General features: G+C 64.1%; 58 protein-coding genes, 1 tRNA gene and 1 pseudogene (1 of these 60 cut by a window edge). 24 read left to right on the top strand and 36 right to left on the bottom strand.

Annotated features, from left to right (window positions below):
• Positions 1-150: 150 nt before the first annotated feature.
• The 9 genes from M1R55_RS01325 to M1R55_RS01285 form a co-directional block, all read right to left on the bottom strand.
• A complete protein-coding gene (locus M1R55_RS01325; protein ID WP_249392963.1) occupies positions 151-912 on the bottom strand; it encodes an ABC transporter ATP-binding protein in 762 nt (253 codons plus the stop codon).
• Entirely contained in the window at positions 909-1742 is an 834-nt protein-coding gene (locus M1R55_RS01320; RefSeq protein ID WP_249392962.1) for an ABC transporter permease, read from the bottom strand. Before M1R55_RS01320 ends, M1R55_RS01325 begins: the two co-directional genes overlap by 4 nt.
• 1 nt (position 1743) lies before the next feature.
• The gene (locus tag M1R55_RS01315; RefSeq protein ID WP_249392961.1) at positions 1744-2727 is read right to left on the bottom strand and encodes an ABC transporter substrate-binding protein; all 984 of its coding nucleotides are present in this window, start codon (positions 2725-2727) and stop codon (positions 1744-1746) included.
• 123 nt (positions 2728-2850) lie between these two features.
• The gene (gene sat / locus M1R55_RS01310) at positions 2851-4026 is read right to left on the bottom strand and encodes a sulfate adenylyltransferase (protein ID WP_249392960.1); all 1176 of its coding nucleotides are present in this window, start codon (positions 4024-4026) and stop codon (positions 2851-2853) included.
• Positions 4027-4163: 137 nt separating this feature from the next.
• Complete coding sequence (locus M1R55_RS01305; RefSeq protein ID WP_249392959.1) at positions 4164-4874, bottom strand: phosphoadenylyl-sulfate reductase; 711 nt, start codon at positions 4872-4874, stop codon at positions 4164-4166.
• Positions 4871-5440 (bottom strand): adenylyl-sulfate kinase, encoded by a 570-nt coding sequence (gene cysC / locus M1R55_RS01300; RefSeq protein WP_249392958.1) that lies wholly within the window; start codon positions 5438-5440, stop codon positions 4871-4873. The genes M1R55_RS01305 and cysC overlap by 4 nt, the downstream gene beginning before the upstream one ends.
• Complete coding sequence (locus M1R55_RS01295; protein WP_249392957.1) at positions 5437-7029, bottom strand: nitrite/sulfite reductase; 1593 nt, start codon at positions 7027-7029, stop codon at positions 5437-5439. The genes cysC and M1R55_RS01295 overlap by 4 nt, the downstream gene beginning before the upstream one ends.
• 37 nt (positions 7030-7066) lie before the next feature.
• A complete protein-coding gene (locus tag M1R55_RS01290; protein WP_249392956.1) occupies positions 7067-7552 on the bottom strand; it encodes a DUF4395 domain-containing protein in 486 nt (161 codons plus the stop codon).
• 205 nt (positions 7553-7757) lie between these two features.
• Complete coding sequence (locus tag M1R55_RS01285) at positions 7758-8285, bottom strand: RrF2 family transcriptional regulator (RefSeq protein ID WP_249392955.1); 528 nt, start codon at positions 8283-8285, stop codon at positions 7758-7760.
• Positions 8286-8359: 74 nt separating this feature from the next.
• Here M1R55_RS01285 and pyrF point away from each other — a divergent pair, with 74 nt between their 5' ends.
• On the top strand, positions 8360-9214 hold the full coding sequence (pyrF, locus tag M1R55_RS01280) for an orotidine-5'-phosphate decarboxylase (protein ID WP_249392954.1): 855 nt from the start codon (positions 8360-8362) through the stop codon (positions 9212-9214).
• A gap of 11 nt (positions 9215-9225) precedes the next feature.
• Here the strand turns inward: pyrF and M1R55_RS01275 are convergent, their stop codons facing one another.
• The 5 genes from M1R55_RS01275 to M1R55_RS01255 form a co-directional block, all read right to left on the bottom strand.
• Entirely contained in the window at positions 9226-10452 is a 1227-nt protein-coding gene (locus M1R55_RS01275) for a cysteine desulfurase-like protein (RefSeq protein WP_249392953.1), read from the bottom strand.
• 357 nt (positions 10453-10809) lie between these two features.
• Positions 10810-12027 carry a benzoate/H(+) symporter BenE family transporter gene (locus M1R55_RS01270; RefSeq protein WP_249392952.1) on the bottom strand — a complete coding sequence of 406 codons (1218 nt, stop codon included), beginning with the start codon at positions 12025-12027 and terminating at the stop codon, positions 10810-10812.
• Positions 12024-12842 carry a PhzF family phenazine biosynthesis protein gene (locus M1R55_RS01265; protein ID WP_249392951.1) on the bottom strand — a complete coding sequence of 273 codons (819 nt, stop codon included), beginning with the start codon at positions 12840-12842 and terminating at the stop codon, positions 12024-12026. The genes M1R55_RS01270 and M1R55_RS01265 overlap by 4 nt, the downstream gene beginning before the upstream one ends.
• A gap of 131 nt (positions 12843-12973) precedes the next feature.
• Complete coding sequence (gene lysS, locus M1R55_RS01260; protein WP_249392950.1) at positions 12974-14167, bottom strand: homocitrate synthase; 1194 nt, start codon at positions 14165-14167, stop codon at positions 12974-12976.
• 95 nt (positions 14168-14262) lie between these two features.
• Positions 14263-15408, bottom strand: coding sequence for a GTP pyrophosphokinase family protein (locus M1R55_RS01255; RefSeq protein WP_249392949.1), 1146 nt, complete (start codon positions 15406-15408; stop codon positions 14263-14265).
• 123 nt (positions 15409-15531) lie between these two features.
• On the opposite strand from M1R55_RS01255, the gene M1R55_RS01250 reads away from it, so the two are divergent.
• From M1R55_RS01250 to M1R55_RS01225, 6 genes are all read left to right on the top strand, one after another.
• Positions 15532-17529 carry an N-acetylmuramoyl-L-alanine amidase gene (locus tag M1R55_RS01250; RefSeq protein ID WP_249392948.1) on the top strand — a complete coding sequence of 666 codons (1998 nt, stop codon included), beginning with the start codon at positions 15532-15534 and terminating at the stop codon, positions 17527-17529.
• Between the two features lie 245 nt (positions 17530-17774).
• The gene (locus M1R55_RS01245) at positions 17775-18362 is read left to right on the top strand and encodes a hypothetical protein (RefSeq protein WP_249392947.1); all 588 of its coding nucleotides are present in this window, start codon (positions 17775-17777) and stop codon (positions 18360-18362) included.
• Positions 18359-18988 carry a hypothetical protein gene (locus M1R55_RS01240; RefSeq protein ID WP_249392946.1) on the top strand — a complete coding sequence of 210 codons (630 nt, stop codon included), beginning with the start codon at positions 18359-18361 and terminating at the stop codon, positions 18986-18988. The genes M1R55_RS01245 and M1R55_RS01240 overlap by 4 nt, the downstream gene beginning before the upstream one ends.
• A 1-nt stretch (position 18989) precedes the next feature.
• Complete coding sequence (locus M1R55_RS01235) at positions 18990-19631, top strand: hypothetical protein (protein ID WP_249392945.1); 642 nt, start codon at positions 18990-18992, stop codon at positions 19629-19631.
• Entirely contained in the window at positions 19616-20005 is a 390-nt protein-coding gene (locus M1R55_RS01230; protein WP_249392944.1) for a hypothetical protein, read from the top strand. Before M1R55_RS01235 ends, M1R55_RS01230 begins: the two co-directional genes overlap by 16 nt.
• Before the next feature lie 43 nt (positions 20006-20048).
• Positions 20049-21881 carry an arginine--tRNA ligase gene (locus M1R55_RS01225; RefSeq protein WP_249392943.1) on the top strand — a complete coding sequence of 611 codons (1833 nt, stop codon included), beginning with the start codon at positions 20049-20051 and terminating at the stop codon, positions 21879-21881.
• 203 nt (positions 21882-22084) lie between these two features.
• Here the strand turns inward: M1R55_RS01225 and M1R55_RS01220 are convergent, their stop codons facing one another.
• From M1R55_RS01220 to M1R55_RS01210, 3 genes are all read right to left on the bottom strand, one after another.
• Positions 22085-22984 (bottom strand): alpha/beta hydrolase, encoded by a 900-nt coding sequence (locus M1R55_RS01220; RefSeq protein ID WP_249392942.1) that lies wholly within the window; start codon positions 22982-22984, stop codon positions 22085-22087.
• A 66-nt stretch (positions 22985-23050) separates the two neighbouring features.
• Positions 23051-24157 carry an acyltransferase gene (locus M1R55_RS01215; protein WP_249392941.1) on the bottom strand — a complete coding sequence of 369 codons (1107 nt, stop codon included), beginning with the start codon at positions 24155-24157 and terminating at the stop codon, positions 23051-23053.
• A gap of 97 nt (positions 24158-24254) precedes the next feature.
• Positions 24255-25379, bottom strand: coding sequence for a prephenate dehydrogenase (locus tag M1R55_RS01210; RefSeq protein ID WP_249392940.1), 1125 nt, complete (start codon positions 25377-25379; stop codon positions 24255-24257).
• 477 nt (positions 25380-25856) lie between these two features.
• Between M1R55_RS01210 and M1R55_RS01205 the strand changes: the two genes are divergently transcribed.
• From M1R55_RS01205 to msrA, 3 genes are all read left to right on the top strand, one after another.
• Positions 25857-26621 carry a TSUP family transporter gene (locus M1R55_RS01205; RefSeq protein WP_249392939.1) on the top strand — a complete coding sequence of 255 codons (765 nt, stop codon included), beginning with the start codon at positions 25857-25859 and terminating at the stop codon, positions 26619-26621.
• Positions 26622-26740: 119 nt separating this feature from the next.
• The gene (locus M1R55_RS01200; protein WP_249392938.1) at positions 26741-26926 is read left to right on the top strand and encodes a hypothetical protein; all 186 of its coding nucleotides are present in this window, start codon (positions 26741-26743) and stop codon (positions 26924-26926) included.
• Between the two features lie 73 nt (positions 26927-26999).
• A complete protein-coding gene (gene msrA, locus M1R55_RS01195; RefSeq protein ID WP_249392937.1) occupies positions 27000-27569 on the top strand; it encodes a peptide-methionine (S)-S-oxide reductase MsrA in 570 nt (189 codons plus the stop codon).
• A gap of 57 nt (positions 27570-27626) precedes the next feature.
• Here msrA and M1R55_RS01190 read toward each other — a convergent pair whose 3' ends face one another.
• Positions 27627-28298, bottom strand: a complete 672-nt coding sequence (locus M1R55_RS01190) for an MOSC domain-containing protein (protein WP_249392936.1) — start codon at positions 28296-28298, stop codon at positions 27627-27629.
• Between the two features lie 113 nt (positions 28299-28411).
• Between M1R55_RS01190 and M1R55_RS01185 the strand changes: the two genes are divergently transcribed.
• Entirely contained in the window at positions 28412-28870 is a 459-nt protein-coding gene (locus M1R55_RS01185) for a hypothetical protein (RefSeq protein WP_249392935.1), read from the top strand.
• Positions 28867-29220, top strand: a complete 354-nt coding sequence (locus M1R55_RS01180) for an RNHCP domain-containing protein (protein WP_249392934.1) — start codon at positions 28867-28869, stop codon at positions 29218-29220. The genes M1R55_RS01185 and M1R55_RS01180 overlap by 4 nt, the downstream gene beginning before the upstream one ends.
• A 109-nt stretch (positions 29221-29329) precedes the next feature.
• On the opposite strand, the gene M1R55_RS01175 is transcribed toward M1R55_RS01180, so the two are convergent.
• Positions 29330-30112, bottom strand: a complete 783-nt coding sequence (locus tag M1R55_RS01175) for an ABC transporter substrate-binding protein (protein WP_249392933.1) — start codon at positions 30110-30112, stop codon at positions 29330-29332.
• A gap of 347 nt (positions 30113-30459) precedes the next feature.
• On the opposite strand from M1R55_RS01175, the gene M1R55_RS01170 reads away from it, so the two are divergent.
• From M1R55_RS01170 to M1R55_RS01135, 8 genes are all read left to right on the top strand, one after another.
• Complete coding sequence (locus tag M1R55_RS01170; protein ID WP_249392932.1) at positions 30460-30633, top strand: hypothetical protein; 174 nt, start codon at positions 30460-30462, stop codon at positions 30631-30633.
• Positions 30633-31595 carry an MBL fold metallo-hydrolase gene (locus tag M1R55_RS01165; protein WP_249392931.1) on the top strand — a complete coding sequence of 321 codons (963 nt, stop codon included), beginning with the start codon at positions 30633-30635 and terminating at the stop codon, positions 31593-31595. Before M1R55_RS01170 ends, M1R55_RS01165 begins: the two co-directional genes overlap by 1 nt.
• Complete coding sequence (purD, locus tag M1R55_RS01160) at positions 31595-32884, top strand: phosphoribosylamine--glycine ligase (RefSeq protein WP_249392930.1); 1290 nt, start codon at positions 31595-31597, stop codon at positions 32882-32884. The genes M1R55_RS01165 and purD overlap by 1 nt, the downstream gene beginning before the upstream one ends.
• 69 nt (positions 32885-32953) lie before the next feature.
• Positions 32954-33036: transfer RNA gene (locus M1R55_RS01155), tRNA-Leu, on the top strand.
• A 125-nt stretch (positions 33037-33161) separates the two neighbouring features.
• Positions 33162-34067, top strand: a complete 906-nt coding sequence (locus tag M1R55_RS01150) for a tyrosine-type recombinase/integrase (protein WP_249392929.1) — start codon at positions 33162-33164, stop codon at positions 34065-34067.
• A 43-nt stretch (positions 34068-34110) separates the two neighbouring features.
• Complete coding sequence (locus M1R55_RS01145; RefSeq protein WP_249392928.1) at positions 34111-34956, top strand: PQQ-like beta-propeller repeat protein; 846 nt, start codon at positions 34111-34113, stop codon at positions 34954-34956.
• A gap of 230 nt (positions 34957-35186) precedes the next feature.
• Positions 35187-35555 carry a hypothetical protein gene (locus tag M1R55_RS01140; RefSeq protein WP_249392927.1) on the top strand — a complete coding sequence of 123 codons (369 nt, stop codon included), beginning with the start codon at positions 35187-35189 and terminating at the stop codon, positions 35553-35555.
• A gap of 268 nt (positions 35556-35823) precedes the next feature.
• Entirely contained in the window at positions 35824-37155 is a 1332-nt protein-coding gene (locus M1R55_RS01135) for an erythromycin esterase family protein (protein ID WP_249392926.1), read from the top strand.
• 113 nt (positions 37156-37268) lie between these two features.
• Here M1R55_RS01135 and M1R55_RS01130 read toward each other — a convergent pair whose 3' ends face one another.
• From M1R55_RS01130 to M1R55_RS01110, 5 genes and pseudogenes are all read right to left on the bottom strand, one after another.
• Complete coding sequence (locus M1R55_RS01130; protein ID WP_249392925.1) at positions 37269-37787, bottom strand: hypothetical protein; 519 nt, start codon at positions 37785-37787, stop codon at positions 37269-37271.
• 40 nt (positions 37788-37827) lie between these two features.
• A pseudogene (locus M1R55_RS01125) lies at positions 37828-38505 on the bottom strand (DUF4272 domain-containing protein).
• 157 nt (positions 38506-38662) lie between these two features.
• Positions 38663-39157 (bottom strand): hypothetical protein, encoded by a 495-nt coding sequence (locus M1R55_RS01120; protein ID WP_249392924.1) that lies wholly within the window; start codon positions 39155-39157, stop codon positions 38663-38665.
• The gene (locus tag M1R55_RS01115) at positions 39154-40041 is read right to left on the bottom strand and encodes a radical SAM protein (RefSeq protein ID WP_249392923.1); all 888 of its coding nucleotides are present in this window, start codon (positions 40039-40041) and stop codon (positions 39154-39156) included. Before M1R55_RS01115 ends, M1R55_RS01120 begins: the two co-directional genes overlap by 4 nt.
• Positions 40041-40649: a hypothetical protein gene (locus M1R55_RS01110; RefSeq protein ID WP_249392922.1), complete on the bottom strand. Its 609-nt coding sequence runs from the start codon at positions 40647-40649 to the stop codon at positions 40041-40043. The genes M1R55_RS01115 and M1R55_RS01110 overlap by 1 nt, the downstream gene beginning before the upstream one ends.
• 65 nt (positions 40650-40714) lie before the next feature.
• Between M1R55_RS01110 and M1R55_RS01105 the strand changes: the two genes are divergently transcribed.
• Together M1R55_RS01105 and M1R55_RS01100 are read left to right on the top strand one after the other, a co-directional pair.
• On the top strand, positions 40715-41068 hold the full coding sequence (locus M1R55_RS01105) for a DUF705 domain-containing protein (protein WP_249392921.1): 354 nt from the start codon (positions 40715-40717) through the stop codon (positions 41066-41068).
• A complete protein-coding gene (locus M1R55_RS01100; protein ID WP_249392920.1) occupies positions 41065-41736 on the top strand; it encodes a hypothetical protein in 672 nt (223 codons plus the stop codon). The genes M1R55_RS01105 and M1R55_RS01100 overlap by 4 nt, the downstream gene beginning before the upstream one ends.
• Positions 41737-41897: 161 nt before the next feature.
• On the opposite strand, the gene M1R55_RS01095 is transcribed toward M1R55_RS01100, so the two are convergent.
• A complete protein-coding gene (locus M1R55_RS01095) occupies positions 41898-42404 on the bottom strand; it encodes an SMI1/KNR4 family protein (protein ID WP_249392919.1) in 507 nt (168 codons plus the stop codon).
• A gap of 159 nt (positions 42405-42563) precedes the next feature.
• On the opposite strand from M1R55_RS01095, the gene M1R55_RS01090 reads away from it, so the two are divergent.
• Positions 42564-43058, top strand: a complete 495-nt coding sequence (locus M1R55_RS01090) for a hypothetical protein (RefSeq protein ID WP_249392918.1) — start codon at positions 42564-42566, stop codon at positions 43056-43058.
• A gap of 75 nt (positions 43059-43133) precedes the next feature.
• Here the strand turns inward: M1R55_RS01090 and M1R55_RS01085 are convergent, their stop codons facing one another.
• Positions 43134-43634, bottom strand: coding sequence for a hypothetical protein (locus tag M1R55_RS01085; RefSeq protein ID WP_249392917.1), 501 nt, complete (start codon positions 43632-43634; stop codon positions 43134-43136).
• A 261-nt stretch (positions 43635-43895) separates the two neighbouring features.
• On the opposite strand from M1R55_RS01085, the gene M1R55_RS01080 reads away from it, so the two are divergent.
• Positions 43896-44738, top strand: a complete 843-nt coding sequence (locus tag M1R55_RS01080) for a hypothetical protein (RefSeq protein ID WP_249392916.1) — start codon at positions 43896-43898, stop codon at positions 44736-44738.
• Positions 44739-45117: 379 nt separating this feature from the next.
• Here M1R55_RS01080 and M1R55_RS01075 read toward each other — a convergent pair whose 3' ends face one another.
• From M1R55_RS01075 to M1R55_RS01030, 10 genes are all read right to left on the bottom strand, one after another.
• The gene (locus M1R55_RS01075; RefSeq protein ID WP_249392915.1) at positions 45118-45921 is read right to left on the bottom strand and encodes a hypothetical protein; all 804 of its coding nucleotides are present in this window, start codon (positions 45919-45921) and stop codon (positions 45118-45120) included.
• A gap of 621 nt (positions 45922-46542) precedes the next feature.
• Positions 46543-47415, bottom strand: a complete 873-nt coding sequence (locus M1R55_RS01070; protein WP_249392914.1) for a hypothetical protein — start codon at positions 47413-47415, stop codon at positions 46543-46545.
• Positions 47416-47509: 94 nt separating this feature from the next.
• Positions 47510-48061 carry a hypothetical protein gene (locus M1R55_RS01065; protein WP_249392913.1) on the bottom strand — a complete coding sequence of 184 codons (552 nt, stop codon included), beginning with the start codon at positions 48059-48061 and terminating at the stop codon, positions 47510-47512.
• Entirely contained in the window at positions 48058-48453 is a 396-nt protein-coding gene (locus M1R55_RS01060; protein WP_249392912.1) for an Imm10 family immunity protein, read from the bottom strand. Before M1R55_RS01060 ends, M1R55_RS01065 begins: the two co-directional genes overlap by 4 nt.
• Positions 48454-49009: 556 nt before the next feature.
• Entirely contained in the window at positions 49010-49612 is a 603-nt protein-coding gene (locus M1R55_RS01055) for a hypothetical protein (protein ID WP_249392911.1), read from the bottom strand.
• 62 nt (positions 49613-49674) lie between these two features.
• Complete coding sequence (locus M1R55_RS01050) at positions 49675-50193, bottom strand: hypothetical protein (RefSeq protein WP_249392910.1); 519 nt, start codon at positions 50191-50193, stop codon at positions 49675-49677.
• A gap of 48 nt (positions 50194-50241) precedes the next feature.
• Entirely contained in the window at positions 50242-50634 is a 393-nt protein-coding gene (locus tag M1R55_RS01045; RefSeq protein ID WP_249392909.1) for a hypothetical protein, read from the bottom strand.
• Positions 50635-50952: 318 nt separating this feature from the next.
• Complete coding sequence (locus M1R55_RS01040) at positions 50953-53079, bottom strand: hypothetical protein (RefSeq protein WP_249392908.1); 2127 nt, start codon at positions 53077-53079, stop codon at positions 50953-50955.
• A 184-nt stretch (positions 53080-53263) separates the two neighbouring features.
• Positions 53264-54490 carry a hypothetical protein gene (locus M1R55_RS01035; protein WP_249392907.1) on the bottom strand — a complete coding sequence of 409 codons (1227 nt, stop codon included), beginning with the start codon at positions 54488-54490 and terminating at the stop codon, positions 53264-53266.
• Between the two features lie 706 nt (positions 54491-55196).
• Positions 55197-55227: the 3' end of a hypothetical protein gene (locus M1R55_RS01030; RefSeq protein WP_249392906.1), read on the bottom strand. Its footprint extends 1469 nt past the window's final position; 31 of the gene's 1500 nt are visible here — the last part of the coding sequence; the start codon falls outside the window, past its right edge; its stop codon occupies positions 55197-55199.

Genomic DNA, 55227 nt, shown 5'->3' with positions numbered 1-55227 from the left:
CGACCTGTTTTAAGTTCGTATTGGCTCACTACGACACGCTTTCTAGACCATTTTTAAGGACATAAAAACACAGCAACATACTTTCAGACCAATGAATGCAACAGGCGGCCCGTCGCAAGGCCGCCTGTTTCTACACTTGTTTGCTCTTCTCTACACTTCCAACGTTTCCCGCAACTGCTTCACGCTTACGTCTTTGGCGCGGGCGTCCAGGGCCACTGCGCCGTCTTTGAGGGCCACCACGCGCTGACCCAGATGCAGGGCCTCATCAAGTTGGTGCGTTACGAAGACCACCGTAATTTTTTGTTGCCACCAGATGCCCAGCAGTTCATCGGCCAACGAGGTGCGGGTCTGGATGTCGAGGGCGCTGAAGGGTTCATCAAGGAGCAGCAGCCCCGGCTGAGTCGCCAGGGCGCGGGCAAGGCTGACCCGTTGGCGTTGGCCGCCCGACAGTTCATGCACGCGGCGGTCTCCGTACCCGGTCAGGCCCACTTGCCGCAGGGCGTCGGCAATCCGGATATCTCGCTCTGGCCGGGGCAAGCGCTGACTTTCCAGGCCAAAAGCCACATTGCCCGCCACTGTACGCCACGGGAAGAGGGCCGCTTCCTGCTGCACCAGAGTCAGGCGGGGATGCGGCCCCAAAACGGGTGTGTCGGCCAGCAGAATCTGGCCTTCTTGCGGCCTCAGAAATCCGGCTAGCAAGGACAGGAGTGTGCTTTTGCCGCTGCCACTCGGCCCCACCACGCACAGGAATTCTCCGGCATCTACCTTCAAATTCAGCGGCCCGACGCCTGCTTTGGCCCCAGCATTGCGCCCGGAATAGCGGTAGCTCACCCCTTCCAGGGTCAGGCTGGCCCCGCGTCCATTCGCGGTTCGGGCGGTAGGTTGGGCCGGAGTTTCCATCGTGGCTGTCATGATTGCACCTCCAGGCCGTAATCGCGGCGTACCCGGCCCTCTATGGCCCTTAACACGGTATCGAACAGGCCGCCAATGATGCCGATAATGATGATGGTGCCCAACACCAGGCCTACATTGGCGGTATTACGGCCCACTTCCAGTTGCTCGCCCAGGCTGGCGACGCCTGCAATCAATAGCTCTCCGCCGACCAGCGCCCGCCAGGAAAAACTCCAGGCAGTGCGCAGTCCGGTCAGGATATTGGGCACCGACGCAGGCAGCAGCACGCGCAGGGTCAGGCCCAGCCCGCGTGCGCCGAGGGTGCGGCCTGCCACGCGCAGGGCGGGCGGCACGTTCAGGATGGCCCCCGATACCGCCAGTGCCACCGGAATAAAGCCTTCCAGAATGACCACGAACAGCACGGCGCGTTCATTCAGGCCCAAAAACAGGATGGCAAAGGGCACGAAGGCGATGCTGGGCACGCTCTGAATGCCCGTGAGGTAGGCACCCAGAGTGGCCCGCAGCGGCAACCAAGCGCCCATCAGCAGGCCCACGACGCCGCCCAGCACGACGGCGATGGCGTATCCGGTCAGTACCCGGCGCAGGCTGCCACCAATGGCGCTCAGCAGTTTGCCGTCCTGCGGGCCAGTGCCGAACAGGCCATATTCGATTTCCTTCCAGACTGCGCCGGGGCTGGGAAAGACGTAGGGCGGATACAACTTCAGCACATCGGTGACCAGCCACCAGATACCGAGAATCAGGGCCAGCCCGATGATCTGCCAACTGATGACCCGCCAGCGGGAAGGCTGACCCGACGAGGCACGCGGTAGTTCTGCGGGGCGCGTCGTCATCTTATTTCTTCAGGAACTGCGAGAGGTCGGGCGCGGTGCGGGCGTATCCGGCTTCCACGTTCAGCGCCGAATACTCTTTCAGTGCTTCCAGATCAAGAGCCGTCGTAAAGCGTGTCCGGGCAAAGGCACGCTGCATCACGCGGGGATCGACCTTGGCTCCGGTCAGCTTGAACAGTTGAGCGTTCACCGCTGCCTGTGCCGCCGCCGGGCTTTTGGTCAGGAAGGCTACCGCCTCGGTGTGCGCTTTCAGGAAAGCTGCCACGAGTTGCGGGTTGGCCTGTGCAAACTTGGTGTTCACGATCACGACGGTCGTGGGGTAGTTGCCGCCTCGCCACACCGTTTTCTCGTTGCCGATGATGCGGTGGCCCTGTGCCTCTAGAACTGCGCCCCAGGGCTCCGGCACCAGCGTGGCGTCCACCCGTTTGGCGGCAAAAGCAGCGACAATATCGGCAGGCGCAATCGGTGTAATCAGCACCGTGCCGCCGTCCGTCTTCGATTTCAGTGCGTTCTCATTCAGGATGTGGCGCAGGCTGATGTCCTGCGTATTGCCCAAACTAGGTACGGCGACATTCTTGCCGCCCAGATCTTTGTAGCTCTTGATTGTGCTGTCTTTGCGGGCCACCAGCACTGCGCCTGCCTCGCTTGCTCCGGCAATAAACTGCACGGGCATACCGCGCCCGGCGGCGTTGATGGCGGGGCCGGGGCCGATGTAGGCAATGTCGATTTGCCCTGCCGCGAACGCTTCAGTCAGTGTGGTGCCCGACACGAATTCTTTGGCGTCCAACTTGGCGGCCCCGAACGCCTTCTGAAAGGTGCCGCGCTGTAAACCCACCAGTGCGGGCGCGTGCGTCAGGTTTGGAAAAAAGCCGAGGCGAACGCTGGTTGCGGCCTGCGCTTGGGCGTCTGGGGACAGGACAGCGGCCAGCAGCAACGGCGCTGCCAGCGTCAAAAAACTTCGTTTTGTAAGCGTCAGATCTAAGGTCATAGGAATTCCTCCTAGAGTGGCTGAGGGCAGTGAACACGCTGGGCGCTTGAGGCACAAGCGAAAAAGACCGGGAGCGCCTTCACAGGTTGTTCACGGCCTCTTTCGCCTCTGGGTTCAATGTGTTTAAGGCTGAATGCTGTAGGCCGCCCGCAGCACTTCGGCCACTTCGGGGCGGGTAAATTCGGCGGGCAAATGCTCTCCGGCCCGCAGTTTTTCGCGGACTTTGGTGCCGCTGAGACTCAGGTGGTGGCTACTGTCGTGGGGGCAGGTGCGCGGGCTGACCAGTTGGCCGCAGGTCTGGCAATAAAACGTGTGCTCGAATTTTAAAATCTGAATGCCGAGTTCCTGCGCTGTGTAAGTCCCGAAAATCTCCTGCGCGTCGTAGGTGCCGTAATAGCTGCCCACACCTGCATGGTCGCGCCCCACGATAAAATGCGTGACGCCGTAATTGCGCCGCGACAGGGCGTGCAAGATGGCTTCGCGTGGCCCGGCGTAACGCATGGCCGCCGGGTACACGCTGAGCAACGTGCGGGCCTGCGGGTAATAGCGATCAAGCAGCACTTCATAGGCCTCTACGCGGGTGTGGGCGGGCACGTCGTCGCCTTTGGTGGTGCCCACCAGTGGGTGCAGCAACAGGCCGTCCACCAGTTCCAGCGCCACTTTTTGCAGGTATTCGTGCGCCCGGTGAATCGGGTTGCGGGTCTGGAAGGCCACGCTGGAGCGCCAGCCACGGGCCTCGATCACCTCGCGGACTTCGGCGGGCGTGCGGTGGTGGCGAGCAAATGCGCCGCGTGGCACTTCAAACAGGGCCACTGGGCCGCTGAGGTTCACATCGCCCTGTGCCAACAGTGCCGCCACACCGGGATGCGCCGGGTCTTCGGTACGGTACACCTCGCGGGATTCCAGCCCCTTGTGCGCGTCAAACTGCTCCTGCACGTCTATCCAGCCCACCGGCTCGCCACTGCGGGTCAGCACCACGCGGCCCCGGTATGCGCCCGCCTCTTCCCGGCGCACAGGCAGCGTAATCGGAACGCTCCACGGCGTGCCATCGGCCAACCGCAGGTGATGAATGATGCTGAGGTAATCGGCCTCATTCACGAATCCAGTCAGTGGGGAATAGGCTCCCGTCGCCAGCATCTCCAGGTCGGCGTAAGCGCGGTCATCCAGTTCCAGTTGGGGAAGGCCGAACAGTTCCGCAGCGTCAAAGTCGTGTCCAGCGCGGCGAATTCGGTTGACCAGAGTCCCGCCCAGGGGTGCGGGCAGCGTGGCGGTGGGATCGGTGGGGAGCAGGATGGTCATGGGGGATACCTCGGGGCTGGAGCCGTAAAGAAGGGTCAGAGTAAAAAAATTGAAGGTGGATAAAACAGGTCAACTATTGAAGGATTAAAAAAGTCCTGAACATCGCGTGATCGTTATGCCAGCGCAGAAATGAATCTTCACAGCTTGCCTTCACCGGCCCACAGGCCACATTCGGTCTTGCCTTTTCCGGCCCAGCGTCCGGCGCGGGCGTCCTCGCCAGGCTTCACGGCGCGGGTGCAGGGCCAGCAGCCCACACTCAGGAATCCATCGGCATACAGCGGATTCACGGGCAGGGCGTGGGCGGCGGCGTAGTCTTCCAATTGCTCCCGTGTCCAGTAGGCCAGCGGGTTGATCTTGCGGCGTGCACCTTCCTCTACAAAGGGAATATCGGCGCGGGTGCTGGCCTGATCGCGGCTGCGGGCATTCAGCAGGGCCGAGGGCGCACGCTGGCGCAAATATGCCTGCAAGGGGGCCACCTTGCGTACCGCGCAGCACGCATCCGGGTCGGCGGCGTACAGCGTGGGATCGGTCTGGCCGTCTTCGGGCGTGGCCCCCGCATTCAGCGTCACAAAAGTCATCTGAGGGTAGCGGGCCGCCAGATTGTCCCGCGTGCTCAGTGTTTCGGGGAAGTGGTAGCCGGTATCCACAAACACGACTTCGCCCGTGTAGCCCGCCCGCGCCGCCAGATCCAGCAGCACCACACCGTTCAGATTGAAGGCACTGGGCATCATCAGATCAGGATGGGTCTGGAGCGCCCAGCAAATCACGTCCAATGGGTCGGTCTGGGCATCAAAGGCAGGGGAGAAGACGGCGGTGTTCTGTGTGGGCCGTTCTTCCAGCGCCGTCATGCGGAAACGGCTTCCTGTGGATCAGGTTGGCGCAGATGAGGTTGGCTCAGTCCAGCCAGAGGCCGCAGCAGGTTCAGGCATTCCTCCACGCTCAGGCGGTCTGTTCGGAGGTGCAGATCAGGTGCAGTCGGCGCTTCGTAGGGATCAGAAACGCCCGTAAAGTGCGCGATTTCTCCGGCGATGGCTTTCAGATATAGACCCTTCACATCGCGTTCGGTCACGGTTTCCAGCGGCGCGTCCACAAAGATTTCGCTGGCGTTGGGCAGGGCGGCCAGCACCTCGCGCCGGGTATCCGCGTAGGGAGAAATGGCGCTGACCAGCACCGTCACGCCGTGCCCTGCCAGTAGGCCCGCTACGAACGCGATCCGGCGCACGTTGGTATCGCGGTCAGCCTTGGAGAAGCCGAGGCCTTTGCTGAGGTTCTCGCGCACGGCGTCACCGTCCAGCAGTTCGGTCTTCACGCCCGCTGCCAGCAGTTCGGCGTGCAGTGCAGAGGCTAGCGTGCTTTTGCCCGCGCCCGACAGCCCAGTAAACCACAGCACCCGGCCTTCGGCGGCCTGACTCACGCGAGAACCGCCTCGGCCACAGGCGCGTCAATCAGTACCGTATCGGGCAAGAAGTGGCCTTGGCCCACGCGGTCTGCGTACTCCACAAAGCTCTCTCCCGCGCCTTTATTGGCCTTAAAGTCGCTGAGTACCTTGTCGGTGTATTCAGTCAGGCGCGTAGCGGGCACGATGCCTTTCAGTTTGGCTCCCAGACGCTCGGCCTGCCCGATGCTGCCGGCCAGATGCACGTTGTAAACCTCTTCGGCCACGTCCTCGCCGCTCTCGTCCTTGCGAATGCGCTGCGCTCCCATGAAGCCCAGATCGGCCACCTGATAGCGCGTGCAGGCGTTGGAGCAGCCCGTCAGGTTGATCACGAAGGGCACGTCCAGATCGGCGTGTTTGGGCTCCAGCTCATCGATCATGCCCGCCACCCGCGCTTTGGTTTCGGTCAGCGCGAGGCGGCAAAACTGGGTGCCGGTGCAGGCAATGGTGGTGCCGCGCAGGGTGGCTTTGGGGGCCAGTTCCAGCAGGGCCAACTCGGCCACCAGCGCGTCCACATCTTCCGTCTGCACATGCGGAATCATCATGTTCTGAAAGGCCGTGGTTCGCAGCACGCCCTTGCCGTAGCGTTCCGACAGGTCAGCCAGAGCGCGGGCTTTGACGGGATTGATGCGGCCCACAGTGGTCGACAGAACCACGTAATTCAGGCCGTCACGCTGCGGGTTGACACCCAGCACATCGCTGCCGCCGAAGCGGGCCACAGGTGCGGCGGGGCCGTCTGGGAGCTTGTAGCCGAGGTATTCCGTTTCCACAATTTCACGGAACTTGTCGGGGCCGAGGTCTTTGATCAGGTACTTCAGGCGGCTCTTTTTGCGGTTCTGGCGGTACCCATGGTCGCGGTAGGCTCCCGTGATAGCACGGCCCACTTCGATGACCTGATCAGGCCGGATAAATACGCCGAGGCGCTTGGCAAGGTGCGCCACTGCACCGAGACCGCCGCCCACCCACACGTCAAATCCCACCTCGCCGTTGACTTCATGGGCCAGGAATCCGATGTCGTTGATGTGATGAATGCCTTCCAGTTCGGGCGTAGCCGTAATGCTGATCTTGAACTTGCGGGGCAGGTCTTCAAATTCTTTGTTGCCGCTCAGGCTGCCTTCCATCGCGGCAGCCAGCGGGCGAACGTCGATGCGCTCGCGGGCGTCCAGTCCGGCTAAGGGCGAGGCGATCACGGCCCGCACGGTGTCGCCGCAGGCTCCGCGCGTGTGCAGACCCACTGTTTCCAGTCGGTTCAGAATGTCGGGAATGTCCTGGATTCGCAGCCAGTGAAACTGGAAGGCCTGACGGTCGGTCACGTCCAGCAGCCCGCGCCCGTAGTCCTCGGCAATGCCCGCCACCACGCGCAGGGTCGCCGCGCTCAGCTCGGCAGTGGGCACCTTCACGCGCATCATCAGAAAGCCGTCTTCCTGCGGGCGCTGAGGATAGACCCCGGCCCACTTCAACAGGTCGATCTTCTCTGGGTCGATCTGGCCCGCCGCCGCGTACTGCGGAATCAGGTCAAAGATTTCAAAGGGGGGCAGTTCTTTTTTCAGGGTTTCGATGTCAGACATGGCAAGTTCCTTTGGGGGCAGTTTTAGACGGCTAGATTCAGCGGCTCAGGACGGCGTAGCGCAGGCGGCGGTATTGGAAGTACATCAGGCAGCCCACACAGATTTTTTGCGACAAATTCAGTGCAGCGAGGGCGATCACCATCAGGCCCAGTACGGTGCCCGGCACGGTCAGGCCCAGCAGTCCACTCAGCCCGGCGGCCAGCAAAAATACGCCGCCCACGCCCTGTGCAAAGTGATGGGCGCGGGGGTCTTCGTCCACCACATCCGGCTTCAGGCCCAGCGCTGACCCCAACATTCGGTAGGCGGCCCGCAGCGGCGAGAGGTCGGGGCGCATCGCACCCAGCAACATGGCCGCGCCCAGCGCCAGCAGCAGCATAAAGCCCAGGCCAGAAAACGCGCCCAGCACGAGGCCCAGTAGCGTCACGCCCACCACAGTCCACTGGTTGAACCGCAGCGTCGAAAGGTCGGTGCGGGCGGCCACCTTTGGGGCAGGAGAGCTTGGGGAAGAAGGCAAAACCGTCATGCCCATAGCATAGAGTATTAGATGACAAGAATGATCAACTTGTCTGCTTTTTGCTTGGGGGCAGTGGGGGTGGTCTGAGGGTTAGGGGTCGAAGGGTTTAAGAAGAGCAGGAACGAAAGTCTATTGAGAACCTCTGACACGTCCGTAACACCTTTGACATCTCACAAGATTTAGAACACCGCACCCTTAAACCCACATGCCCCGCTCAGGCGTTCGGCTTCAGCAGGTGGCCGAGGCAGTGGCCGTAGCTCACGCCCTGCCGTGCATCTACCACCAGATCTTGCACGCTGAACTCTTGCAGCACGGCCAGCATGGCGTCACGCATACGGGTATAGATGGTGTTGCGGGCGTGGCACCGCTCCTGCTCCACGCATTCCTCGTGCCAGTTCAGGCTGATACAGCTCAGCGGGGCCACCGGACCGTCTATGGCCCGCACCACTTCGCACAGAGAAATAAGCTGAGGCTTGCGGGCCAGCGCGTAACCGCCGCCGATGCCTTTTTTACTTTTGACCACGCCCTTGGCGGTCAGCGCGGCCAGAATTCGTACCAGATACGGGCGGTGAATCCCGGTGGCCTCGCTGATCTCGTCGCTGGAAATCCAGCGTGAAGGCTGGCCAACCGTTTGGCCTGTGGGCTGGCCCGGTTGGGGCGCGGCGCCCACAGGCGCTCCGTGTTGAAGTCCCAAATAGCCCAGCGCCTGAAAAGCGTAAACGTCGGTGGCCGAAAGCCGCATAGCCGCCAGTGTAGCGCGGCCATCCACCGCTCAAGCTTTTGCCGCCTCCAACTGCCGTGTTAGCCTGCTTCCCAATGCCCCAGACCGCGCTTCCTGCTCCGATGCTGCCTTCCTTTGCCGCTGCCGTCACCGAGCGCACGCTGACCCACCAGACGCGGCTGTGTGTCGGCCTCGACCCCCGCGCCGACGCTTACCGGGACACGGCGCATCTGCGGCTGCACACGCTGGATGTGATGGAGGCCACCGCCCCGTTTGCCGCCTGCGTGAAGCCCCAGCTGGCCTTCTTCGAGGCACTAGGCCTGCCCGGTTTTACCCTGCTGGAAGAAGTGTGTGCGCTGGCCCGCACGCTGGGATTGCCCGTGATTCTGGACGGCAAACGCGGCGACATCGGCAGCACCGCCGAGGCCTACGCCCGTGCGTGGCTGGGCGGCCCCCACGCCGGAGACGCCCTGACCGTGAACGCGTTTCTGGGCTTTGCCACCCTGACCCCGTTTGTAGAGGCGGCGCAGGCCAACGGCGGCGGCATTTTTGTGCTCGTCAAGACCAGCAACCCCGACCAGGCCGACGTGCAGGGCAGCGGCGTCAGTGAGCGGGTGGCCGTAGAGGTGGCCCGCCTGAACACTGAAGAAGTGGGAGCCGAGGCCGAAGCGGGAACATATGCCAGCGTCGGCGCGGTGGTCGGGGCCACCCACGCCCGCGACCTTGCCACCTTCCGCGCCCTGATGCCGCACGCCCTGCTCCTGCTGCCCGGACTGGGTGCACAGGGAGCCGCCGCCGCCGACCTCGCGCCCGCCTTTCATGCGGGGGGAACGGGCGCACTCGCCAGCGCCAGCCGGGGTGTGCAGTACGCGGCTGGGCTGGATGTGGCGGCGAGTGTGGCGGCGGCCAAACGGTTTAGAGATGAACTGAACGCGGCAGTGGAACTCTAGCGCCACCTTCTCTAGCGCAACCCAGCCAGCAGCCGTTCCACATCCTCCTCAGTCGTGTAATGGGCAATGCTGGCCCGCACCACGCCCTCCGGATACACGCCCAAATCCTGCAAGGGCTGCACGGCGTAAAAGTGACCCGCGCCCACATCTACGCCGCGTGCACTGAGGGCTTCGGCAGTCTGAGCAGGCGTTTGGCCCGCCACGCGGAAGGCCACCGTTCCGACCCGGTTCTCCATGTTTTGTGGGCCGTACACTGTAACGCCGGGGGTGTGAAGCAACCCTTCCAGTAGCCGCGTCAGCACAGGCCGCTCCAACTCGCCAATGCGGTGTGAGGCGGCCAGCAATGCAGCGCGGGTCAGCTGCTGATTCTCAACGTTCTGGCCCCCGCCCAATTCGCGCAGATAATCCAGTGTGCCCAGCCAGCCCGCCAGCAGCTCGAAGGGTGGCGTGCCGTATTCCAGGCCGGTAATATCGCCGTCTGGCACAAAGCTGAGCTTGGGCCACGGCAACTGCCCGCGCAGTTCTGGCCGAATCCAGAGTGCCCCCAAATGCGGCCCCCAGACCTTGTAGGGGCTAAACGAGATGAAATCTGCGCCCCAGGTCTGCACATCGGGGAAGGCGTGTGGGGCAGCGTGAACGGCGTCTACCACCGTCCAGGCACCAGCTTCGCGGGCCAAAGCTGAGACTTCGGGAATGTTCACGGTCACGCCCAGCACGTTGCTGGCAGCGGTCACGGCCACGAGGCGGGTACGGGGCGTCAGCAGGGCGCGGAGGTCATCGAGATGCAGTTGCATGGTGGGTTGGCGGGCGTGCCATACATGCACCGTGACGCCTACGCGTTCCAGTTCGCGCCACGGGCTGGCGTTGGCCTCATGCTCCAGCCCACTCAGAATCACCTCGTCGCCCGGCCCCCATAGCCGTGCAAACGCCGCCGCCAAGCGGAAATTCAGGGCGGTAGAACTTGGCCCCAGCGCCACGTCGTGTGCTTCAGCATTTAAAAAGAGGGCTGTGGCCGCCCGCGCCCGCGTTTTCAGGTCGAGGACAGCCTGTCCCGGCGCGTGACTGGGCATGGCGTTGGTGGCCCCAAACTGCGTCAGGTGCGCCGTTATCGCCTCTATACTGCGCCGGGGAAGCAGGCCGCCCGCCGCGTTGTCGAGGTAGGCTCGCCCGTGCAGCAGCGGCGGAAATTGGTTGCGGAGGGCGTGCAGCGCAAACGGCAGGGTATCCGGGGAAGGCATGGGGAGAGGATACGGCGTTGTGGAGGGGGAAGGGCAACCCTTGTCGCTCAGTCATAGAAACTGAAAATTAGTTCCGAACAGGTGGAGAGTTTGTCGCTGGGTGGCCCCCTCACCCCTTGCTCTGCAAGGCCCTCTCCCACAAGGGCGAGGGGAAAAGCTACATGTACCTCTATAGGAGGCGTTCTTATACGGAATTAAAAGAGTCCCGAGTGTGTGTTGTTACTCTTTCCACCTGTGGGACTCGCCGAGCTGCAGAGCAGAGAGGGGGGCTGTAAGACAACGGGATGGGAGGGGGCCACCCAGTAACCATTCCCGCCCCAACATCTCAGACCCTAGACGCTTAGACCTCCCCCAACCTCAACTGACTTTTTCCCGCCGCCCCCCCAGCCACAGCACCGCGCCCCCTACCAACAGGCCCCACACCGGACTGCCCACGCCCCACACGGTTACGCCGCTGGCCGTAATCGCCAGGGTCAGAAACGCGGCTTCCCGCTCCTGCCCTGCGCCCAGTGCGGCCACCAGACTGCTGAGCGCGGTTCCCACCAACGCCAGCCCTGCCAGCGCCGACACCACCGCCACCGGAATAGCCGCCACCGCGCCCACCAGCCAGCCCGCGAACACGCCCAGCAGCAGATAAAAGAATGCCGCGCTGATGCTGGCAGGCCAGCGCCGCGCCGGGTCGGGGTGGGCTTCTTCTCCGGCAGAAATGGCGGCGGTGATGGCGGCCAGATTGGTGGAGTGCCCGCCAAACGGAGCCGCCAGCAGGCTGCCAATCCCCGACGCTGTAATCAGAGGACTGACCGGAACCCGCCCGAAGCCGCAGGCCCGCAACACCGCCAGCCCCGGCAACTGCTGAGAAGCGAGAGTGAGAATGGTCATGGGCAGCGCCAAACTCAGTGCGGCCCGGACGCTAAACGCCGGAGTCGTCCAGACCAGCGTGCCAAAAATAGAGGCCCCAGCCGGGTTCAGTTCGCCCACCATGCCCGCTGCCACCGACAATCCTGCGCCTACCACCAGCGCCGCCGGAACCGCCCAACGCGCAAAGTAAATCCGGCCCAGCACGAACACGGCCAGCATGCCGCCCACTGGCAGGGGCGCAAGCGGCAAGGCCCGGAATGCACCCAGCACGAAGGGCAGCAGCACGCCCGCCAACAGTGCGTTTGCCAGAGCAGGCGGCAGCCGCGACGTGACCCGCTCGAACGCGCCCGTTACGCCCAGCACCAACATCACGGCGGCGCTCAGCACATATGCGCCCAGCACTTCGGGATAAGTGAGGCTGCTGCTGGCCGCAACGGAGGCCACCAGCGCCAGCCCCGGCGTACTCCACGCCATGCTGATGGGGGCCCGCGTGTGCCATGTCAGCGCCGCGCCCGAAATGCTGATGGCAAGGTAGCAGGCCAAAACCCAACTGGCCGTCTGGCTGGCCGTCAGCCCAAAGTCCCGCGCCGCGCCCACCAGCAGGCCGATGCTGCTGGCGGCTCCCACCAACACCACCACAAACCCTGCGATGCCTGCGCCCGCCGACCAGTCGCGCCGAAAGCTGTTGAGGGTGGCGGGCCGTGTGAGCCTGGTCAAGCGGAAGCCAGTTCGGTCAATTCTGCTTTGCCACCCACCCAGACGCCGCCTGCGCCCGCCCCAGTGGGCACGAACTGAGCCGTGAGGCGGGCAAATTGCCCCGGTTGCCGCTGCGCCCCACGAATGGTTTCCGCCCCTGCGGGCACTTGCCCCCGCGCCGCCAGCACTCCGGTCAGGCAGGCGAACATATTGGAACTCGCGGCGTCCTCGCTAAAGCCTTTCAGCGGCCCAAACGCCCGGAAACTCACGTCTTCACGGCCTTCGGCGGCCAGCGTGTAAAGAATCAGTCCGGTGGTATCGGTGGCCCTGTTCAGGTCTGAAATGGCAGCGTTGTCGGGAGTAAAGGCGTCCAACGTTGCCAGATCCGGCACCTGCACGACCAGATTGGCGCGGCCCGCTGAGGCTGTCCAGGCCGTACCCGAAAGGCCAATGGGGGAGAGGTCGGCCTCCAGTTGTGCCGCCGTCACGTCGCCCTGAAGCAGCAGCCATTCGCCGCCGCAGAGTTGCGCCCCCACGCTCTTGCCGCCCATCTGCACTTCGGTCACATCGGCAATCTGGCCCGCCGAGAACAGGTGCGCCAACGCTGCTACCGCTGCCGAATCGCTCTCACCTTTTTCGCGGGTGGGGGTAAAAATGCGGAGGCTCACACCCGAAAAATCTGCTGCCTCGATGAAGGCGCTGAGTGGCGCATCAGCCTGACCAGCGAGGGTTTGAAGGTCGCCCTGAGCATGAGTAAACACAGCCACCGTTTTTCCGACAGGCAGGAAGACGCGGTAGGAATGGGCGGTTCTGGAATTGGGATCGTCGGCGCTCACGGGTTAAAGGGTAGCGTGCGGCGGGCCGGGGACAGCAGCCACCTTCTAGCCGACAGCGATGGTCGCCTAGCCTAACTTCCGTCGAATGGCTCAATTCGGCTGACGATTCCGGGCGAACTCCCCAACTCAACCTACGCGCTCACCCATTCCCGCAACACCTGTTCCAAGTGCGCGTCATCCAACTCATTATGTTCGGCCAACGCCTTGATGTGGTCGGTCACGCGGCGCAGGGCGTCCTCGCCGTAGTGCAGGCCCAGTTCGCGGGCGCGGTGGCCGATGGCGTGCTTGCCCGTGACCTTACTCGCGGCCTGAATGCGGCGGCCAACGCCGAACACCCCCGGCGGAATCGCCTCGTATGCGCCGGGATTCAGGTAGATGGCCTTCAGGTGCATTCCGGCCTTGTGGTTGTAGGCAAATTCTCCGGTCAGGTAGTTGTTCCACGGAATCGGCAGATCCACCATGCGGGCAATCATGCGGTCAAGTTCGGGCAAGAGTTCCAGATTGTATTTTTCGGTGAGGCCCTGCGGATCGAAGGTGAACATTCGGGCTAAAAAGCCCCCCAGCGGCGTAATGCCGTTGCGTTCTCCTATGCCCAAAATCGTCGTGTCGATATGCGTCGCGCCTGCTTCTACCGCTTCATAGGCGTTGCTGATCGCGCAGCCCGTGTCGTTGTGGCCGTGAAACTCGATGCCGCAGCCCTCGTGAATGACCTTGCGAACCTCGCGCACCAGCGTATACACCTGCCGGGGCGTGGCAACACCGACCGTATCGGCTAAGCCCACTCTGTGCACGCCCAGCTTGGACACGGCTGCATACACCGCCATCAAATCGGCCTCCTCGCTGCGGAAGGTGTCCTCGGCACTGAAGCGGATTTGCAGGTCTGGGCGGTTGGTTTTAATCCATCCGATCACTTCCTGCGCCGCCTCGATAATCTGGCCGATGTTCTTGCCGTGACTGAATTCACGCAGGAAACTGCTGGTGCCGAACAGGAGATCCAGGCCGTCTACGCCCGTGTCTACCGCCCGCTGCACGTCGTCCATATGGCAGCGCACATGGGTCAGAATTTTGGCGTTCAGTCCCAATTCGGTCAGCTTGCGAATGTCGGCCTGCGTCTGCTTGCTCACCATCGGCGTGGTCACTTCTATGAATTCCACCCCGAAGGCGTCCAGAGCGCGGGCGATCTCTATCTTGTCGTCGGTTTTAAAGTTGCCCCGTGCAAATTGCTCGCCTTCCCGCAGGGTGGAATCGATGATGGCCCACGAATGCGCGGGAATCAGCGGCGTGTATGGGGCGTCGGCGTCGGGAGAAAGAATGTCATTGGTCATGGGTATCTCTGGGCTGGATTCTGACCGCCAGGTTAATGAATGTCAAGTTTATTGAGCACATTGCTTTCAATCGAAAGGTATGCGGGCCTGCTCTATTACCGAATCTCGGTGACCTGCGTCCGTTCCGCTGCCGTCAGTCCGGTCACTTCCTGATACACCTCGCGCACCGCACGCACCATCTCGGATTCGTTGCCCGCGCCGCTCAGGTCAAGCAGCGTCACCACTTCGCTGGGTTCCAGGCTGGCGTTGCTGCACGCCCGCAGCAGCGCGTAATGCACCACGCTGGTGCCGGGGCGAGCGCCGCCCGCCGGAGTCCAGGCCTGCCGCAGCCGGGGCATCAGCGCCGCCGCAAAGCGTCTGATGTCGCCCTCGTTGCGCTTCAGTTCCTTGTGCAGCAGGCCCACCGAGCGCACCCCGACGTAATGCAGCAGGCTCGCCAAGCGCTGCGGGCGTTCGGGGTCAGACCAATGAGACAGCAGGCGCACGCCTAATTCCTTAGCCACCGCCGTATCCAGATCCCGCACGGGTGGCAGGGTCAGCAGGTGGGTCATGCTCTGGGCATCAATAAACACGTCGTCTGGGGCGGCGGCCACCCGTTCGGGCAAAGTGGCGGCGTAGTCGCGGGTCATGCGGTGCAGGGCCATGAATTCTTCGTCGGCCATCTCCAGCAGGCCCGCCAGTCGGTAAAAGCGTCGGCGCACCTCACGTGGCACAGCCTCGCGGTTCTTGTAGCCCAGGTCGTGCTCTATTTCGGCCCAAGCGTGCTGCAAAATAGACCTGATCTGCACCTCGAATCTGGCCCCGCCTAAGCGTCCACCCAGCCGCCCGCTTACGTCCAGTCCGTCCCCCTGCAACCCGCCTTCCGGCACGCGCACCACGTAATGCACGCCCATATAGCCAAATCTGTCGGGGTCATGCATCTTCGATTTGTCTATCGAGTGGTTCCAGTCCACCTCATGATGCTTTTCGATCAGGCGCGACACCACGCCCACATCCGACTCGAAATAGGTGATGACGCGCACGGCCACGAGGTCGGTCACGTCGTCCAGCGAGTCGTAACGGCCCGCCTTGCGCCGCAACTTGTCCTCCAAACTGCCCGCCCGCTTAACCCGCCCAGTGATGTGGTGGATGTTCAGGCCCGCCGCCGTCAGCAGGCGCGTGGTGTGGGCCACCGCCGCGTCCCTGAGTGCCTCATAGTCCGGCAATGCCTCCCGGTAAGCCCGCAGCAGATCGTCATTCATGAGTAGGCTCATGATAGGGCGGCCCAGAGAAAGAAGAAAAAGATTTGTAAAGTTTTCTACATCCTTCGGTTGTTCTTTCTAGCGCACATCCGGCCCATTCCCCGCCGTGCTAAACCCTGCCCTATGCCGTTGCTGTCCCGTTTCGCTCTGCTCGCCGCCCTGCTTGCCGTTCCGCTCGCCTCTTCTGCCCGCGCCGCACCAGACGTGTTCGTGGCCTATCCGCCCGAAGGTCACCGCGTGGCGTTTGACCATGTGATTTTGGAAGGCAGCGTAGCGCCGGGAGCCAGCCTGAAGGTCAGCGGACAGACGGTAAATGTGGGGCCAGATGGACTGTTTATGCTGTGGTGGCCGCTGCGGGTGGGCACCAACGATCTGCGGCTGGTGGCCTCGTCGGGTGGGCAGACGGGCAGCCGTACCCTGAGGGTCATCCGCGCCGTGCCCCGCGCCCTGCCTGCCACGCCCACCACCATTGACCGCGAAAGCGTGACGCCCCGCACCGACCTGGAATTCTGGGACGCCGCCGCCGATTCTCCCGCCGAACGCAGTATCCGGGTTAGTTTCCGGGGATCGCCGGGGGGCCGGGCCACCTTCCGGCTGGCGGGGGGCGCGGTGCAGGCCATGCAGGAAGGGCCAGCGGGCCAGTATTCGGCCACCTACACGCTGGCCGCCGCTGCCCGCGTGCAGAATGCCGCCTTTACCGTGTCCCTCATGGGCCGCGACGGGCGCACCACCGCTGCCGCTGCCCCCGGACGCCTGACCACCACGGCGGCTGGCCCACGGACCGCCACCCAGCGCCCCGGAACGGTGCGTGGCTTGGGCCTCAACGACGCCACCAACCTTCTGACCACCCTCAGCGGCGATCCTTTCCTCTACCCGCGCAATGGCATGACGTTTGCGGCGGTGGGGCGGCAAGGCGACGATCTACGTGTGCGGCTGGCCCCCGGCGTGTCGGCGTTGGTCACGGCGGCTCAGGTAACCCTGACGCCCGGTGCGCCGCGTGTGGGAACGGCAGGAACCATATCGCTCGACGGTCTGCCCGCTGTTCCACCCGCCCTGCCAGAAGTCTTGCCCATGCCGACTGCTCCCGTACCCGTCACCCCGCCCGAATTGCCCACGCCGGAGCCTGCGCCCACTCCCGCTGACCCAGCCACGCCCGCGTCCACTCTGCCCGAACTGGCCCCGCAACCGATGCGCCCCAAACAGGTCAACCCTCAACCCGGAGCACTGTCCCCAGTCCTGCCCACCCCAACCGACGATTTGCGCGTGCGGGTGCCGCTGGGTGGCCTGCGCGTGCCCTTTACGCTGGAACAAACCGACGGTGGGCGTAGGTTGACGCTCACGCTGTACAGCCTATCCGCGCCGCCTGCCGTCAACACTGTCCCTGCCGACCCACTCCTCTCGCGCCTCACGGTTGCGCCCGCTGGCCTGGGTGTGTCGCGCCTGACGCTGGACTTGACGGCGGCTCAGGCGTGGGGCTTTAGCGCCAATTACGACGGCCCCGACTTGCTGCTGACGGTGCGCCGCCCGCCTGTTTTGAATCCGTCTCAACCGCTGGCAGGCCGTGTCATTACACTGGACGCGGGGCATGGCGGCACGCAGTGGGGCGGGGCGGGTAGCCTGCGCGTGCCCGAGAAAGACTTGGTGCTGCCCATTACCTTGCGGGCCGCCGAACTTTTGCGGGCGCAGGGGGCCACCGTCAACCTGACCCGCACGGCAGACGTGACGCTGGGCCTGTACGAACGCGGAGAGGCCGCCGAAGCCGCCCGCAGCGATCTGCTGGTGTCTGTCCACGCCAACGCCCTGCCCGATGGACGCGACCCACGCGGCATCCGGGGGCCGGAAATCTACTTTACGCACCCGCAGGCGGCGGGCGTCTCGGCCCAGATTCTGGCCTCCCTGCGCCGCACCTTGCCCGACCTCGGCCCCGGCGCAGGCCTGAAACCCGGCGCAAACTTGGCCCTGACCCGTCCCAGTACCCAGATCAGCCTGCTGGTGGAATTGGGTTACCTCACCGATCCCGGCAACCTGCGAATCCTGATTGACAGGGGCGGCCAGGAGCGGTTGGCGCAGGCGATTGCGGGGGGAATCGCGGCGTTTTATGGGGCACAGGGGAAGCCTTGAGTGGTGGCAAGAAGGGCGTCTAAGGGAGTAAGAAAAGGCCGGAATCAAGTCCAAAGCCGTTAGCCCTCGCCCCTCGTGGGACTCGTAGAGCTACGCAGTAGAGAGGGGCGCTGCATCGGCAGCGGGGTGAGGGGGTGGGCGCCAGCGATTGCCTGCCTTGAGCCCTCGACCTTTAGACTCTTAGACACCGCACTCTTAGACCGACGTGTCAGCCACCCGTCACACTTCCGCCGTACCCTAAGGCTATGACTCTGCGTCCCGCCTTGCTTGCTGCCGTCCTGCTCTGGCCTGCTTGGATGGGGGCGCAGGCCGCCGCGCTGCCTGAATTGCCGCCCACAGAGAACTGGCAGCCTATTTTTGTGGAACCAGCCCCCATTCCAGTGGGGAGTTCGGTGGGCATGCCGTCTCCTCCGGTGGTTGTTCCAATCGGACTGACCGCCACGCTGACTGCGCCGCGTAATGTGGTGGGCCGCGTACCGCTGAGCCTTAGCGTTGCCAATGCTGGTGCTGCTGCCCTGCGACTTGGTGCAGCCCGCGACAACGATCAGAACTGCGCCCTTGCGCCGCTGGTGCGGGTTTTGCGGGTGGGCACGCGGGAAGTGGTGTATCCGGTGGCCGGAGAACCCAGATTGTGTGCCCAAGATTTCCGTACTGACACGGCAGGCAAGGGCGAGGCTGTGACCTACACCCGTGATCTGGACTTGCCGCCCGGTGAACACATGATCGAGGGCTGGTTCGCAGGTTCGGTCAACGGTGCATCTGCCAACGCGGTATCAGCCAATGCTGTGCCTATCAAACTCTCGGCCCAACCGGTGCGGGTGACGGTGCGGTGAAACGGCTTACAGGAAAGCGACTGGCGCTGCTGCTGCTGCCTGCCCTACTGAGCGGGTGTGCCGTGCTTGGCAGTCTGCGGGGGCCGACGCCTGTTGCCCCTGCGCCTGTTGTTGCGCCTGCCCCAGAGCCGATAGCCGCGCCTGCGCCGCGCGCTGCCTCTGCTCCGGTTGAACTCCCGCCCGCTGCATCCACTCCCACACCCTCCAAACCGCTGCTGGAAGTGCCTGCTCCACTGCCTGCCACCCCCGGCCTGATCGCCGTTGCCAGCGCCTCTGCCGATGTGAAGGGCGTGACGGTCATTCTGGGCATTCGCAATACATCCAGCCGCCCGATCAGCTTCCGCTACACACCGCAGGTGAACTGGGGTTCGTGCGAGTTACCGCCGCTGGTGGCTGTTATTCGAGCTGATGGCAAGGCGGTTTCTGCCCCGAGCATGGGCGGGCGCATCGGCTGTACCGAAATCCTGCTGACGCGCACGCTGGCCCCCGGCGATACGCTGACGCTGAAGCGCATGCTGCCGCCCCTGACGCTGGGAACCTACCGCTTGACCGCGTGGCTGGACGCCGAATCTGCCGGAATGCCGCTGCGGGTACAGGCGGAACCGGTGGCGCTGGTGGTGCGCTGAGATGTGGCGACAAGTCGGTCTGATCTGTGCGCTGGCCTGTGCGGGTGCAGCCGCAGCCAGCCCCAACACTCCACTCAGCTTGACCCTTGAACCGCTGCCCAATCCGTCGTATACCGCGCAGCGCCGGGTGCAAACGCTGACGCTGTGGCTCAAAAACTCTAGCGCCGCGCCCATTTCGTTGGTGTGCCGCAGCGTGGGTGCGCCTCTTCTTAAAGGAGGACGGGGCCAAGGCGAGAGGCTGGGGCAACTGACGCCGCAGGGCCAAGCGCCCGTGTGCAGGCGGCCCGGAGAGGTCATCATTCTGGCCGCTGGAGCGCGGTACAGCTACACCAAAACTCTGGGCGTGTTGCCCGCCGGACAGTTCGTGTACCGCAGCGGTTGGAATGTCAGTGCTTCTCCCGGCAGCGGCTGGCTTCAGGGAAATAGCGCAGTGATCGTCGTCGTCGCAGGCACGCATCCCATTCCCACCCCTCGCCGCGAAGCGTATTTGGCGGCCCTGAAAGCCAGTGGCGCACAGGCCGACGCGGTGGGCTACGGCGGCCCACGCCTGATCTTTCACTGCGCGATGACTTGTCTCACCGTGTCTTCGTGCAAGAACTGGAGCGGCGTGGGTTGGACGTTGGCAAGGTGGACATTGACGTAGCGCTGCCTGTGCGATTTGACGCCCTCTCGACATGGCCTCACCGCACCAGCCTGACAGCCCAAGCCACGCCGCAAGGCTGGACATTCACCCTGAGCCTGACCAACCGGGCCACTGTGCCCCTAGCACAGGGCTACAGCGCGTGCGAACCCATCACTATAGAGCGCATTCCAGACGGTGTGCGGGTGTGGCAAACGGGAAATCTCCCGTGCATAGCAATATTGCTTGGCTTAGAACTCAAGCCCAATGAAACCCACACGCAAACTGCCCGCTGGGACGGCAAAGACAGCACCGGGCGGCGCGTGGCGGCAGGTCAGTACCGCGTCAAGATGGCGCTGAACGGGTTTATCGGAGAAACGCTGATCGTGGTGAAATAACCTGCCCGCCGCGTTGCCCTCTGCGCTGATAAACTCCCATGTTATGGATCTCAAGGCTCAACTCAAACTCGCCGTAGAAGCGGCTGCCGCGCAGCTCGGCGCACCAGACACCGACGCGGCCATTCAGGAAACGCCCCCCAGCAAGGCGGGCGACTACGGCACGCCCGCCGCCTTTCTTATTGCCAAAGCCCTCGGCGGCAACCCCGCGCAGATCGCCGCGCAACTGACCGCCGCCGTGCAGCTTCCCGCCGGAATTCAGAAGGTGGAAGCGGCGGGGCCGTTCCTGAATTTCTTTGTGAATCGGGGCGAATTCGTGCGGAATGTGGTGGAAAATCCGGCGCAAATAGAGGCGCGGGTGGGCAAAGTGGTCATCGAACACACCAGCGTCAACCCGAACAAGGAACTGCACGTGGGCCACCTCCGAAACGTGGTGCTGGGCGACTCCATGGCCCGCATTTTCCGGGCGGCGGGCCACACGGTAGAAGTTCAGAATTACATCGACGACACCGGGCGGCAGGCCGCGGAATCCATCTTTGCGGTCAACCACTACGGCCTGACCTGGGACGGCGTGCAGAAGTATGACCGCTGGCTGGGCGAGGGCTACGTGCGCCTGAATGCCGACCCACAAAAGGCTGCGCTGGAACCGGGCATTGCTGAAATCATGCACAAGCTGGAAGCCGGAGAACTGCGCGAAGAAGTGGAAAAAGTCGTTCACGCCCACCTGCATACCTGCTTTCGCCTCGGTGCACGCTATGACCTGCTCAACTGGGAATCCGACGTGGTAGGCAGCGGTTTTCTGACCGAAGCCATGAACATCCTGAAAAACAGCCCGTACACCTCGCGCCCGACGGAGGGCAAGTATGTGGGCGCGTTTGTGATGGACGTATCGGAATTTATGCCGGGGCTGGAAGAACCCAATGTGGTGCTGATCCGTACCGATGGAACCGCCATGTACGCCGCCAAAGACATCGGCTACCAGTTCTGGAAATTTGGTCTGTTTGAAGGCATGAAATTTAAGCCGTTTACCACCGACCCTGAAGGCCACACGGTCTGGACGAGCGCCCCTGATGGTCAGCCCGACGTGGAGCGCCGCTTTGGGCATGCGCAGGAAGTCATTAACGTGATCGACTCGCGTCAGGATCACCCGCAAACGGTGGTTCGCAGCAGCCTCGGCGTGGCAGGCGAACACGAGAAAAAAGAGCGCAGTATTCACCTCAGCTATGCATTTGTGACGCTGGAGGGCCAAACCATCAGCGGGCGCAAGGGCATTGCCGTGAGTGCCGACGACGCGATGGACGAGGCCGAAAAGCGGGCGCTGGCTGTGCTGAACGAAGTTAATCCTACGCTGGCCGCCCGCGATGACGCCGCCGAAATTGCCCGCCGTATCGGCATCGGCGCAATCCGCTTTGCCATGCTGAAGGCCGAACCCACCCGTCAGATCGATTTCCGCTGGGATCAGGCGTTGGCCCTCAACGGCGATACCGCGCCGTACGTGCAGTACGCCGCTGTGCGTGCCGCCAGCATTCTCCGCAAGGGGCAGGAAGCTGGACATGATGTGAGCGGGACTGGGGCCGACTGGGACGCACTTCTCGATGTAGACCTGACCCTCGCCAAAATTGTTGCCAAATTGCCCGAAGTGGTGGCCCAATCGGTGCGCGTGCATTCGCCGCATGTGGTGGCTGCCTATGCCCTCGATCTGGCGACTTCATTCAATGCGTGGTTCAATGCCAAAGACAAGGCCGGAAAACCCGTGACCAACGTGCTGCAAAGCCCCGAAGGTCTGCGCGAGGCGCGGTTTGCTCTGGTGGCAAGGTTGCGCCGCGCCTTTGAAGAAACGCTAGATTTGATCGGAATAGAGGTTCCCAGCGCGATGTAAGCGCAAACTCCACGTCGCCTGAAACTATTGACGCACCGCCCAAGGTTTCAAGCTCTAGAGCAGTTCTCCGAATTACGTGATCAGAGAAAAGACTTCTGATCACTCCATTCTCCGTCCTGCACGGTAAAATTCACTCGCCCCGCTCGGTCATTATTATGACAAATGCTCTAGGCGGTGCGTCCTAAATTTTTATTCTGCTGTTGCTACCGCCTAGCCCCGCCCCGTGCCAGTTCCCGTGCTTCCAGTCGCCCGTAAAATCCAGCCAGTTGGCGGGCCAGCGCGGGCGAAAAGCGGTTGCCGCCCAGGTGTGGCCCATTCAGAATGACCCAGTCGCTGACGCCAGCCTCGGCTTTGCTGTACAGCACGTCTGCGTTGGCCTTCATAGACACCACGCCGTCATCGGGGCTGGCGGCCACGAACAGGGGCAGGGGCGCGTGGTTCATCAGTTGGGCCATTGGATTGAGCGACGGATCGGGTGGGGCCGTGCCGAGGCCGTAAGCATCAGCTATTTCGGCTCGGCGGGACAGGGAGCCGCCCCACGCGGCCCGCAAGTCGGCCCAGCCGTCTATCAGGGCCACGCCACTGACTGCATATGGACTGCCCGGAAGCGCCGAACGCAGCGCCAGCAGGCCGCCCATGCTCAGGCCCAGCGCGTAGGTGCGGCCACTCCACTCAAACTGTGTTACGGCGTCGGTGTGCAGTCCGGCCACCTGATCCAGCGCGGCGGGGCTGCCCCATGTGTTTTCGCCACCATCATCGCTGAGCAGCACGGCAAAAGAGGCGTCCAGCAGGGCTTGAACCAAGACATTGACCTGAGGGCTGTTGTGCACCCGCTCGGCGTTTTGGCCGCGTGGGTGGGCCACCACGACCAGCGCACATTTCTGCATCCGGCAAGCATTGGGAATCCGCAGGAACGATGGCCCGCTCAGGCGGTTCAGGGTGATGGTTTCGGCGGGCACGGGGGCAGGATTGGGCGTTGTAGCAGGGGTCTGAATGGGCGCAGGCGTAGGCAGGGCTGGGACGTTTTGGGGCGTAGCGGCCCGCGCATGGGGCAGGAGCGCAGCGGCCAGCAACGAAAAAGAAAGTGTCAGAAGAGAGCGCATAGAACGGGGCGTATCCTAGCGCGGCGGGAATGACGGCATCCTGACTCAGATCCTCTCTGAAAGATGTTAACGGCCAAACAAGAACGTGCCCACCCGCGTCCCCAGCAGCAAGCGCCCCAGCAGCGCAGGCAGCGCCAGCGCAATCAGCGCGTACAGCAGGGTGGTCAGCAGCAGACCTATAGGCCGCCCATCCGGGAAACCGCGCCGCTCTAGCAATTGCAAAATAGCGGGGTGAATCAGGTAAATTTGCAGGCTGACCGTGCCAATCGTTGCCACGCCGCGCCGCAGCCAGTCGGGGCCGCGCTCCAGGCGGTAGGCCAGCCCCAGCAGGCTCAGGGCCACCAGCGCGGTGTATGTCCAACTGAGGCCGCTGTAGACCACCGGAGTCACGGGCGTGCCGCCAGCGTAGGCAAGGGCTATAGGCAAGTACAGCGCGTACACCGCCACCAGCAGGGGCAGCAGCACCAGCCGCCGCCTGCGCCACCATGCCTGAAATTCTTCTAACCGCGAGCCTACCGCCACCCCCAGCACAATGGGCAGGGCGTACCACAGCACTGTACTGGCCGGAAAAGGCAGCCGCAACACTTCGCGGTTCAGCAGATACAGGCCCAACTGCACCGCCAGCCCGATCAGTAGGGCCGCCGTGATGCTAGGTTTGCGGCGGGCCAGCGGCAGCAGGAAAGGCAGCACCACGTAGACTTCCAGCGCCACCAGCAAAAAATACAGGTGAAAACTGGCCTTGCCGTACAGCAGCCAGTCGCGCCAGCGGGCCGGATCGGTGAGGGTATCGGGCGTGCGCTGGCCTGTCCACACGTACCAGCCGATATACAGAGCACTCCACAGCAGGTACGGCCAAGCCCCCCGCGTCAGCCGCCGCCAGAAATACCGCCCCGGATCAAAGCGCTTCAGCAGGCTGCGGGTCAGTACCACCGCCGACAGGAAGACAAAGGCGGGCACGGCAAAATGCAGGGTACGGTTCAGGATCAATAACAGTTCGTAGGTCGTCGATCCGGCTTCGGTTTGCCGCAGGGCCATGCCGCTGGCGTGGTGCGCCACCACCTCCAGAATCGTGAGGCCCCGGAAGGTATCGATGGGGGTCAGGCGGGCCGGAGTGCGGACGGCGGGGCCGCTGTTGGGCGGCGAAGAGGAGAGGGGTGGGGGAAGCGCCGTCATTGAGTAATTTACTGTAACTGGAAAAGCGGGCACACCACTTGGGGCTGTCCATCATGAGAAAAAGGCAAACCCGGCGAACAGAAATCCAGCGCTGGCTTTAGCTCCGCCCGCGTACTTCAAATCCCGCCTCACGCAAAATCTGACTGGCGTGGGCCACATCTTCCAGCGTCTCCAGCCCCAGCCGCATCGCGCCGCCTTCTTCGCGGATCGCCAGCACCTCTATATCTTTGATGTTCACGCCCGCCGCGCCGAGTGCCTGGGTGACCGCGCCGATCTGGTTGGGCTTGTCGGGCACGGCCACCACCAGATCGTGCTTGGGCGGCAGCAGGCTGCGGCGCACCACGGGCAGGCTGTCGCGGGTGCGCTTGCCTTCGGTGGCGGCGGCCAGGAGTTCTTCAGGTTCGTCCAAATCGGCTTCCAGGCGCTCCAGCTGACGCCGGAAACGGGCCAACGCTTCCCGCAGCGCCACCTTGTTTTCCACGACCATGTCGCGGCTCATGCGCGGGTCGCCGCTCGCCACGCGGGTCAGGTCACGGAAGCCTCCGGCGGCCAGCAGGCTCAGGCGTTCATCCCGCGCCACCATGTGTGTGAGGGCGAGGCTGGCGAGGTACGGCAAGTGGCTGACGGTTGCCACCAATGCGTCGTGTGCGTCGGGCGGCATGACCACCGGGGCCGCGCCCAGATGTTCCACCAGCATCCGGGCGCGGCTCAGCGCCGTCAGGGGCGTGTGGTCGGTGGGCGTCAGTACCCACACGGCGTTTTCCAGCAGGGCCGCCCGCGCATGGGTCACGCCGCCGCGCTCGCTGCCCGCCATCGGGTGTCCGGGCACAAAGTTCCGCACGCCCAGTGCTTCCATCTCGGCAGCGATTCCGGCCTTGACGCTGCCCACATCGGTGACCAGTGCTGCCGGGTTCAGGTACGGCGCAAGGTCACGGGCCAGCGGGGTCAGCGCCCGCATCGGCGCGGCCAGCACCACCAGGTCAGCGCCGCGTAGCCATTCGCCCGGCATGGCCCGCACCTCGTCCACCACGCCTAATGCTTCGGCTTCCCGCAACACGTCCGGGTTGGCGTCGTAGCCGATGACCCGCCTTGCCAGAAAGCGCTGCCGCAGTCCCAGTGCCACGCTGCCGCCGATCAACCCGACGCCTGCAACCACAGCTGTATCAAACAGTGGGGGCGGCAGGGTGGCAGGGTCGGCGGACAAGTCGGCGGGCGTGGTCATGGGGGCGAGGCTAGCAGGAATGGGGGAGAGGGGGTTGGGGGTTGTCGGGACGTGTGGCGGGTTTGTGGGTGATGTAGGGTGGATTATTGGTCGGACGGCGTTCTGGGGTTGCTCCCACGTTTTCCCCCACCCCAGCCCTCGCCCCCACAGGGGTCAGGGGAGTTGTCGTTGCACTGGGCAGGGTTAATCTTGTCGCGTTCAAGCTCTGTTTGTTCGTTCACCTGAAGTGGAATTGCCAGTCGTCTTGAGAATGGAATTGCCCCGCCGGCTACGCGGACGACGGCCCCACACGCACTCGGGCGGGGACGGTGTGGAGTGGCGATGTAGTGGGTGTTCGCTCCTCACCCTTGAGGGGGGAGGCTGGGAGGGGGTGAGTGAGCAACGCGATTGCCTTCCCGCCCTTCCTCAGACCCTCGACCCTTAGACGCCTTCACCGCCCACCCACCGCCTCCACCCATTTCCCCTATCCTGCCCCCCGTGCCCGAACTGTTTACTCCCGGCCCCGAAGTCCTGTTGTATGGCCTGCCCCTCGCCTTCCTCGCGGGTTTTATTGACGCTGTGGCGGGCGGCGGCGGCACCATCACGCTGCCCACCCTCTTTTTTATGGGCCTCAGTCCGGCGCAGGCGGTGGCTACCAATAAACTTCTCGCAATTTTCGGTTCGGGCAGCGCCACGGTGCAGTACTGGCGCAAGGGGCACGTAGACCGGGCGCTGGTGCTGCGTCTCATTCCGCTGGCCCTGATCGGGAGTGGGTTGGGCGCATTTCTGGTGCGCTTCGTTGATCCCAACACCTTCCGCACGCTCGTCGGCGTGGTTATTTTGGCCGTTGGGGCGCTGGTGTTGGTCAACAAACGTTTTGGCCTGGAAGACCGCTATCCGGGCCTCACCACCCGCACGCTGGCCCTCACTCTGCCCGGTGCGCTGATCATCGGCCTGTACGACGGCTTCCTCGGCCCCGGTACAGGCACCTTCCTGATGTTCCTGTTCGCTCTCGTCGGCTTCAATCTGGTGCGGGCCAGCGGCAACGCCCGCACCATCAACTTTGCCACGAACCTCGGCGCGTTCCTGTTTTTCCTGATCGGCGGCCACATGGTCTGGTGGATCGGCCTGCCGATGGGCGTAGCCAACGCCGCTGGAGCTTTTCTGGGCGCACGTATGGCCATGCTCCGGGGCAGCGCCTTCGTGAAATGGATGTATGGCGGAATCGTGCTGCTGGTAGCGGCAAGATTGCTGTTCAGCTGAGGGCGATTACTGATAAGAGCGTCAGCGATTGCCCTTCTTAGACCCTCAGATCCTAGACCCTTAGACAGTCTCTAATCCCGCCTGACCCACCCCACACCCATTCCGCGCACACTGTAGCCATGACCAACCCAGAGCAGCCCACGCCCGACGCCCCCGCACCGCAGATCACCATCCGGCATCCGGCCCCCGACGCGCCAATGCCCACCGAGCAGGGCGAACATCCCTACCATGAAGTCTCGTTTGGCAATGCATTGGAGCAGGCCGACCCCACCGAAGCGCCCCTGCCCGCCGATGATGAGGTGTAGGGGATGACAAGACCCAAGCCCAACCGTGCCTTCCCGCGCCTTCATCTTGGCCTGTGCGCGGCAGAATGGGGGCATGACTCAGCCTGAGCTTGTCCCTAACTTGGCCCCCAACTTGCAGCAAGCCATCCTCGCGGGCGGCTGCTTCTGGTGTACCGAAGCCGTGATGACCGACATTCGCGGCGTGCAAAAAGTAGAAAGCGGCTATATCGGTGGTCACACGCCCCAGCCCGATTACGACAGCGTGTGCAGCGGCACCACCGGGCACGCCGAGGCCATCCGCGTCACCTTCGACCCGGCGCAGGTCAGCTTCCGCGACTTGCTGGGGCTGTTTTTTGCCACCCACGATCCCACCACGCTGAACCGTCAGGGCGGCGACGCGGGCACACAATACCGCAGCGCCGTGTTTCCGCTGAACACCCAGCAGGAGCAGGACATCCGCGAAGTCGTTGCCGACTTGACCGCACAGGCTGTCTTTGACCGCCCCATCGTGACCAGCATCGAACCCGCAACGACCTTCCATGTGGCCGAGGCCTACCATCAGGACTACTACGCCAACAATGCGCGCCAGCCCTACTGCATGGCCGTCATTGCGCCCAAAGTTGCCAAGCTCCGCAAGTATTACGGAGACAAACTGCGGGCGTGAGTTGGACGCTGCGGACAGCGGTTTCTTCCCCTTAAGCGGAGCAATAGGGGGTACGAGTTACGCCCGAACTTCTCCCAGCCACTCTTCAATATCCGTCCGCAGTCGTTCGGCCAGCGGGTACTGTAGGTAGCGCCGCATCTCATCCGGGTCACGCGACTGGCTAAACCATAGGTCAAAAGTGTTCACGATGCTGGGGGCACCGTCTGGGGCGGCCTCGCGGCGCACGGGGTCGCCCTGCCCCACGTCGCCTTCCTGAATCACGCGGGCATAAAAACCGGGGCGGCGCACCCGCGCAAAGCGCTTGACGAAGCCCAGATCGTTCATGCGGGCGGCCAGTACCATGCAGGGAATCCGGGCGGCGCTGGCCTCCAGCACAGTGCTGCCCACCCAGAAGCGTTCGCCCACCCGCACGTCTGCCGATTCCAGTCCAGCCATCAACAGGTTCTCGCCAAAGGTGCCGGGTTCCAGCGAGTCACCCAACTCCTCGGCCCAGTGGTCGTAGTCTTCCTGCGTATACACGTACACCGCCTGTCCGGGGCCGCCGTGGTGTTTGGTGTCCATCACGTGATCGCCTTCCAGTCCCAGTTGTCCTACACGTACCCGGCCCGCTGCGGCCTGCTTATGAATCCCCGTGATTTCGGTGCGCGGGGTGGCGGTGTTCGGGCCGATGGTAAGCGCTGTAGGCTGGCCGATATTCACGCTGAGAATCTGCAGGGCGGGTGCAGGCATGGCCTAGCGTAACGGAGGAATGTGCTGCCGCTGAGCTTGCGCCCTAGCCTGGCGCCACCGCACCCGTAATCCCCACTCCGGTTTGTCCACGCTGCCTGTGGTGAAATAGAGCCGTGAGTCAGACCCGCCGCCCCACTCCATCTTCCTCCCTGCCGACGCTGGCCGAGCGCGGACGTGTGCCGACGCTGGCGGTGCTGCTGTGCATCTTCATGCTGACGGTCACGCCGTTTCTGGGTGGGCTGATTCAGGGCCAAACCGCAAATCTGGCCCGCAATATTCTGTACGCCTGCGCGACGGCGGTGCTGTTGGGGCAGGTCTGGCGCGGCAGCGTATGGGCATGGAGAATCACGCTCAGCCTGTGCATGGCGGCGGGGTTGTTGGTGTTTATTGTGGGCATGTTGGCGGGCAGCGTCAATTGGCAGGGCTGGGTCATCAGCATCGCCGGAATTGCGTTTTTGCTGCTGGGCACGGCATTGGTTGCCACGCCCACTATTCGCGCCTTTTTGGATTCCCGCTGGTTGTCTCGCACGTCGGCAGGCAGGCAGGCGGCCAAGGAAGCAGGCCGCCCATGAGTCAGCCCAGCGAGACCGGTACGCGCCGATTTACCGTGCAGGGCACCAATAACCCGTTCGTGTGCGGCCATTGCGGGCAAGAAGTCCAGCCCCTGAAAAACGGCAGCGTGCGCAACCACTGCCCCCATTGCCTGCACAGCAAACACGTGGACATCCTGCCCGGAGACCGCGCCAGCACCTGTCATGGCCTGATGGCCCCGGTGGGCGTGCAGCAGAGCGGCAAAAAAGGCTGGGTCATCGTGCACGAGTGCCAGAAATGCGGCTTCATGGGCCGCAACCGCGCCGCGCTGGACGATCCCAAACAGCCCGACGACTGGGAAACCTTGATCGCAATTAGCAGCAAGCGCTAGCAGTCGGCAAAGTAACAATCAGCGCTCCTGTTGTGTTGGGAGCGCTGATTCATTTTTGTGAGGCGCAAGGAGTCGGCGGGTACTTGCTCTTGACCTTCCTTAGACCCACTCAACTCTTACAGCGCAAGTCCTTACCAAAGTACTTGGTACTCAGGGCCGTGTAGGCGCTGGTGCGCTGCATTTTGATCAGGCCCAGATTCAGGGCAAAGCGCGTGCTGTCGTTGTCTTCGCGCAGCATCATGCCAATGGGGACGCTCCACAGTTCGGGGCCGAAGTGAACGTTGGCTTTGGGGTACAGCTTTTTCACCATGCCCTCGGCCACGCTGTAGGCCACCGTCGCGTCTACGGCCTTAGAAAACACCGCGATCACCACGTCGTTGTTGCTGGGATACACGTTGACCTTTTTGTCGAAGGGCAGTTTTTGCACATATGAGGTCATGATGGAACCCGCGATCACGCCGATGGTCTTGTCTTTCAGATCGGTATGCAGGTTGATTTTGGGATCGAGCGACACCACCGAGACACCCACGCAGGCGGTGGGAGAAGTAAAGTCGATCTTGTTTTCGCGGGTGCTGGTAATGCCCAGCGCACTGAAGGCCACGTCCACTTTGTCGTCTTGCAGCAGCGTGGTCAATTGGTCGATACGGGCCATTTCATAACTGACTTTTACGCCCAGGTCGGCGGCCAGGGCTTCAATCAGTTCCGCCTCAAAGCCGAAATGTTTGCCTGCATTGACCAGCGAAAAGGGCGGCACATCGGCAGGAGTCGCCACGCGCAGCACGCCGGAAGCCTTGATCTGAGACAGGGTGCGGGCTTCGGCGTGCGGGGCGGCGAGCAGCAGGGTCAGCAGGGTGGCGGTCAAAGTCCGGGTGGCAAACAGAGTAGAGTTCATTTGATCCTTTTGGTGCTTAGAGTGGGAAATGGTGTGGGCTGTGGGGCAAATCTGCACAACACAAGCCCTGCCGACATTGGTGAACGCCAGTTAATTTCTGGAACGGTCTCCAGAACAGTGCAGAAAAACAGTGCAGACGAGTTGTAGAGCCTGAGCATAAAACGCTGACTCTTTCAAGACCGTCACTGCCCAGATGACCAGCAAGTAAAAGACCGTCTTAATCAAGTAAGCCAGCAATCAGATAGTCATCACGGGGCGCACATGCTTTGGCGTCAGGGGCAGGCTGAGCAGGATGGGGGCCGCCCCGCTGTGCTGTCCCATTGCGCCGGGTTGGTATGCTTGCCTATATGGTTCTTTGGGTGGTGGTGGTGTTTATCGTTCTCAGCGCGACGCTGATTCTGGCTCTGACTTACGGCCCCATGAAAGCGGCGGCCAACGTGCGGGTCATCCGGGCTATCGCGGGCGTGCAGTACGCGGCGGCGGCAGCGCTGGCAGGCGCACGCATCGCAGGTCTGGCGTAATGGAGCTGAACCTGGGCACGGTGCATACCCTCGATCTGCACTTTCAGGGTACGCCGGGTGTCGTCGCCTCTGCCGTGTTCGAGACAGGTGACGGCTTGGCCCTCGTGGACACTGGCCCCAGTTCCACGTTGCCCGTACTCCAAGCGGGTTTGGCGGCGCTGGGCGCAGATTTAGAGGACGTCCGGCATGTCCTGCTCACGCATATTCATCTGGATCATGCGGGGGCGGCGGGCACGCTGCTGGCGCGGGTGCCGGGGGCGCGGGCCTACGTGCATTCACGCGGCGCGGCGCACCTGTCGCGGCCCGAACGCTTGGTGGCGAGCGCCACGCAAATTTACGGGGATCAGATGGAGAGCCTGTGGGGCGAATTCCTGCCCGTGCCCGCCGAACGCCTGACCGTGCTGGCGGGCGGCGAATCCCTCCGCTTGGGCCAGATCGACGTGCTGCCGCTGTATACCCCCGGCCACGCGGTTCACCATCTGGCCTACCACATAGGAGATGACCTGTTCGTGGGCGATGTGGGCGGCATCCGGCTGGACGTGCGCCAATCGCCCCGTGCCCCTACTCCGCCGCCCGACATTGATCTGGACGCCTGGCGGGCCAGCATTGCCCTGCTGCGTAAAGTAGACGCCCGCACCCTGCATCTGGCCCATTTCGGAGCGTATGCCCAGGCGGGTAGCCACTGGGACGCGCTGCTAGCCAACCTTCAGACCGATGCACAGCGCATCCAGGTGGGGTTGGCGGCGGGGCAGGAACCGCAAGCCCTGTCGGACGCATTTACGGCGGCGCTGCTGGCCGAACTGCACAGCGAAAGTCCCGATTTGCCCGCCCGCTACGAATTCGCTTGCCCGCCGTGGATGAGCGTGCAGGGGTTGGTGCGCTACTGGCAACGGCAGGCGGCGCGTGCTCCGGCACCAGGGCAAGAATCTACACAGGTGGAATCAACACAGGCGGCCCGCTGATGCGCGTGCTGGTCATCGGCGGCGGTGGGCGCGAACACGCCATCGTGGACGCCTGCGCCCGCAGCGGTCACGAGGTGATGTGTACCCCCGGCAACCCCGGCATTGCAGCGTTGGCCCGGATCATCTCTGGCCCGCAAGACGCCGACAGCCTGGCCGAATTGGCCGTGCAGCAAGGCGTGGATGTGGTCATCGTAGGGCCGGAAGCTTACCTCGCGGCGGGCGTGGTGGATGCCTGCACAGGGCGCGGCGTGCCTGCCTTTGGCCCCACCCACGCCGCCAGCCGCTTGGAGGGCGACAAGGCGTGGAGCAAGGCCTTTATGACCCGTCACGGCATTCCCACCGCGCAGCACCGGGCCTTTGACAATCTGGCAGAAGCACTGACCCACGCGGCCACCTGCGCCCTCCCCACCGTGATCAAGGATGCAGGTTTGCGGGCAGGTAAAGGCGTCACGATCGCCCACACCCACGCCGAAGCTGAAGCCGCGCTACACGACATTTTTAGTCAAAACAGCGGTCAGGCGGGCGCGAGTGCCGTCATAGAGGACTTCATGACCGGGCAAGAAGTGACCGTGCTGGCCCTCACCGATGGCGTGCGATACGCCCTCACGCCGCCCAGTCAGGATCACAAGACTATTTTTGAAGGCGACACTGGCCCCATGACGGGCGGAATGGGCGTGATCTGCCCGTTCCCTCTGCCTGCCGAAGCGTTGGCCGTTATCCAGTCCGACATCATCGAGCGCACGTTGGCCGGAATGCGGGCGGAGGGTTTGCCCTACACGGGTGTGCTGTACGCGGGCCTGATGCTGACTCCCAGCGGCCCTAAAGTGGTGGAATTCAACGCCCGTTTTGGCGATCCAGAGGCCGAAGCGGTGCTGCCTCTACTGGAATCCGATCTGGCCCAACACGCGCTGGACGCTGTACGGGGCCATCTCAATCCTGACTCTGTGCAGTTCCGGGCCGGAGCCAGTGCCGTGATTATCCTTGCGGCTCCCGGTTATCCCGCCGAGCCGCAGAAGGGCATTCCGATCAGGCTGCCGCCGACTGGGGCAGGGGAGATCATCTACCACGCCGGAACCGCTCTGCAAGCTGAAACGTTGATCAGCAACGGCGGGCGAGTCTTGGCCGTTACTGCCACCGCCGACACCCTGAACGCCGCGCTGGGCCGCGCCTACGCTCTGGCAGACCGGGTGGACTTTGCAGGCGCACAGCTGCGGCGCGATATCGGCGCACGCATCGGCGCAAGAGCGGAGACTGTCCCTGCTGCGGGGCCAGAGTCAGACTCCGTTTGACCTATCGCCCTCCCTTGCGCTAGTATCCGCTCCGCGCCCAATCTTGTGCAGTTTGCAAGCCAAGCGTAGGCCGGAGTGGCGGAATTGGTAGACGCACTCGACTCAAAATCGAACGGGAAACCGTGGGGGTTCGAGTCCCCCCTTCGGCACCAAGATGGCTGCAATGGCCCCCGCTTAACGTGGGGGTTTTTGCTTTTTTGAGAACAGGGGGGCCAGGGGAGGAGACAAGCGGCACCGGGAATCGTGTGCCGTCCAGCCGCACTGCAACAGGAGAATTATGCTGTTGTCATCGCTGCACGCCGCCCACATTCGCCACCTCTCTTCCATGCGGAGAAGTCCGGCGACCCTCATCTACTACCGGTATGGCCTGGAACCGTTGGTGGAGTTCCTCAAGGCGCAGAACATCGCGGCCGACACCGACGTCATCACCCGCGCCGTGCTGACGGAGTTCCAGCTCTGGCTGCGCGAGACGCGCGGCCTGGGCCCAGGCGGGGAGCATGCGGTGCTGCGGGCCATCCGCGCCACCTTCCGCTGGGCGCTCTTTGAAGAGTTGATCGACAAAGATCCAACCCTGAAGATCCGGATGCCGGCCCTGCCGAAGGAACGCCCACCTGCTGTCCAGCCGCACGAGGTGGCCGCCTGCTTGAAGGTGGCCGCGGAGCTGAGCCAGCCGCTGCGGAACAAGGCCCTGCTGCTGTTCCTCTACGACACGGGGCTGCGCCAGGGAGAGGTGCTGCAGCTCGAGACGGATGACATTGATCTGAACACGGGGCAGATCACCATCCGTGGCAGCACAGCAAAGGGGGGACGCGGCCGGACGGTGCCGCTGGGGATCAAGAGCGCCCGGGCCATTGCGCGGTATGAGCGGCATGAGCGCAAGCCGGCACTCCCGATGATCCGCACCCTGTTCCTGAGCCGAACCGGTGAGCCGATGACCAAGGGCGGCCTCACGCACCTGCTGGTCAAGATCGCGGCGGCGGCAGGGTTGCCCAGAGACCATGTGGCCCCGCACGCCTGGCGCCGCGGCTTCGCGGTGGGGTACCTGCGCAACGGGGGAGATATGTTCTCTCTGCAGCAGATTCTCGGGCACCAGACACTGGATATGACGCGGCGGTACGTGAAATACCTGCCCAGTGATATTCAGCGCCAGCACCTGCGGGCGAGTCCGGCAGACCGGCTGTGAGCGGGGGCGTGTCGGCCGGGCTGGAACATCCTATGCTGCGGGCATGCGCAAGACCTTGCTGCTCTTCATCGCGCTGAATGCGGCAATGGCGGAAGCTGGTGGGGGAGCGGGACCGGGGATGGTCCTGCGATCGACCCCCCGTGAAATTCTGGCGGCCAACGCCAATGGACAGCTTCGGTGGAGACGGGCATTCCCGGGGCTCAGGGTGGTCAGCACTGGGCAGGTCGGCCAGGACGTGCTTGTCCTGGCCGAGCAGGGCGACGTGCAGTACGGCACCCAACACCTGAGGATCATGTTGCTGTCGGGCGTCACCGGACAGACGCAGTGGCAACGGACTGTTCAGGGGCGGCTGGATGGCAGTGGCAGCGGGCCACTGCCCCAAGAGCGGGGCTGGGGCGTGATTGACGGCACGTTCTGGGTCTCTCGAAGCACGGGTGGGGAACTGTGGAGCAACGACAACCTCGGATTCCGCGTGCCGAATGGACGCCCGGTCTGGGAGATGACGGGCACTGGCGCTCCGCGTGCAGCGGCGTTGGGGGAAGTGCTGTTCCGCGCACGAACGACCGCCGGCATGCCCAATGATCCGGTCAACGTCAAGCTGCTGGTTGTCAACAGCACCACAGGGGCGACCCGAACGTTGGCCCTCAAGATTGCCCAGCGGCCTGGGTGTGGGCCACTGGATGACGTGCTCGTGGAGGAGAACTTTCTGGAGGTCTCCAGTGCGCGATTTTTCGATGCACAGCGTCATGACCAGTGTGGGTACTTCGTGACCCGGTTCGACTGGCATGGTTCGGAGCGGCCACACTCCGTCATCCGGGTCCCGGAGACGCCGGCTCAAGGCCTGCGCTCACAGCGGGGAGGTGAGCCCATTCCTGAAGGCAAGCGCTAGCTTGTCCTGCAGAACCTAGAACAGCGTATTCATCCCTTTTCTGGCCAGGGCGCTTCTGAGCGTCTTGGCCGCTCTGGTACTGCGCGAGACGTGGCCAGATGTCAGGGTGCTTGCCAGTCTGGCTCCCGGCCGTGGCGCGGTTGGCGCGGTTATCCCAGCGTGCCCGGGCTGCCCAGGGGGCCACCGCCGAGAAGGACCAGGAAGCGCAGAATGGGGGCAGGAGGCCAGGCATGACCGATCAGATGATGACGCAACAGGAAGCAGCCCTGGCCCTCTGCGGGCTGCTGGCGACGCTTCGGAGCCTGGGCATTCAGGTGGTGTACCTGCATCCCGAGATGCTGCGGTTCGGCCTGGGGGGTCAGGGCTGGGTGTTGCTCACCATGGAGCGGGGCGGGCGACCCTCGCCGAGCCAGGAGCCGTATCACGCCCTGGCGCGGATTGCTGAGGCCTTCCCGGAGCTGGTCGCGCCACATGTGCCGGGCCTGCTGCAGGAGGGCGCAGCGCTGATGCTGGCCCTGACGCCGGGGAGTGAGCCGGAGCCGGAGCGGGCTTTGGACCGGCTGCTCATTGCCGAGCATCAACGGCGACGCGGGACCTAGCGCTCAGCAGCCGTGGCTGCCGGAGATCAAAGAGAGGCCCCCGCACCGGCCTAAATCTGACGCGGGGGCCTCTTGTCAGGTCATGCAGTCTTCAGTGGCCTGACTGCGATTTGCGGGGTCACCTGATGAAAATGCCCGGTCACGTCTGTGAAGTGTGGAGACGGGAGTCTCTTATTCGTCTGCCCAGATCACAGGAACGGGGTGCCCTGCGCTGCGGTCAATCCACATGCTTGGTCGGCCTACAGTCCAACACGCTTTAGCATGGGTCATGCGTTTCAGATTGCTGCCTCTGGCCTTGTTGGCCCTCGGCTTTTCCCCGGCGTGGGCCACTCCGGCGAACCTCAACGGGCAGTCCGGTACTGAAGTGGTGCAAGGGGCCCGCCGTGAAGCCCTCATGACCCTCGCCCAACCGATCACGACCCTCACCGCCAATGCCCTGAACGCGGACTTCACGTGGGTCGCAGAATTCACCCGCAACGTGCAGATCATTGGCGCTGGCGAGGGCAGCCACGGCTCGGCTGAACACTTCCAGTTCAAAGACCGGCTGTTCCGGGAACTGGTCAGGCAGGCCGGCTTCACGGTCCTCGGCATCGAGGCGGCCTTCGACGATGGATACCGGATGGATCAGTATGTTCGTGGGTTCGGTTCGGACGACCCAGTAATGGCCATGCGGCAGTTCGATTTCTGGACGTGGCAGACCCAGGAGATGCGTGACCTGCTGGTGTGGATGCGCCAGTCGAACCAGACCCGGGGGAAGGGCCCTGAACTGCGGGTGATGGGCTTTGACCTGCAAGACCCTGCCGGGAGTCTCCGATTGATGCAGGAACTCGCCCCAGACGCGGGCCGACTTCACGACGCCCTCCAGACCCTGTTGATCTGGAGCCTGGGCAATGAACCGTGGGCAGAACTGAAGGCGCAGCGTGCAGAGGAACGTGCGCCCTTTCTGGAGGGGGTGACAGAACTGTTGGGGGCAGTGCAGGCCTTGCCCCCAGCGTCGCCTGACCGGGAGGTGCTGCACTCCCTCGCTCAGACAGTTCGCCAGGCATCCATCAGGGCGCTCGTGCCGGACGGGACGACGGGGGCGAATCTCCGGGACGCGGCCATGGCGGGGAACGTTCGCCAGCTCCTGGCCGGACTGTTCCCGGGGCAAAAAGCCATGCTGTGGGCCCATAACTTCCACGTCTCGAAGGTCGGAGCGCACGGGCAGCCGTACCGCCCGATGGGCAGTCACCTGGCCCGGGATCTCGGGACGCGCTACCGGGCCATCGGGCTTTCCTACGCTGAAGGGGAGGTACGGGCCATCGACACTCAAGGAGGGCCCGTCCCCTTGAAGGTCGCTCCCGCCCGGCCGGAGAGCCTGGACATGCTGGCCATGGGTTCGGCTCCAGCGGTGTTCATCGATCTGCGCCGCGCTGTCCTGAATCCAGTGCTGCGCAGCTGGTGGGTCAACCCGGTGGACTTTGCGGGCGTGGGTGCGCTCTTCACAGCTGGAACCTCTGCCCACGTGCCCATTGAGCTGCCTGCGGCGTTCGACGGGGTCATCTTGGTCAGGCGCAGCACCGCCAGCACGCTCTTGTCTTCATCAGCCCCTCAGAGGTAGGCGGGCTGAACCTCCGCTGAGAATGAACACAGGGGACACCCAGGAGCTGGAGCTCTTCAGGTGGACGCCGTGGGATCCGGATTCACCGGAGGATGATCCTGCCTGCGGTGGCTTCAGCCGCCATCGGCATCGAGGACACCGCTGTTTCCCTCGATCTGGGGCGGCAGGTCGAACGCCACCTCGTACGGCTGCCCTCTGTTCCCGAGCAGGTTCGTTCCTCCCTCAAAGCGGCACCCACGCACCTCCACAGGGCCGGGGTACCAGTTGTCGAAGAAGTTCACGAAGCCCTGAAAGGTGCAGTTCAGCAAGGTGAAGGCCGCCGGCGCCTCGTTGTGACCGCCACATTCGAACGTCACGTCACCGCCGAACGTGCAGGCTTCGAAGCGGGCGCCTTGGAGGAAGTAGGCCGCGTAGAACAGAGCGGCGTCCACGTGGCAGCGCTCGAAGGTGACGGGGGCATGGAACACCAGATCGGACGCGTCCACGGCAGGGAGCCGGCAGCCGCGCAGCAGCACGGGAAGACGCACGCCGCCCGTGTCTTCCAGCGCCTGCAGGTCCAGCTGGCCCCTCACCTCGACCCCCACGAGCCCCTCGCCGGTCTTCAGGCGCTGCAGGGCTTCCGCCGCCGTCACGTGCTGCTGTGTGGGTTCGGGCACTTCAGGCCTGTGCGGTTCAGGTGGCAAGGTCCGTGTCGTCCCAGGCGACCCCTGGAGAGAGCAGCCAGGTCAGGGCGTGCCGGCGCTCATGTACGGCGCCGCCATGGAGAACCGGATGAAAGCCCGGGGGAATGGTCTGTCCGCCCAGCTGGGCACTCCGGACGGCGTTGTGCGCGCAGTAGAACAGGTCTTCAAGCCCGGCGACTGTTCTGGCGTCACGCGGCTGAGCCTGGTTCAGGAGCACCTCCACCGTGCTGCTCAGGCCGGGCAGGAACTCGTGCAGCAGGCTCCGGGTCACCTCATCGGGGATAAATGCGGGGGCCAGATCCGGCTGCGGTTCGAAGCCCAGCGCCCACGCGAGCGGCTACATATTTTCCAGCCGCCAGCCAATCACATCTCCCTGCGCCTCCTGCGCCTCTGCACGGGCCAGGGACAGGATCGCCTGTTCTTCCCTGGTCAGCGCCGACTTCAGGTCGTTCGCCTGAATGTACAGCTGCACCCGCTCCGTCCCCGCCGCCTCCTCAGGGAACGCGGCCCAGGTGAACAGCGCGTCCAGCGCCATCAGCCGGCGGGCCACCTCTGTCAGGGGCCGCAGGACGAACGGGGTCTCGCAAAGGGGCAGCCAGCGGGCTGGCCGGAACCCGAGAGGGTCGAGAACGGCGAAGGAATGGGCACGTAGGGCGTCTGGAGACATGGGCACCTCCGATGATGTCAGATGAAGGCGGGGGAGACCGCCTGACCTACGCCGTCAGGCCAGGGAACCTGTGGTGGCCACGGACGATACGGCCATGCACGACCGCCCATCCGGCACGAACGAGCAGGAAGCCCGGGAGGCAAACCTCTGGATGGCCTCAGGGTGGGGCGGCGAGCACCTCCCGCAGGGTGCTCAGCAGGTTGTCCTCACCCAGATCCATCAGCGCCTCGACCGTCGATCTGCGGCGCTGCGCCATCAGGTCCAGTGCGGCGGGCACCGCCCCTCGGGCGGCCTCGAATGTCGTCCATTCGAAGACGGCCCGCCACGTCAGGGCGCGCCGAACCATGCCAGGCGGAACAGCCCGGAGCGTCTCTAGCACGTGCTCAAAGGCGCCGCGCCCTTCCACGATATAGACGGCCAGCAGTCCCAGGCGTTCGTCCGGTGACCAGGCCGGCAGGGGCACGTTCAGAAGGCGCGCCGTTTCATCCACCAGGGACGCGTCCTCGTCTCCCCCCAGGCTCCAGCCTACGTCGTCCATCACCACCCGGTTGACCAGGCGCAGAGACGCGCCGCCCGCCAGCAGCCGCTCCGCGAGCCTGGCGCCACGTGGTCCGCGCACCTGGGCGATCACGCCGAACATGCGGTCGTTCATGCCCCGCTCCGGACGAAGCCTGGGGAGGCGAACGCGGACAACCAGGCGTGGTCGAACAGGAAGACGGGGCCGCCGTGATAGCTCGAGGGAGCCAGCGTCATCTGGACGGCGTCCACGTACGCGCTAAAGCGGCCTTCTTCCACGTGATAGGTGCCGGGCTGGAGCAGGCGCGCCATCTCTGATTCATGCTGTGCCGCGAGGGCGGTATCGATGCTGACGGCTGCGTGCTGCACGTAGCGCGGCAGGTCCTCCACCCACCAGTCGTGCGGGCGGGCTGTGTAACCTGCGCCGCGGCCCACCGCCTTGAAGCCCAGCAGGGTCACACGCAGGCGGTGGTGTCCGGCGCGCCGGATCAGGTCGAGGGTCACCGGGCGGGACAGCGTGCCCATCACGAGGTGCAGGTTCACCTGCCCCTCCCGCCGGGTGCCCTGGGGGAACAGCCGGGCCACCTCCTCCACCTCCTGCGCGGTGGCCACGGATACGGCGAAGCCGCCGGCCAGATCACGCAGGTCGCTCCAGCGCTCGGCCACCCAGGCGGGGCGGCGCGTGGTGAAGTTCGGCACGACCCCCGCCTGCCGGAACAGGCGCAGGACCTCCAGAAAGGGGGGAAACTCGCTGACCTCACCGCCCCCCAGGGCGACCTCAAAGACGCCGGCCTGCCCGGCCTGCTGCGCGATGAACGCCACATCGTCCAGGCGGGCATGGTCCCGGTCCGGGCGGGAATCTTGGTAGCAGAAGCTGCAGCCCACCGAGCAGCGGTCCGTGAGTTTCACGTCCAGCAGCTCTGGGGCCCGCAGGCGGGTGGGCACCGGTCCGAAAGAGACCCGGTGGCCGGTCAGGGGATCGAAGACCGTGACGTGGCCATGCTCTGCCCGGACCTTCATCAGTCCTCGCCCCGCAAGGGCTCCAGCAGTGTCTGGTCGGTGCTGCCCAGCATCAGGTGCCGGTTCTCGTCCCAGCGGGAGTGTTCGCTGCCGTCGTCTCCACCGAAGACCGCCACATCGCGGCTCAGGAGCAGGTCGCGGTACCGGGCAAACGCCTCTGGATCCGGGCCGGACCCATCCGCGGAGCGTGGGAAAGGGTGGGCGCTCTGATGGTCGACGTGATAGTCCAGCAGATCGGTCCCCTCGGACAGTCCACAGCGCAGGCAGATGTCTGCCTCAATGTCTTCCCATCGGCGCCACAGCCCCTCCAGGGTGTCCTGGGCCTCTGGTGAGGAGGACGGCTCGATGCGTTCCGTGCGGAGCCGTTCCAGATCAGGCCAGGGCAGGTCGTACAGGGCCATGACGTTCGACACCAGCATCGCGGCCAGGAAATGCCGCCGGGCCTCCTGGGTCACCAGCGTGAATTCCGTGCGCCCGTACTGCCCACGCTGCGGGTCGTCTTCAGCTTCAGGTACCTGAAGCAGAACCAGCGAGTGTGAGGAACTGGAATTGGTGGCGAGCCCCAGGCGAACGCGCGTGATCCGGAAGGGGTCGTCTTGTTGTGCCATGGGCTGATTGTAGGCGGGCAGCCAGGTCTTCAGGAACAGCAGCAGGGCCGATTTATACTGCTCCTATGCCTGCCGGAGTGCCGCTTGTGGTGTACGTGGATGTCGGCGAGACCCTCGTGCGGAACCACGGGCGGGCGCGCCTTCCCATGCCTGCCGTGATCCGCCCTGTCCGGGAGCTGCACGCTCAGGGAGCGGTGCTGTCTTGCTGGTGCTGGTCTTCCGGTGGCGCGGCGTACGCGCGGGAGAGTGCCCGGGAAGTCGGATTGGAAGCCGTGTTCCTGGCCTTTTTACCCAAGCCGATGGTGCTGCTCGACGACCAGGCGGTGGGCACCTGGCGTTGCCTGCTGCAGGCTCATCCGAACGCTGCGGACGGCCAGACGGTCGAGGACTCCTGCGACCTGGTGCGGCCCCGCCAGTGAGGCCTGCCCCGCCGCTGGCCTCTCTGGAGCAGCTGCTGCTCGGCGGGGCGCTGGCGCCGCTCACCACACACCTGGTCTTTCTCGAATGCCCGGCACACGTGGCGGCGGAAGGGTTCAGGGCTTGGCGGGGCGAGACCGGACAGGAGTGCGGCAGCGCCCGTCTGGCGGCCCCTCTTCAGGACGTGCTGGGTCACCTGCACCCTCTGCGCTTCGACGCCCGCCGCCACCTGTTCGTGCCCACGGTGGGCCGCTGGACGGCGTACTTCAACAATTACCCACTCGGCACGAACGTCGACTCGGTCGTGCCGCCGCTGGCAGGAATCCTCGGTGTCCGCGCTGTTCAGGTGACTGCCGGCCCCCTGCCAGATGAGGGTGAGGAGCTGCTGGAGTTCACGGTCTTTAACCCGGAGGGGACAGGGCCGGTCACGGGCCGCTCAGTGGGCCTGCGCAACACCCGGGGGTGGTGGCGCTTCTGGCGGCTGGGGACGCCTCTGCCCTTCGAGGATCTCGCGGCGTACCGTGACCGTCGACGCAAGCGCCGTTTCACCTACGATCACCTCGTCGCCTACAGCGCCGCACTCGGTCTCTCTCCTTTCGACAGCACGTTCTACACACCCGGGCAGGGCGCCTGGCTGGTTTCCTGCGGCCCGCGCCTCCTGCGGCTGTAATTGGGGCAGGGGAGCCCCCAGTGCTCCGAGAGAGTCACAGGAAGGATGGAACTTATGGATTGAGCTCTGTGGCAGGGAAGGGTGTCGAGGCCCCATGACATCCTGCCGCACAGCGCCCATTCGGAACATCAATGTCCGGGTGCGTGCCCGACAGGTGCTCTCTATGCCCTCTGGAGAGCGTCATAGGCGTCGCCCAACGGAGTGAAGCGGTCTGAGCGCCAGAACACTTCGTCTCCCGGTGCTTCCCACAGGAACGTCAACAGCTCGGTGAAGGAGCGCGCGACGACCGCGCAACTCCCCACCATGCCGTGGACTTCATGGTTGCTGTCGTAGCACCGTCCGAGGCGCTCGGGCGCCAGGTCGATAGACAGGCAGTCGCCATTAAAGTCTTCGGCGATCAGATACCACTGCGCCGTGATGTCATCAGCGTACAGCTCACCAAAAAACTTCAGGTTAGCCCGCACGACTTCATCGGGCGCGACGATGCGGAAAGGGAACAGGACCTCGCTCCCGACGAAGAACTCCACGCCACCGCACAGGGTGTAGAACTCGTTCACGTCGTTCGGGAGTTGGTGGGGAGCAACAGGCTGGGGAAGTCCAGTCGCAGGCAGGACCACGCAGTCCGGATGGGCCCGGATCCGGTCAAGCAGTTGGCGAAGTTCACTCACACGGTCACTGTAGGGGCAGTCTGGCGTGCGCATTGCAGCGCGGTGCTGATCCAGTAGGACGTTGTCCCTTTCGACCCTTGGACCTGTCTGGGTCTTGATTGGCGCGTCGCCGAGACCTCTCCGAAAAGGAGGAATGGAGAGGCTATAGAATGGGACCTGATGGCTGTGGAGGTCTTTCAGCGGTTCTCCCAGATGAATCTGGGCAATGTTTTGCTGCTCCACGGCCTGGTCGCGTGTGCACTCTACGACAGGAAGCTCAAGGATCCTGAAGTGGCCCACTTGGTCGAAATGGTGAGGCGTGATGGTCGCTTAGGCAGTCCAGAAACGTTGTATCTCACGCGTCGTCTGATCAAGCGTGCCTTTCGGGGAAAGTTAAAGGGGGCAGATGATGCATATAGCCGCCTGCTTTCCCTGGCCCTGAGCAGCTATGAAGGGACGCTGTACGCGGACGACGAGGTTGATCTCCCGGTGATGTGGTGTACGGCCTGGCTCGCTCAGATTGCCGCGGTCATGGTCAGAGATGTTCAGGAGATCAATGCGTGCATGCTTGACCTGGTCACGCAATTTGAAGCTGACTTCCTGGCCGTGGCTCCTCTACCCTGTTCGGTGCAGCAGGCGGTCCTGTTGCGGTGTGTCCGACCACCTCAGCAGTGAGGGGAGCGCGGTCGCTTGGCAGGAGCTTTACGCGAAGTGACAAGATCCTGCCAGTGGAGTGTCAACTTGGGTCTGTTACGCCAGGGGCAAAGGGGCAGCGTTCCACCATCTTGGTGCTTCATCGTCTGGCGGCCAGACAGGGACTTTGATCTCAGCACTCCGCTCTGCAGCCAGTTGATGTTGCAGTTCAATGGCAAGCTCAACAAGTGATTCCTGTCCTACATCGCGTTGCGTGATGTTGCAGAGCCACGTCTCGGTATATCGCGCATGGCTCGTGGACGCTCCCTCGGATACCGCCACCAACACAAGAAACCAGTCGTGCACCGTATCGCCATCCCACACGGCTTCGATCACGCAGATGCGACCAGATACACCTTGAAGGTTCTCTCGTGCGATCAGAGCTGGCGCGGGCCGCTTCGGAAATCGTTCGGGTTGAGTCTCTCGTAAATAATCTCCACGTTGACCGAGTGCATATATGGCTTCGTGTAGATCGCCCCCTACCTCTGCACGATAGGTGGATAGGGCAGATATGTAGGCTCCTTGGCAGAGAAGGGCATCTAATTCAGTCCAATCCATGTCGCTCCGCACAGTTCCACACTTACAGCTTTCAGCCTAATACTCCATGGGAGTCCGCCTGACAGACCCAACTTGACACTCCATCAGAACAAAGGAGGACCCTCAAGCAGGAGAAGTTCCCATCAGGGCGGCCAGCTGGGCAGAAAAAGTGCGCCTCAAGCATCCGCAGATCAGGATCTCAGGTGGAGTGATGCACGTAGGGTCTGGTCAAGCTGCCGGGCACAGGCGCTCAGCGCTAACGACCGAATAGTGTTGGGGGATATGCAGCACCTGAAAGCCGACCTGCAGGCTCGAGGCTTCATTCTGAGTCCGCCTGCTTCCCCAGAAGATCTCGCCGCGCTTGAAGCCGACCTGGGTGTGCCCCTCCCCGCGCCTGTTCGCGCCATGTATGAGCTGTTCGACGACCTAGAAGACTACCAGGACCTGGCGTATGAGCTCCTCTCAATTCGTCGTGCCAGAGCGGCCCTCGCAGAGTTGCGGGCTCCATATGAGAACCTGGGAACGCCCAGTCTCCTGAGATTCGGCCTGCCCCTCTTCCGGGATGCCGGGAACAATTACCTCGTGTACAGCATGCTGCACGAGTGTCCAGACCGCCTCGTGCTGTCTGAGCACGACATGCTGTTCGAACCGGAAGTCCTCTTTCCAACCCTGACGGCCGTGTTCGAGGCACGATGCGACCCGGACACGGCTGCGCTGGACTTTCCGCCAACGTATCCCGTCATTGCGGGGACGGTGCCCGGGGATAGCGAAGCTGCGGACGCCTGCATCCGGGCTTGGCGGAGCCGGACAGGCCTGGAAGCGGGATTCTTCCTGTCTTTGGCGTGCAGCGTGCTCCCCCAGACGCGTCTGGAAGAGCTGATTCACTGGTTGAATGAAGTGGCTGCCGAGGGACTGCGTCCCCTGTACCGCAGCCTGGGCCGCCGTGAAGCCCCTGAGGCTGTGCCAGTGTTGGAAGCCCTGATGCACCGCGTGCAGACGCAGGGTGAGCGATTTACAGTTCACACGCGGTGGATTGAGGAAACGATAGCCGAAATTGGCACGCCGGACGCCCGTGCCGCTCTCCTGCGGCTGAACACTCCGGTGCCTGGGCAAGATCCTGAATAGCGTCCAAAGCTCAATATGCCGGGCGACAGGTGGGAGCAGGCAAGAGGCATTCCCCCTGCTCCGCCTTTTCAGGCAGGACGTGATGAACTTTGAACGCTGCCAATAAATCCAGAATGTCTGCAGGGCCTGTCAGGCTGAGCAGGTCCTCTCCTCTGGTGAGTGCTTGGATCCTCTGCCGCTCAAGTCAGCCGACCTTCTGTGGAACAGCCAGAGATCATCCGGGAATCCCCGCCTCGCTGCCCTCAGCCCCCAGTGCATGCATGCCATGGGAAGAGCAGCAGTCCGCACGACCAGCCGCTCCCTCCTGGCAGGACCCAAGGCGTCCACTCTCCCCGTCGCCCGCTCGCTCAGCGTCTGCAGCCCAGAACTGACCCGCTTATCAGCGGTAGGTAATGCGGCGCTGCTCAAGCTCGACCTGCGGCCTGGGGTCAGGTTCACACTTCAGGCCGTACCGGGCTGCTACCGGGTCAGGGGTACAGGCGAAGTGCGTCTCCGTGACTGTGCGGCGCGTGAGCCAGTTGCCGCGCGCGTCGTCTGTGTGCGTCACCGTGGTCGTCAGCTGCGTACCAGAGGCGTCAACGCCCTCTGAGCGCACAAAACGCCCCTGGGCGTCGTAGCGTTCCTCGCGGGTCCCCCGGCCGCGGCGGTCAACTGTAGTTACCTGTGCCACGCGGCCCCCCGGTGCCCAGGACAGGGTGGTGAGCACCGGATCGCGCACGCCTGTGACCCGCTGCTCGGTGCGCACTGCGCGGTGCCCGGCGTCACAGCGGGTGACCGTGGTGGTAGCCGGAAAGCCTGAGCCTTTCTGGGGCGTGACTTCGGAGCGCAGGGGGCAGCCGCCTGCCGAATAATCGGTGAAGAAGCTCAGGCGGCCGTCGCGGCTCTGCTCGGTGTAGCTCAGCCAACGTGTGCGCAGATCGTAGCGGTACTCTCCGCGCAGCGTCTTGTCTGTGGGCGAGGTGAACACGGCTGACCGGCCGTCGGGGGAGATCTGGAAGGTGGCTGTGACCTGACCCCCTTCCAGAGTGTCGATGCGGGACACCGGTCCCCGTACATCAATGTCGATGGCCAGGCCCACGGCGGGCAACAGGGTTGGACTGCGCTGAGCGGAGGGCAGGGGACCCAGCAGGCCGGCGGCGAGGGTGACGGCGAGCCAGTGGGCGAGGCGGGTGGAGCGGCGCATGGAGAAAAGTATCGCGCTTGGGCTGCTGAGGCAGCGTGAGCCGGAGGGTCTGGTCCTGGTCACGGCAGCGTTTTTCGTGCCCACTCGTCCTGGGGAGATCGAGTCTCTGCAGCGTCAGTTCTGGGCGTGTCTCAGCGGCTGTTCGTGCACTGGGCCCGGCAGGAGTACGCCGGCTTCATCGGCCAGAACCTGAAAGCAGTGTGCTTGTTCCGCGCGCTGCATGCACCCGGCAGGGTGGACTCCGGAGACCTGAACCTCTGCGGCGTGCAGGTGTGACCTGGGTGCTGGCCTCTGCCCATACACCGCGGTGCCTTTTCCCCGGATGGTGCGTCTCGTGCGGGCTCATAGGCCAGGTAGACACAGGGAAGGGTGCCCGTGAGATGGACCTGTCGACCGTCTACCTGCGGGGTGAACAGACGTCATGCCTGCGGAAGGCCGCACAGCCTTTGCAGAACGCAAAGCAGCCTGTTCTGCTGGTCACCGAACAACTTGGCCGCACGCTCCATCAGGACCACAGTTGCCTGCGCGCAGGTCCTGCGTACCCTGTCGGGCGCCCTCTGATCCCACCATCTCCCCAAGAGCTTCAACAGTTCCCGGGAACCTTGTGTTTCTGCTGGCAGGTCAACTCTGGTCGGGGACGTCGACTGGAAGGACAGGCGGGTGGGACGTCGTTGGTGGGTGCCACCTAGGCTGATCCAGATTCAGGTTCATCAGTTCCTGGGTCGTCGTGCCCCGTGTCACGTAGAGGCGCCCCTGACTGGCGAACACCAGTCGCCCCTGCTGGTCAAGATCAGCCCAGGTGGCGCTGTCCAGCAGCGGTACTGCACCGCGTCCGTGCCAGAGGTACGTCATGTACCGCCTGGAGCGGGCTGAACTGATGAACCGCAACTCCAGTGCGCCTTTTCGAAGGATGACTGGGTGTGCCTCACCCAGCCCCATCCACTGTTCAGGCTTTAGGGTGAGCTGCCAGCCTGTCCGCTGCAGCGAGGTCAACAGCGTGTCCACGCGCTCCCGACCGACTGACCCCTGAATGGTGAAGCCTGTGGGCTGAATCAATGCCTTCAGTTCCCGGGCCGCATGGTTGAGTGTCAGGCAATGATTCTGAGTGAAGATGCCGCCGCCGCTCCACCCGTCTGATGCGTTCCAGAGGCCCAGCGCCTGGACCCACGGTGGACGACACAACGCCGTCCACGTCCACAGGCGTTCCCCTTCAAAAGTCTTAGCCGCTGCCTCCACACGGTGCGGGGACTCGTTGCGTGCGACGTAGAGCAGGTGCTGGCCATCCGGCGAGAGGTCACTCATCCATTCGTACACTCGGCCGCGGAACCAGGATCCCGGGGTAATGGTGTCGGTTCGTGTGTTCCACAGATACAGGTGGGTCCAGCGGCTGGGTCCCCGCCGGAAGATGAGGGCTGTGCTAGCTTCACTCGCCAGCAGGCCCCAGATACGCGCCGGAGCCGGCGCGGTCTGTGCGGGTCCTTTGACCTGGATCATGTCGCCATCCTGCCACCTGGAGTGAAGGGCGCAACCTCCAGGTGTGGCTAGGGCAGAAGATGCGGGCCAATGGAGTAAAGCGGGAGGACAGGGCTCAGTGCTCCAGAGCGTAGGCCTGGCTCAGCGGCGTGGGCGCGCCACACTCCCCGCATTCGAGCTCACTGGTCCACTGCAGCAAAAGATTTCCCAGGGATGACTGCCCCCTGGCCACGGCCAACGTGCCGAGCAGCACGCTCAGCTCTTCCTCGCTGAGCGCTGCCGCGGCGCCCAGGCCGTCCAGTGCCAGCTCGCCCAGGCGTTGGACGGCCGCGTCAAAGCCTTCCTGCAGATCCTTCGGCACGGCCGGAGATCGCTCGGCCTGACCCAGCGCCACGATCGTTGCGGCGAGGTGCAGGTGCCCCACCCGTCCAGGCGCCGGCACCCGCACCGCATCCGCGACCAGGTGGGGCAATGAAGCGTACGACGCGGTATTCACGTCTCCCTGATGGCACAGCGCACTCCACAGCGAGAACCAAGGCTCTGACGCTCCATCCAGGGGTGCAGGCACACCGTTCAGCGCCTTCAGGAGATCTGGCACATCGGCCGCCGAACCGTAGGCGTGCTGCAGCGAAGCCCAGCGGGGGTCATCCAGGGGCAGAACCGTCATTCCAGCACCAGCGTGGCGGGCGCGAGCCGGTCACCCTGGAACAGCCGCTCGAGGCCGGCGCGCAGCGCGGTCCGCTGCTCCTCGCTCAGGTCGAGGTCGATCTCGAAGCCGTCAGTCTCCAGCGTGTCTGCCGCCTGCTCGTTCAGATGCAACACCAGGGTCTGTGCCGTCAGGTGGCAGGTCACCACACCACCAGAGTGGGTGGCGGCACCGTCCACAACCAGGCAGTACGAGTCGAAGTCATGCTCCTCGTCCTCCCCGGCATCCAGCGCCTTCTGAAGTTCCAGCGAGCGGGTGGGCCCGTCTGCATGGTCAGCCAGGGCAATCAGAAAGGTGTCCAGATCAGTGAGCTCCTCGACGGCAAGCGCACGAGCGGTGAAGCGGTTGGGCATGCAGGCAGCATGGCATGGGCGGGCACCAGACTTCCTGTCGTGTGGTGAACGTCAGCAGTCTGTGGCGTCAACTGGGGTGCCTGGTTCGATTCAGCGCCTCACAGGGCTCCACGGTAAGCCTGGACACGCTTCACCCACCCGTGCAGATCTGGCAGACCGTCGTCAAAATGTTGGATGCCGCCCCAGCCATCCGGGTCGCCTGGCTGGGGGAGAGGTGGGTTAGGGGCCGCCGTGTGGGGGGCCGGGTAGACCAGGGGCTGATACCTGCCCTCTTGCTCGGCCTCCTTCATCTCTGCCAGATCACAGGCATTGCTGCGTCTCCCGTCATCCGCCTTTGGGCCCAAGTTGAAGAAAGCGTTGTCAAGGTTGTCCCGGCTCACGGAGCAGAACTCCCAGAGGTTGCGGAAGCTGAGACGCTCCAGCCAGCCTCAGCTCCGCTGCACACAGGTGACGCATTATCCCAGGTCAAGATCCTCAACTCGGCTCTGGAGCAGAAGAAGGCCTGTCTGGAAGCAGGCCTGGAGAAGTTCGTCTAGTGATGACAGTCAGTCCTGCTCTACTTGGAGGGGTTGACCTGGCTCATACAGGCATATCCGGAACCGCCTGGCTGACAGTTGGTAAAAGAGATGGTGAAGGCTTTGCCGCCGATGAATGCTTGAGTCGGGGGGAGATTGATCCCTGGGGTCGGTGACGCCGATGAGGGTGTTCCGCCCACCCGCACGTTGCTGAGAATGTAGCCGTTGAAGACCAGGCGCGGAATGGAGTCGCTGCTGTAAGGGAGAGCCATGTTGACCTTGACGGGGAGGTCCTTGTAAGCATTGAATCCCATGCCCCACCCACGGTTCTCCACCCGACTTCCGTTGGCGATGGTTCCCCAGCTGGCAGCCACCTCTTTTCCATTGGCATCAATGGTTCTGAAATTAGCGTGATAGATGTCTGATGCCCTGGAGTCCGCCGTTCCAATGTAGGTCACTGAACCAGAACAGGAGACTGTCTTTGCGTCCAGACGACTGCATCCCGAGAAGGTCGTCTTGTAGCGCTGGTCCTGGCTGGTCCAGCTTTGTGCCGTGGCAGTTGCGGAAAAGATGATGGCTACTGCGGACAGAAGAGCAGCGGGCCTGGCATAGGCCAGATAGGGTGTATATCTGAATGGGAACATGTTCTCTCCTTAATGACGTCTAGATTGGGCGATAACGGATGCTTGTGCTTGCGGGAGGTCAGTTATTCACCGTCAGGATGCACGCTGACACTGAACGCTGCGCCCTTCCCTGTTCCCAGCGGCCGCGCTTCACACTCCACCGAAATGTTCTGGACCACCTGGACGCCCCACCGGCCGTAGCCCTGCTTGCCCGGGTCGCGCTGCTGTGCGGTGAGGGCCTTCATGCAGGTCTGGAATTTGCTGACCGGCACTGTTGTCCCGGTGGCGTCCTGCACGAAGCGCTGCATCGCCGTCCACTCGGTAGACTGGAAGTTGCCGTGCTTGAATTCGAGTCGGCTTTCGATGATCTGGCCGTCCCGGTAGCGGCCCACCCAGAGGATGCCTGGACGGCGGGTGGTGTAGACCTGGAAGAGGAGGACGTTGCCGAACATGGCGCGCGTCTCGTGTCCTGCCAGACGGCACTGTTCTCTGAGGCAGTAGGTCGACAGGTCCGAGGTGGTCAGCAGGAAGCCGCCTGCTCCGGCCCAGCCAGCCGCCGCGAGGGTAAGGGCCACGCTTCCGGCGAGGACGCGGCGCCTCATGCGTGACCGCTGGACGAAGGCCGTGGGGCGCCGTGGTGCTGGGTTGCGTCAGTTCTTCGCATCGAGAATCGCCTGGGGATCCTGGCCCTGCAGAACACCCTGGGTGATGGCGCGGTAGAGGGTGTTGATCTCTCCCTCCGACAGTGAGCGGTCCGTGGCCAGCAGTTCTGCCATCCCCAGAAAGCCGGGCACATAGGTCAGCCGAACGCCGTGGTGATCCGCCTGGAAATTTCCATCAAATGCCTTCCACTCGAGCCCCATTTTCTCCGCAAGGGCGTCCTTTCCTCCCGGTGTGTCCGTGACGCAAAGCTCCTTACCCTGAGTGTTGTGCACGCAGAGGGCTTCAAATTCCTTCATGACCTCGCTGGGCTTTTGCCCGGTCAGGCCACATGCCGACAGACCCAACAGGGCACCCAGCGCGAGGCGCCGTAACCTTTTCATATCTCCCACACCTCAAGCTAAGAATGGGTGGGGGAAGAAAGGGGGAAAGGCTGGATCTCTGCCCCTGCTGTCTCCCCACCGTGCCAGCTGTAGAGGCACGTGGAGGTCGCCCTGGTCAATGTCGCCCCCTTGCCTGCTGGCGGTCACCTCCGGGCTTGCGGGCTTGATCCTCAGCGGCCCTGTGGCAGATGGATGACTTCGGGCCAGAGGGATGAACCCACGTCAGACCGCCGGCCCGCCGTGAATTCACCGGATGCCCTGAGCGGGGAGGTGGGCAGGGGCAGAGGAGCTTCAAGCCAGAGGGCTGACCCTCTGAGGTCAGAGTGCCTGCGCCCGGACCAACAGCGCCGCCGCGTCCGGCTGCCCGGCACGCTGGCGTTCCTTCAGTTCACGGACCAGCTCCTCGTGGGCGTCCTCCAGCAGGCTGTCAACCCACGGGCCACGGACGCCGTCCAGGAACAGGCCGGTCACGGTCATGGCACCACTGGTGCGCAGGACGGCGAGGGGAAAGAGAGCCTGTGGGTACCAGGCGCAGGTGACCGCAATCAATGGGTTGAGCCGATACCGGCGCTGCTCGTTCAGCACCGCGTCTGTCCCTGGAGGCAGTAGGGGAATCAGCGCGCTGCGCAGGCCGCGCAGCACCTTCTTGAAATGGTCCGTCGACGCCGTGTCGGTGTGGCCGAACAGGGCCGTCAGTAGGTTCTGCCGGGTAGAGGGGCCGTGTAAGGCCAAGTACGCCAGCAGTTCCGCTGATCGCTGCAGGGGAAAGGGCAGTGCCCCTCCAGCGTGCTGGAAGACCAGCGGGCCATACAGTTCAAAGCGGAGCACAATGGTCTCACCCATTGGCGCTGCCTCCAGGGCACAGGCCAGGCGTTCTTTCCAGCCTGGCTCACGCGCCAGCCAGTCCAGCACGCGGCTCAGTCGGGGCGCATCCGTGCGCAGGGGAGCGTCGGTCCCCGCGCGCGACAGGGCCCGCGTGACCGCCTCCAGATCTGGGCGGCTGTTCAGGTGCAGCGCGCCGTCGGCGAGATACAGCTGCAGGCGCGCCTGATCCCAGGCGGAAAGGTGTTCATCCTGACTCAGCCCGGCGAACGCCTCCACGGCACCTTCGACCTGACCCAGCAAGTACTGCTGCATCGCAGCGGTCAAGCGGCTCGCGGTGGCGTCGTGCGAGTCGCCGGCCGGCAGCAGCGCCCGCGCCTCCCGGAAGCGGGAGGTGGCCGCGTCGGTCTGACCGTCCAGGGCCAGCCGCTGCGTTTCCAGCAGCAGGGCGCTCAGCTGGTAGCCGTCCAGACTGGCCGCCGCAGCGGCCTGAACAGCGGCCCGCGTGGAGATCAGGGCCTCGGCGTGTGCCCCGTACTGATGGTCGATGATGGCGCGGGTCAGCGCCAGCCAGGCGTCCTGGGCCGCGTGTCCGGACAGGTACGGGCGGGCCGCCTCCAGCTTGAGCCGGGCTTCCGCGGGCCGCCCGGCCTGGGCGAGCATCTGCGCGAAGTTGTTGAGCACCACCACCAGTTGACGGTGGTGCCCGATGCGTTCACTGGTGGCGGTGGCCCGCTCGTAATGCCAGGTCGCGTCGTCCCAGTGCCGGCCTTCCTCCAGCGCGTACGCCAGGGCCGCGTGGCCGGAAGCGATGAAGTCCAGGCGGCCCTGGCGGCCCGCCTCTTCTATCAGGGCTTCCGCGGCCGCGCGGTGCTCGGTCAGGCGGCCCAGGTCCAGCAGGGCCACGGCGCGCTGATGCAGCGTGCGCAGGCGCAGGAGACCCCCGGCGCCCCCGGCGAGCAGTTCGTCCGCCAGTGCCAGCGCCAGCACGTGCTGGCTGTCGAAGTTGTGCCCCAGCAGCAGGGCATGAACGACCTCCGGCTCGCGTTCCCCGGCGTCATACGCCGCCTGGGCCTCCCGCCGTGCCTGCGCGCCGGCCTCGCCCCCTTGACGGATTTGCGCGTGCCACCATGCCCCCCGAACCCGGGCCGTCAGGCACGCTCCCGGCAGGGCCTGCAGGTGCTGGTTCACCGTTCCGAATCCGTTCGCCAGGTCCCAGCGGGAAATCCAGGCGACCAGGCCGGCTTCCGCCTGCCGGAGCAGCCCGCCGGCGTGCAGGAGCGTCATGGCCAGCTGGACGTCATCGGCCGCGAAGGCGCGGTCAGCGGCGGCGCCGGCGAGCTCCCGGTACAGGCGTGGCCGCTCGTGGCTGAGGCGCCGGCGCAGCACCTGCTGAACGGCCTCCGGTACCGGCGCCCGGTTACCCTCGACCGGAAGGTTCAGCGTGCGGGTGACGGTCCTGAACCAGTCCTCCGGCAGGTCAGGGGCGAGTTCCAGAGCCTCCACAGGATGCCAGAGGGCCTCGAAGGCCAGCGGCAGCAGGGCGGCCTGCAGGGCATGATCCAGAGGGGCCAACAGGGCGTCTCCTGGCGATGAGTCGGAGTTGTCCTGCACGGAAAGCATGGACCGATACTAATGGGTCTTCCCCGGTTCTTTTCCTGCACATGCGCAACGTGAAGAGGGCTGAGATCTCTCTGTTGGCCCTCACCGTCGCCCAGGCCTCCTGTAGATCAGGGGAGCCTCACTGGTCCTACTGTCCTCCAGATCGGTCAGAGTGCCGCGGCGCAGCTGTAGCGTGGGTCATTCACTATGGTCGGGGGCTTTTGATGCCCCTCACGTCAGCCGCCTGCGGACGTGCGTCTGATGCCCAACCTGAGAAATGTCCTGTCTGATGGTCAGAAGAACTCGTCGGCGCCGCCCCCTCCGAGGCATCTCGCCTCCGACGTTCTGCTCCCTTGTTGAGGCATTCAGTATCTTTGGCGGCCAGCCAGCGTTGCTCCGCCCGGTCATCCTTGTCCACACCGTCATCTTGCGGAGAGGGAAGCGGTTCAGCGGGAGGAACAGGCGAACCGACCCGGGGTAGCGACGTGGTTACCGCTGGAGGAGTGGCGTCCGGCACGGTGGCTGGAAGAGGCCCGTGCCCCTTCTCCTGGCCTGGTTCCCCAGGGGTTGCAGGCGCAGAGGCCATGTCCTGCAGGGGAGAGGTCGTCAGACGGGACAACTCGCCTTTGACGAAGGCGAAGAAGGCTGAGGGGCACAGGGAGAACAGCACGCGGCAGAGGGTACCCACAGCGCACCAGGCGGGGCTGCCTTTGGCGAACCCGAGCGGAACGCTGAGGCATTCGAGCAGGTTCAGCAAAGCAGTTCCCGCAGAGGCGCGCTCATCAATGTCCCGCCCAAAATGCGGCCTCCAGGCACGCCAGCGCGCCTCGAGATCCGCAGAATGCAGGTTCTCAAGGTGGGCACCGGGAGAGGTGGGCCGCAGGTCGGTGGTGCAGCCATCGTACGCGGCCTGGCCGCGCATCCTTCCGGAACTCACCTTCTGCGCGTGCGCGCGGGAGAGGGCGCGCCGGAGAGGAACGCTAATTTTTTTCAGGCCATTGAGCGCCCGGCAAAGGGTGCGGCGCAGGATGCCGAGCGAAGCGGCTATCAAGCCCTGGGTGCTGAACGTGGCACCGCGGGCCTCGCCGACCGAGCGACCCGTGACCAGCGCGAGATCGAGCTCCATGGCGGCCTGGATGTCAATGACATTCTTTGGAATGCGCTGACCAGCGTTGGCAGTTCGCCTCAGGTCGGCTTCTGCTCGACTCCAGGCCTGCTGGTACAACGCGTCCAGAGTACTCACCGCTGTAGGAACCGGCGGCAGCGCGGGTGGGGGAAGAGCGACCACTTCTCCAGAGAGGTCGTCGTACATCAGGTCAGGCGCCTCCTGTTCATACGCCACGTTGCGTTGACGGTCGATGGCGCACCCTGCGCGCGCCAGGAGGGCGTCCAGATCCGAGGGCAGGCGAGATTGGGCGGAGGGAGGGAGCACGACGACACCGTACTGAATCTGGAAAAATCGCATCGTGGGTGGGAACGCGTGGCCCTCATCTTTCACTCAGAGAAGCAGCTGCCTGGGCGCTGAACTCAGAACGTGACTGCTGGGTACGGGTCGGTTGGATGGTGAACCACCCAGATTTCCGTCCCTCAGTGGTGGCTCTCATACCTCACTTTGCCTGCAGCGCGGGGAGCCCACCGTGAACTAGAGGCAGAAGGGAAAGCCCTCTGACCGGGGCGCTTTCCCAGGGGCCTGCAGGCGTGTCTCAACTCTCTGGAGGGCGCGCCCCCCCCGGCCCCCCGACACCTCCGGTGCTCCCTTCTGAAGAACGCCTCACTCAGGGCCGGGGGAGAAGAGTGCGCATCCTCCTGACCGGCGAATTGATGTCCCCCATGGCGGCTTTTTCAACAGAAGGGACGAAGGAGCGGCGAGATACGGGGCCATGGATCAAGTCAGGACCAGCGTGATGCGCGTTCATACGCCGGGCCCCTCGTGCGCACGGTCAGGGAAAGCTTCAGCATTGGTTAGAGTTGAGACAGGTCTGTGGGCGGCACAGACAGGTCAAGTGAGCGGACTGGTGTAGGCGGACGAACTCCCGGACGGTGCTGACTGATAGCGGAGCGTCCGGGTCCCCGCCAGGCTCGCGCAGCGCAGGTGTGAGATGCGGATAATTCTGGTTCACGTGACCGGGCCGAGCACATCATGGCAGCAGGGCCTCCACTGCGGACCGG

It is taken from the genome of Deinococcus sp. QL22, assembly GCF_023370075.1.
In the GTDB taxonomy this organism is placed as follows: Bacteria; Deinococcota; Deinococci; order Deinococcales; family Deinococcaceae; genus Deinococcus.
The sequence above is the reverse complement of the archived record's forward strand: the minus strand, read 5'-3'. Positions and strand labels throughout refer to the sequence as shown.

Excerpts from the sequence above, each read along its gene's own strand:
- M1R55_RS01305 (WP_249392959.1), bottom strand. The coding sequence starts at position 4,874 with ATGACGGCGCTGGAAGAACGGCCCACACAGAACACCGCCGTCTTCTCC.
- M1R55_RS01145 (WP_249392928.1), top strand. The coding sequence starts at position 34,111 with ATGCGCAAGACCTTGCTGCTCTTCATCGCGCTGAATGCGGCAATGGCG.
- M1R55_RS01045 (WP_249392909.1), bottom strand. The coding sequence starts at position 50,634 with ATGAAAAGGTTACGGCGCCTCGCGCTGGGTGCCCTGTTGGGTCTGTCG.
- M1R55_RS01170 (WP_249392932.1), top strand. The coding sequence starts at position 30,460 with ATGGTTCTTTGGGTGGTGGTGGTGTTTATCGTTCTCAGCGCGACGCTG.
- M1R55_RS01190 (WP_249392936.1), bottom strand. The coding sequence starts at position 28,298 with ATGCCTGCACCCGCCCTGCAGATTCTCAGCGTGAATATCGGCCAGCCT.
- M1R55_RS01135 (WP_249392926.1), top strand. The coding sequence starts at position 35,824 with ATGCGTTTCAGATTGCTGCCTCTGGCCTTGTTGGCCCTCGGCTTTTCC.
- M1R55_RS01075 (WP_249392915.1), bottom strand. The coding sequence starts at position 45,921 with ATGCGCCGCTCCACCCGCCTCGCCCACTGGCTCGCCGTCACCCTCGCC.
- M1R55_RS01165 (WP_249392931.1), top strand. The coding sequence starts at position 30,633 with ATGGAGCTGAACCTGGGCACGGTGCATACCCTCGATCTGCACTTTCAG.
- M1R55_RS01175 (WP_249392933.1), bottom strand. The coding sequence starts at position 30,112 with ATGAACTCTACTCTGTTTGCCACCCGGACTTTGACCGCCACCCTGCTG.
- M1R55_RS01210 (WP_249392940.1), bottom strand. The coding sequence starts at position 25,379 with ATGACCACGCCCGCCGACTTGTCCGCCGACCCTGCCACCCTGCCGCCC.
- M1R55_RS01150 (WP_249392929.1), top strand. The coding sequence starts at position 33,162 with ATGCTGTTGTCATCGCTGCACGCCGCCCACATTCGCCACCTCTCTTCC.
- M1R55_RS01225 (WP_249392943.1), top strand. The coding sequence starts at position 20,049 with ATGGATCTCAAGGCTCAACTCAAACTCGCCGTAGAAGCGGCTGCCGCG.
- M1R55_RS01085 (WP_249392917.1), bottom strand. The coding sequence starts at position 43,634 with ATGGATTGGACTGAATTAGATGCCCTTCTCTGCCAAGGAGCCTACATA.
- M1R55_RS01090 (WP_249392918.1), top strand. The coding sequence starts at position 42,564 with ATGGCTGTGGAGGTCTTTCAGCGGTTCTCCCAGATGAATCTGGGCAAT.
- lysS (WP_249392950.1), bottom strand. The coding sequence starts at position 14,167 with ATGACCAATGACATTCTTTCTCCCGACGCCGACGCCCCATACACGCCG.
- M1R55_RS01325 (WP_249392963.1), bottom strand. The coding sequence starts at position 912 with ATGACAGCCACGATGGAAACTCCGGCCCAACCTACCGCCCGAACCGCG.
- M1R55_RS01120 (WP_249392924.1), bottom strand. The coding sequence starts at position 39,157 with ATGAACGACCGCATGTTCGGCGTGATCGCCCAGGTGCGCGGACCACGT.
- M1R55_RS01220 (WP_249392942.1), bottom strand. The coding sequence starts at position 22,984 with ATGCGCTCTCTTCTGACACTTTCTTTTTCGTTGCTGGCCGCTGCGCTC.
- M1R55_RS01250 (WP_249392948.1), top strand. The coding sequence starts at position 15,532 with ATGCCGTTGCTGTCCCGTTTCGCTCTGCTCGCCGCCCTGCTTGCCGTT.
- M1R55_RS01275 (WP_249392953.1), bottom strand. The coding sequence starts at position 10,452 with ATGCCTTCCCCGGATACCCTGCCGTTTGCGCTGCACGCCCTCCGCAAC.
- M1R55_RS01065 (WP_249392913.1), bottom strand. The coding sequence starts at position 48,061 with ATGACGGTTCTGCCCCTGGATGACCCCCGCTGGGCTTCGCTGCAGCAC.
- M1R55_RS01105 (WP_249392921.1), top strand. The coding sequence starts at position 40,715 with ATGCCTGCCGGAGTGCCGCTTGTGGTGTACGTGGATGTCGGCGAGACC.
- M1R55_RS01215 (WP_249392941.1), bottom strand. The coding sequence starts at position 24,157 with ATGACGGCGCTTCCCCCACCCCTCTCCTCTTCGCCGCCCAACAGCGGC.
- M1R55_RS01110 (WP_249392922.1), bottom strand. The coding sequence starts at position 40,649 with ATGGCACAACAAGACGACCCCTTCCGGATCACGCGCGTTCGCCTGGGG.
- M1R55_RS01200 (WP_249392938.1), top strand. The coding sequence starts at position 26,741 with ATGACCAACCCAGAGCAGCCCACGCCCGACGCCCCCGCACCGCAGATC.
- sat (WP_249392960.1), bottom strand. The coding sequence starts at position 4,026 with ATGACCATCCTGCTCCCCACCGATCCCACCGCCACGCTGCCCGCACCC.
- M1R55_RS01180 (WP_249392934.1), top strand. The coding sequence starts at position 28,867 with ATGAGTCAGCCCAGCGAGACCGGTACGCGCCGATTTACCGTGCAGGGC.
- M1R55_RS01080 (WP_249392916.1), top strand. The coding sequence starts at position 43,896 with ATGCAGCACCTGAAAGCCGACCTGCAGGCTCGAGGCTTCATTCTGAGT.
- M1R55_RS01245 (WP_249392947.1), top strand. The coding sequence starts at position 17,775 with ATGACTCTGCGTCCCGCCTTGCTTGCTGCCGTCCTGCTCTGGCCTGCT.
- pyrF (WP_249392954.1), top strand. The coding sequence starts at position 8,360 with ATGCCCCAGACCGCGCTTCCTGCTCCGATGCTGCCTTCCTTTGCCGCT.
- M1R55_RS01235 (WP_249392945.1), top strand. The coding sequence starts at position 18,990 with ATGTGGCGACAAGTCGGTCTGATCTGTGCGCTGGCCTGTGCGGGTGCA.
- M1R55_RS01290 (WP_249392956.1), bottom strand. The coding sequence starts at position 7,552 with ATGACGGTTTTGCCTTCTTCCCCAAGCTCTCCTGCCCCAAAGGTGGCC.
- M1R55_RS01070 (WP_249392914.1), bottom strand. The coding sequence starts at position 47,415 with ATGATCCAGGTCAAAGGACCCGCACAGACCGCGCCGGCTCCGGCGCGT.
- M1R55_RS01255 (WP_249392949.1), bottom strand. The coding sequence starts at position 15,408 with ATGAATGACGATCTGCTGCGGGCTTACCGGGAGGCATTGCCGGACTAT.
- M1R55_RS01115 (WP_249392923.1), bottom strand. The coding sequence starts at position 40,041 with ATGAAGGTCCGGGCAGAGCATGGCCACGTCACGGTCTTCGATCCCCTG.
- M1R55_RS01320 (WP_249392962.1), bottom strand. The coding sequence starts at position 1,742 with ATGACGACGCGCCCCGCAGAACTACCGCGTGCCTCGTCGGGTCAGCCT.
- M1R55_RS01050 (WP_249392910.1), bottom strand. The coding sequence starts at position 50,193 with ATGAGGCGCCGCGTCCTCGCCGGAAGCGTGGCCCTTACCCTCGCGGCG.
- M1R55_RS01055 (WP_249392911.1), bottom strand. The coding sequence starts at position 49,612 with ATGTTCCCATTCAGATATACACCCTATCTGGCCTATGCCAGGCCCGCT.
- M1R55_RS01295 (WP_249392957.1), bottom strand. The coding sequence starts at position 7,029 with ATGTCTGACATCGAAACCCTGAAAAAAGAACTGCCCCCCTTTGAAATC.
- M1R55_RS01315 (WP_249392961.1), bottom strand. The coding sequence starts at position 2,727 with ATGACCTTAGATCTGACGCTTACAAAACGAAGTTTTTTGACGCTGGCA.
- msrA (WP_249392937.1), top strand. The coding sequence starts at position 27,000 with ATGACTCAGCCTGAGCTTGTCCCTAACTTGGCCCCCAACTTGCAGCAA.
- M1R55_RS01140 (WP_249392927.1), top strand. The coding sequence starts at position 35,187 with ATGACCGATCAGATGATGACGCAACAGGAAGCAGCCCTGGCCCTCTGC.
- purD (WP_249392930.1), top strand. The coding sequence starts at position 31,595 with ATGCGCGTGCTGGTCATCGGCGGCGGTGGGCGCGAACACGCCATCGTG.
- M1R55_RS01285 (WP_249392955.1), bottom strand. The coding sequence starts at position 8,285 with ATGCGGCTTTCGGCCACCGACGTTTACGCTTTTCAGGCGCTGGGCTAT.
- M1R55_RS01040 (WP_249392908.1), bottom strand. The coding sequence starts at position 53,079 with ATGCTTTCCGTGCAGGACAACTCCGACTCATCGCCAGGAGACGCCCTG.
- M1R55_RS01060 (WP_249392912.1), bottom strand. The coding sequence starts at position 48,453 with ATGCCCAACCGCTTCACCGCTCGTGCGCTTGCCGTCGAGGAGCTCACT.